General features: G+C 62.3%; 50 protein-coding genes (2 of these 50 only partly in view). 17 read left to right on the forward strand and 33 right to left on the reverse strand.

Translation table 11 applies throughout. The features are described from left to right. On the forward strand, positions 1 to 575 hold the final stretch of the coding sequence (locus tag FHX03_RS02755) for an FAD-binding oxidoreductase (protein WP_183852521.1). 862 nt of this gene lie to the left of the window's left edge; only the last 575 of its 1,437 coding nucleotides appear in the window; its start codon lies beyond the left edge, outside the window; the stop codon is at positions 573 to 575. A 216-nt stretch (positions 576 to 791) separates the two neighbouring features. On the opposite strand, the gene FHX03_RS02760 is transcribed toward FHX03_RS02755, so the two are convergent. Then, positions 792 to 4,127 carry a DUF1217 domain-containing protein gene (locus FHX03_RS02760; RefSeq protein WP_183852523.1) on the reverse strand — a complete coding sequence of 1,112 codons (3,336 nt, stop codon included), beginning with the start codon at positions 4,125 to 4,127 and terminating at the stop codon, positions 792 to 794. Positions 4,128 to 4,424: 297 nt separating this feature from the next. On the opposite strand from FHX03_RS02760, the gene FHX03_RS02765 reads away from it, so the two are divergent. Further along, on the forward strand, positions 4,425 to 4,991 hold the full coding sequence (locus tag FHX03_RS02765; protein WP_012556768.1) for a DUF6101 family protein: 567 nt from the start codon (positions 4,425 to 4,427) through the stop codon (positions 4,989 to 4,991). 80 nt (positions 4,992 to 5,071) lie between these two features. Here the strand turns inward: FHX03_RS02765 and ubiA are convergent, their stop codons facing one another. From ubiA to FHX03_RS02790, 5 genes are all read right to left on the reverse strand, one after another. Next, positions 5,072 to 6,031: a 4-hydroxybenzoate octaprenyltransferase gene (gene ubiA, locus FHX03_RS02770; protein WP_097624049.1), complete on the reverse strand. Its 960-nt coding sequence runs from the start codon at positions 6,029 to 6,031 to the stop codon at positions 5,072 to 5,074. A gap of 165 nt (positions 6,032 to 6,196) precedes the next feature. After that, positions 6,197 to 7,009, reverse strand: coding sequence for a MipA/OmpV family protein (locus FHX03_RS02775; RefSeq protein ID WP_097624048.1), 813 nt, complete (start codon positions 7,007 to 7,009; stop codon positions 6,197 to 6,199). A 146-nt stretch (positions 7,010 to 7,155) separates the two neighbouring features. Next, on the reverse strand, positions 7,156 to 7,737 hold the full coding sequence (locus tag FHX03_RS02780; RefSeq protein WP_097624178.1) for a histidine phosphatase family protein: 582 nt from the start codon (positions 7,735 to 7,737) through the stop codon (positions 7,156 to 7,158). 32 nt (positions 7,738 to 7,769) lie between these two features. Then, complete coding sequence (locus FHX03_RS02785) at positions 7,770 to 9,029, reverse strand: SAM-dependent methyltransferase (RefSeq protein ID WP_183777271.1); 1,260 nt, start codon at positions 9,027 to 9,029, stop codon at positions 7,770 to 7,772. A 133-nt stretch (positions 9,030 to 9,162) separates the two neighbouring features. Beyond that, positions 9,163 to 11,472 carry a Tex family protein gene (locus tag FHX03_RS02790; protein WP_183852525.1) on the reverse strand — a complete coding sequence of 770 codons (2,310 nt, stop codon included), beginning with the start codon at positions 11,470 to 11,472 and terminating at the stop codon, positions 9,163 to 9,165. Between the two features lie 423 nt (positions 11,473 to 11,895). Here FHX03_RS02790 and glyS point away from each other — a divergent pair, with 423 nt between their 5' ends. Then, positions 11,896 to 14,079 (forward strand): glycine--tRNA ligase subunit beta, encoded by a 2,184-nt coding sequence (gene glyS / locus FHX03_RS02795; protein WP_183852527.1) that lies wholly within the window; start codon positions 11,896 to 11,898, stop codon positions 14,077 to 14,079. A gap of 368 nt (positions 14,080 to 14,447) precedes the next feature. Here glyS and FHX03_RS02800 read toward each other — a convergent pair whose 3' ends face one another. The 10 genes from FHX03_RS02800 to FHX03_RS02845 form a co-directional block, all read right to left on the reverse strand. Then, complete coding sequence (locus tag FHX03_RS02800; protein WP_097624044.1) at positions 14,448 to 16,271, reverse strand: methyl-accepting chemotaxis protein; 1,824 nt, start codon at positions 16,269 to 16,271, stop codon at positions 14,448 to 14,450. A 415-nt stretch (positions 16,272 to 16,686) separates the two neighbouring features. Then, a complete protein-coding gene (locus FHX03_RS02805; RefSeq protein WP_097624043.1) occupies positions 16,687 to 17,148 on the reverse strand; it encodes a plant virulence effector HPE1-like domain-containing protein in 462 nt (153 codons plus the stop codon). 93 nt (positions 17,149 to 17,241) lie between these two features. After that, positions 17,242 to 18,525 carry a phosphoribosylamine--glycine ligase gene (gene purD, locus FHX03_RS02810; protein ID WP_183852529.1) on the reverse strand — a complete coding sequence of 428 codons (1,284 nt, stop codon included), beginning with the start codon at positions 18,523 to 18,525 and terminating at the stop codon, positions 17,242 to 17,244. Positions 18,526 to 18,590: 65 nt separating this feature from the next. Further along, positions 18,591 to 20,525 (reverse strand): DUF2207 domain-containing protein, encoded by a 1,935-nt coding sequence (locus FHX03_RS02815; protein WP_183852531.1) that lies wholly within the window; start codon positions 20,523 to 20,525, stop codon positions 18,591 to 18,593. A gap of 36 nt (positions 20,526 to 20,561) precedes the next feature. After that, complete coding sequence (locus FHX03_RS02820; RefSeq protein WP_183777265.1) at positions 20,562 to 21,824, reverse strand: 3-phosphoshikimate 1-carboxyvinyltransferase; 1,263 nt, start codon at positions 21,822 to 21,824, stop codon at positions 20,562 to 20,564. A gap of 111 nt (positions 21,825 to 21,935) precedes the next feature. Then, positions 21,936 to 22,487 carry a LemA family protein gene (locus FHX03_RS02825; RefSeq protein ID WP_088678510.1) on the reverse strand — a complete coding sequence of 184 codons (552 nt, stop codon included), beginning with the start codon at positions 22,485 to 22,487 and terminating at the stop codon, positions 21,936 to 21,938. Positions 22,488 to 22,548: 61 nt separating this feature from the next. Beyond that, complete coding sequence (locus tag FHX03_RS02830) at positions 22,549 to 22,986, reverse strand: nucleoside kinase (protein WP_097624038.1); 438 nt, start codon at positions 22,984 to 22,986, stop codon at positions 22,549 to 22,551. After that, positions 22,983 to 23,939, reverse strand: coding sequence for a glycine--tRNA ligase subunit alpha (locus FHX03_RS02835; protein WP_010069596.1), 957 nt, complete (start codon positions 23,937 to 23,939; stop codon positions 22,983 to 22,985). Before FHX03_RS02835 ends, FHX03_RS02830 begins: the two co-directional genes overlap by 4 nt. A gap of 382 nt (positions 23,940 to 24,321) precedes the next feature. Beyond that, a complete protein-coding gene (locus tag FHX03_RS02840) occupies positions 24,322 to 24,513 on the reverse strand; it encodes a hypothetical protein (protein WP_003588221.1) in 192 nt (63 codons plus the stop codon). A gap of 18 nt (positions 24,514 to 24,531) precedes the next feature. After that, positions 24,532 to 25,392 carry a S49 family peptidase gene (locus FHX03_RS02845; protein WP_097624177.1) on the reverse strand — a complete coding sequence of 287 codons (861 nt, stop codon included), beginning with the start codon at positions 25,390 to 25,392 and terminating at the stop codon, positions 24,532 to 24,534. Between the two features lie 200 nt (positions 25,393 to 25,592). On the opposite strand from FHX03_RS02845, the gene FHX03_RS02850 reads away from it, so the two are divergent. Continuing rightward, a complete protein-coding gene (locus tag FHX03_RS02850) occupies positions 25,593 to 26,933 on the forward strand; it encodes an Nramp family divalent metal transporter (RefSeq protein WP_097624037.1) in 1,341 nt (446 codons plus the stop codon). Here the strand turns inward: FHX03_RS02850 and FHX03_RS02855 are convergent. Continuing rightward, positions 26,923 to 27,720, reverse strand: a complete 798-nt coding sequence (locus FHX03_RS02855; RefSeq protein WP_183852533.1) for a tRNA1(Val) (adenine(37)-N6)-methyltransferase — start codon at positions 27,718 to 27,720, stop codon at positions 26,923 to 26,925. The genes FHX03_RS02850 and FHX03_RS02855 overlap by 11 nt on opposite strands. 7 nt (positions 27,721 to 27,727) lie before the next feature. Then, positions 27,728 to 27,955, reverse strand: a complete 228-nt coding sequence (locus FHX03_RS02860; RefSeq protein ID WP_012556751.1) for a DUF2007 domain-containing protein — start codon at positions 27,953 to 27,955, stop codon at positions 27,728 to 27,730. Positions 27,956 to 28,063: 108 nt separating this feature from the next. Here FHX03_RS02860 and FHX03_RS02865 point away from each other — a divergent pair, with 108 nt between their 5' ends. The 4 genes from FHX03_RS02865 (at position 28,064) to moaB (ending at position 32,506) form a co-directional block, all read left to right on the forward strand. Beyond that, complete coding sequence (locus tag FHX03_RS02865) at positions 28,064 to 29,080, forward strand: polyprenyl synthetase family protein (RefSeq protein ID WP_097624035.1); 1,017 nt, start codon at positions 28,064 to 28,066, stop codon at positions 29,078 to 29,080. Positions 29,081 to 29,213: 133 nt separating this feature from the next. Then, entirely contained in the window at positions 29,214 to 31,046 is a 1,833-nt protein-coding gene (locus FHX03_RS02870) for a tetratricopeptide repeat protein (protein ID WP_183852535.1), read from the forward strand. Between the two features lie 12 nt (positions 31,047 to 31,058). Continuing rightward, entirely contained in the window at positions 31,059 to 31,955 is an 897-nt protein-coding gene (locus tag FHX03_RS02875) for a 4-(cytidine 5'-diphospho)-2-C-methyl-D-erythritol kinase (protein ID WP_183852537.1), read from the forward strand. Next, positions 31,955 to 32,506, forward strand: coding sequence for a molybdenum cofactor biosynthesis protein B (moaB, locus tag FHX03_RS02880; protein WP_097624032.1), 552 nt, complete (start codon positions 31,955 to 31,957; stop codon positions 32,504 to 32,506). Before FHX03_RS02875 ends, moaB begins: the two co-directional genes overlap by 1 nt. 18 nt (positions 32,507 to 32,524) lie before the next feature. Here moaB and FHX03_RS02885 read toward each other — a convergent pair whose 3' ends face one another. Further along, positions 32,525 to 32,839 carry a hypothetical protein gene (locus FHX03_RS02885; protein ID WP_183852539.1) on the reverse strand — a complete coding sequence of 105 codons (315 nt, stop codon included), beginning with the start codon at positions 32,837 to 32,839 and terminating at the stop codon, positions 32,525 to 32,527. A gap of 388 nt (positions 32,840 to 33,227) precedes the next feature. Continuing rightward, positions 33,228 to 33,746 (reverse strand): glycosyl transferase, encoded by a 519-nt coding sequence (locus FHX03_RS02890; protein WP_097624176.1) that lies wholly within the window; start codon positions 33,744 to 33,746, stop codon positions 33,228 to 33,230. A gap of 138 nt (positions 33,747 to 33,884) precedes the next feature. On the opposite strand from FHX03_RS02890, the gene FHX03_RS02895 reads away from it, so the two are divergent. Both FHX03_RS02895 and FHX03_RS02900 read left to right on the forward strand, forming a co-directional pair. After that, positions 33,885 to 35,042, forward strand: a complete 1,158-nt coding sequence (locus tag FHX03_RS02895) for a PA0069 family radical SAM protein (protein WP_183852541.1) — start codon at positions 33,885 to 33,887, stop codon at positions 35,040 to 35,042. A 270-nt stretch (positions 35,043 to 35,312) separates the two neighbouring features. Further along, positions 35,313 to 36,002, forward strand: coding sequence for a ribonuclease HII (locus tag FHX03_RS02900; RefSeq protein WP_003588235.1), 690 nt, complete (start codon positions 35,313 to 35,315; stop codon positions 36,000 to 36,002). 134 nt (positions 36,003 to 36,136) lie between these two features. Here FHX03_RS02900 and FHX03_RS02905 read toward each other — a convergent pair whose 3' ends face one another. The 11 genes from FHX03_RS02905 to FHX03_RS02955 form a co-directional block, all read right to left on the reverse strand. After that, the gene (locus tag FHX03_RS02905; protein ID WP_049735971.1) at positions 36,137 to 36,628 is read right to left on the reverse strand and encodes a F0F1 ATP synthase subunit B; all 492 of its coding nucleotides are present in this window, start codon (positions 36,626 to 36,628) and stop codon (positions 36,137 to 36,139) included. 3 nt (positions 36,629 to 36,631) lie between these two features. Beyond that, complete coding sequence (locus tag FHX03_RS02910) at positions 36,632 to 37,255, reverse strand: F0F1 ATP synthase subunit B (protein WP_097624027.1); 624 nt, start codon at positions 37,253 to 37,255, stop codon at positions 36,632 to 36,634. A gap of 77 nt (positions 37,256 to 37,332) precedes the next feature. Then, positions 37,333 to 37,560 carry a F0F1 ATP synthase subunit C gene (locus FHX03_RS02915; protein ID WP_003545854.1) on the reverse strand — a complete coding sequence of 76 codons (228 nt, stop codon included), beginning with the start codon at positions 37,558 to 37,560 and terminating at the stop codon, positions 37,333 to 37,335. 67 nt (positions 37,561 to 37,627) lie between these two features. Continuing rightward, the gene (locus tag FHX03_RS02920) at positions 37,628 to 38,380 is read right to left on the reverse strand and encodes a F0F1 ATP synthase subunit A (RefSeq protein ID WP_097624026.1); all 753 of its coding nucleotides are present in this window, start codon (positions 38,378 to 38,380) and stop codon (positions 37,628 to 37,630) included. 62 nt (positions 38,381 to 38,442) lie between these two features. Next, complete coding sequence (locus tag FHX03_RS02925) at positions 38,443 to 38,781, reverse strand: AtpZ/AtpI family protein (RefSeq protein WP_097624025.1); 339 nt, start codon at positions 38,779 to 38,781, stop codon at positions 38,443 to 38,445. A 271-nt stretch (positions 38,782 to 39,052) separates the two neighbouring features. Beyond that, entirely contained in the window at positions 39,053 to 40,261 is a 1,209-nt protein-coding gene (locus tag FHX03_RS02930; RefSeq protein ID WP_183852543.1) for a cell wall hydrolase, read from the reverse strand. 265 nt (positions 40,262 to 40,526) lie between these two features. Next, on the reverse strand, positions 40,527 to 42,425 hold the full coding sequence (locus FHX03_RS02935; RefSeq protein ID WP_097624023.1) for a potassium transporter Kup: 1,899 nt from the start codon (positions 42,423 to 42,425) through the stop codon (positions 40,527 to 40,529). 18 nt (positions 42,426 to 42,443) lie between these two features. Continuing rightward, the gene (locus FHX03_RS02940) at positions 42,444 to 43,421 is read right to left on the reverse strand and encodes a magnesium transporter CorA family protein (protein WP_097624175.1); all 978 of its coding nucleotides are present in this window, start codon (positions 43,419 to 43,421) and stop codon (positions 42,444 to 42,446) included. A 399-nt stretch (positions 43,422 to 43,820) separates the two neighbouring features. Further along, positions 43,821 to 45,005, reverse strand: a complete 1,185-nt coding sequence (locus tag FHX03_RS02945; RefSeq protein ID WP_097624022.1) for an Mrp/NBP35 family ATP-binding protein — start codon at positions 45,003 to 45,005, stop codon at positions 43,821 to 43,823. Positions 45,006 to 45,528: 523 nt separating this feature from the next. Continuing rightward, positions 45,529 to 46,263, reverse strand: coding sequence for a LuxR family transcriptional regulator (locus tag FHX03_RS02950; protein ID WP_097624021.1), 735 nt, complete (start codon positions 46,261 to 46,263; stop codon positions 45,529 to 45,531). 203 nt (positions 46,264 to 46,466) lie between these two features. After that, complete coding sequence (locus tag FHX03_RS02955) at positions 46,467 to 47,264, reverse strand: IclR family transcriptional regulator (protein WP_183852545.1); 798 nt, start codon at positions 47,262 to 47,264, stop codon at positions 46,467 to 46,469. 105 nt (positions 47,265 to 47,369) lie between these two features. Between FHX03_RS02955 and FHX03_RS02960 the strand changes: the two genes are divergently transcribed. From FHX03_RS02960 to FHX03_RS02980, 5 genes are all read left to right on the forward strand, one after another. Next, positions 47,370 to 48,131 (forward strand): SDR family NAD(P)-dependent oxidoreductase, encoded by a 762-nt coding sequence (locus FHX03_RS02960; RefSeq protein WP_183852546.1) that lies wholly within the window; start codon positions 47,370 to 47,372, stop codon positions 48,129 to 48,131. Continuing rightward, positions 48,131 to 49,045 carry a 2-dehydro-3-deoxygalactonokinase gene (locus tag FHX03_RS02965; RefSeq protein WP_183777257.1) on the forward strand — a complete coding sequence of 305 codons (915 nt, stop codon included), beginning with the start codon at positions 48,131 to 48,133 and terminating at the stop codon, positions 49,043 to 49,045. Before FHX03_RS02960 ends, FHX03_RS02965 begins: the two co-directional genes overlap by 1 nt. 13 nt (positions 49,046 to 49,058) lie before the next feature. After that, a complete protein-coding gene (locus FHX03_RS02970) occupies positions 49,059 to 49,700 on the forward strand; it encodes a 2-dehydro-3-deoxy-6-phosphogalactonate aldolase (RefSeq protein WP_183852548.1) in 642 nt (213 codons plus the stop codon). Next, the gene (locus FHX03_RS02975) at positions 49,697 to 50,584 is read left to right on the forward strand and encodes an SMP-30/gluconolactonase/LRE family protein (protein WP_183852550.1); all 888 of its coding nucleotides are present in this window, start codon (positions 49,697 to 49,699) and stop codon (positions 50,582 to 50,584) included. Before FHX03_RS02970 ends, FHX03_RS02975 begins: the two co-directional genes overlap by 4 nt. Before the next feature lie 221 nt (positions 50,585 to 50,805). Continuing rightward, entirely contained in the window at positions 50,806 to 51,411 is a 606-nt protein-coding gene (locus FHX03_RS02980) for a PRC-barrel domain-containing protein (RefSeq protein WP_097624018.1), read from the forward strand. Between the two features lie 138 nt (positions 51,412 to 51,549). Here the strand turns inward: FHX03_RS02980 and FHX03_RS02985 are convergent, their stop codons facing one another. Both FHX03_RS02985 and FHX03_RS02990 read right to left on the reverse strand, forming a co-directional pair. Then, positions 51,550 to 52,914, reverse strand: coding sequence for a putative bifunctional diguanylate cyclase/phosphodiesterase (locus tag FHX03_RS02985; RefSeq protein WP_183852552.1), 1,365 nt, complete (start codon positions 52,912 to 52,914; stop codon positions 51,550 to 51,552). 181 nt (positions 52,915 to 53,095) lie between these two features. Further along, positions 53,096 to 54,820: a response regulator gene (locus FHX03_RS02990; protein WP_183852554.1), complete on the reverse strand. Its 1,725-nt coding sequence runs from the start codon at positions 54,818 to 54,820 to the stop codon at positions 53,096 to 53,098. Between the two features lie 290 nt (positions 54,821 to 55,110). Here FHX03_RS02990 and mutL point away from each other — a divergent pair, with 290 nt between their 5' ends. Beyond that, a complete protein-coding gene (gene mutL / locus FHX03_RS02995; RefSeq protein ID WP_183852555.1) occupies positions 55,111 to 56,913 on the forward strand; it encodes a DNA mismatch repair endonuclease MutL in 1,803 nt (600 codons plus the stop codon). Positions 56,914 to 56,980: 67 nt separating this feature from the next. After that, positions 56,981 to 57,120 carry the 5' portion of a DUF2093 domain-containing protein gene (locus FHX03_RS03000; RefSeq protein WP_183852557.1) on the forward strand. 91 nt of this gene lie beyond the right edge of the window, so the window shows 140 of its 231 coding nt (coding positions 1–140); it begins with the start codon at positions 56,981 to 56,983; its stop codon lies off the right edge, out of view.

A 57,120-nucleotide genomic window follows, 5' to 3' on the forward strand; every position in this document is an offset into this window, starting at 1 on the left:
TGATCGACATTTCGACGTCTGACTCGGCCGAGACGGCGGAGCGGATGATGAACGGCGTGCTCGAACAGGGTTTTTCGGCCGGATTGGTGCTCGATGCGGCGATCGCCTCATCGGTGGCGCAGCAGCAAGCAATCTGGCACATGCGCGAAAGCATGTCGGATGCCCAGAAGCCCGAAGGCGGGTCGATCAAGCACGATGTTTCCGTGCCGGTGTCGCGGATCCCGCATTTCATGGCCGAGGCAGCGGAAGCGGTCCTGGCGGCAATGCCCGGAGCCCGCATCTGCGCCTTCGGCCATATGGGCGACGGCAATATCCATTACAATATTTCCCAGCCGATCGGCGCCGACAAGGCCGCCTTCATCGGCCGCTGGCGCGAAATGAACCACATCGTGCATGGGCTGGTGCTGGCGCATGGCGGCTCGATCTCGGCCGAACACGGCATCGGCCAGCTGAAGCGCGACGAATTGGCGGCGATTCGCCCGGCAATCGAAATCGAACTGATGCGCCGCATCAAGCGGGCTTTCGATCCGGCTGGTATAATGAACCCGGGAAAGGTGGTCAGCCTCGAGGTTTGAGGGTGGCGGACGGGGAGAGCCCCTCATCCGCCTGCCGGCACCGACCGGGGTCGAGCCACGGGTCTCGACCCGTCCTTCGGACCCCGCTTGCGGGGCGAAGGGGACTTGCCGCAACCCCTCCGTTCCTCACCAAAGTGGCGCGGGGCACGTCCCCTCGCCCCGTTTTTACGGGGAGAGGGTTAGGGTGAGGGGCAAATCATTGAAACTGACTAGCAATTAGGACGACTGCGTGCCGCCGCCGGTCAGGATCTGCAGCGCCGGCGATTGCTGGGTGGCGTTCTGGACGTCGTACATGGCGGTAAAGCGGCGCAGCAGCTTGTCGACCTTCTTCGGATCCTGGAGATCCTCGAGCTTGACGAAGCGGTTGAGGAGGTCGGCCTGTTTGGTGACATCCATGCCCGACATCTGCGAGGGCAGGCTGTAAGCTGTGGTGATAACCTGATAGAGCGCCTTGTCGCCGAGGATCGAATAGATCGAGGTGATGCTCGGGGCCTTGCGGCTGAAATAAAGCGCCAGGCGCACACCATCGTTGCTTTCGCCCTGCTGGGCTTCCATCGTCTGCTGGACGTAGAGCTCCTGGGTGTGCTCCTCGGCCGCCTTGTTCTGGATGGTGCCCATCTTGGCGCGGGTGAGATTGCCGTCCTTGTCGAAGTTGAAGGCGGCGACGATATCCTGGAAGCGCGCATCGGCCTTGGCGTTCAGGTAGCTCTTCTTGTCGTCGGGATCGGAGGTGAAGATCTTCTTCAGCGTCGCCTTGTCGTAATCCTTCGGGTCGAGATTGTTGGCTTTCAGCACCAGATCCGTCAGGCGGCTGTCGTCGAGGAAATCGTCGAGCGACTTCACCTTGGCCATGCCCTTGGCGAAATAGTCGACTTCGGCAGTCGCGTCCTTCGATGCCTTGTCCTTTACCGGGCCGGCCTTCAGCAGCATGGTCATATGCGCCTTGTAGTCGGTGGCGTATTTGGCCATGGTCGCGTCGGGCAGCGCCTGGAAGGGTGATGCCGCCTTGCCGTCCGGGCCGAAATTGAAGGCGCGGGCGAGATTAGTGATGCGTTCGTCCTTCAGCGAGGCGATATAGCCGTCCGGATCATAGGCGTCGCTCGTCAGGATCTTGCGCATCATCGAGCGCGGCACGTCCTGGTCGGTCAGGCCGAAGGCCTGCAGCGCCACATGATAGGGATCCGGCAGATTGTCGTTGCTCTTCTTGAAATCGGCCGTGGCATTGGTGCGCAGGAAATCGTTGACGGATTTGATCTCGGCAGTATCGAGCAGGCTCGTACTGTCGGCCATCATGCTCGAGTAGTTGGAAGCAACCTCGTCGATCGCCTCTTCGCGCTCGTCGTCATAGCGCGCCATATAATTGTCATTGGTGGTCTGCGCCTGATCGGCCGTCTGGACCGAGCTTACAACCGGCAGCGATCCATCGGCGGCGAAGTTGAAATCGGCGTTGAGATCGGCATAACCGGCGGCTGAGGCAGCCGTCGCATCGGTCAGGTAGCTCTTCAGGTCGGCGTCCGAGATATTCAACGGCAGATTATAGGTGCTCTTCAGGAAATTGGTGATGGCGGGATCGGCGATGAGATCGTCGACATTGGCGATCGTCGCCATCCGGGCGGAATAGTCGTCGGTGCGCGCTCCGGCGGCAAATTTCGTGTTGCGGATCTGGGTGTCCGTCTGCGCCGCCAGTCCGTCCTTGAGAGAGCCGTCGGCCTTGAAATTGAAGGCGGCGGCGACGTCGGCATAGGTGCCGGTGCCGCTCTGATCGGTCAGGATGCTGCGAAGAGCGACGTCGGTAACGGTGGACGGGATGCCGAAGGCGTTGCGCACGAAATTGTTCAGCTTCTGGTCCGCCAGCAGCTGATCGACATTGGCGATGCCTGCGATGGTCGCCTGGTAATAGACGGCCGCATTGTCGGCCTTGCTGGCGGTGCTGGCACTTTGCGCGGCCGTCTGCGAGGCGTAGAGGGTGGCGATCGAACCGTCCGTCTTGAAATTGAAGAGATCGTGGACGTCGCTATAGCCCTGGGCGCTGGCAGCGGCGGGATCGACGAGGAAGGTCCTCAGCGTCGCATCGGAGACGCTGTCGGCGACCTGCATGCTGGTTCTGAGATAGCTGACCGCAACGGGATCGGACATGATGTCGTCGACACTGGTGACACTGTCGATCATGGCGTTGAAGTGGGCCGCGTTCGCCGCCGATTTGTCGGTGGTCGACTTGCGCTGCGTGTCCGTCTGGATCACCGACCCGTTGATCGAGCCATCCGCCTGGAAGTTGAAATCGGCGTTGAGATCGGCATGGCCTTGCGCGGCGGCATAGGCGGAGTCGGTCAGGATGTTCTTCAGATCGGCATTGCTGAAATCCGTGCCGAGACCATAGGCATCCTTGATGTAGCGCGCCATGTTTCCGTCGGCGAGCAGGGCGTCGACATTGGTGATGCCGCTCGATTGAGAGGTCACCTTGTAGTAGTTGGCAGTCTGCGACGCCGCCGACGACAGCTTGTTTGCCTGATCGAGCGTCCGGACGCGCGCCGTGCTCGAGGTGGAGCCGTCAGCCTTGAAGTTGAAGGCGTTGTAGACATTGGTAAAGCCCATCAGCTGGGCATAGCCGGGGTCAGTCAGGACCGTGCGCAGTGCTGCCGCGGTGAAATCGGCGCCCATGCTGTAGGCGGTCTTGATGTAGGAGGTCAGACGTTTGTCTGCGACCAGATCGTCGACATTGGTGATCGTGCCGATCTTGGCGGTATAATAGGCCTGGTTATAGTCGGCCGCCGTCTTGTTGACGTAGACGACGTCGGAACCGACCGAATTGTCGATGATGACCGACTGGGAATTCAGCGTGTAGGTTTCGATGACCGAAGCCTTCTGCGCCGCGGTCTGGGCCGTGCCGGTAACCGTGCCGTCGGCGTTGAAGCTGAACTGGGCGGCAAGCGCCTTGTACTTGTCGCCGCCCTGCGTGTTGACGACGCTCGTGGGGTCGCTCAGATCGCTCGTCAGCACCTGGCGCAGAAAATCCTTCGACGCATAGGTGGGATCGATGTTGAACGTCTTCAGCACGTAGGTGCGAAGCCTCGTGTTGTTGACCAGATCGTCGACGGTCGTCACGCTGTCGATATTATTGCCGTAATAAGTGCTCTCTGCGGACGTCGCCTTGTCGGCATCGATGAAGGACTGCTTGTAGAGGCCGATCAGATCGTCCTCCTGCGCGTCCGTCTGCACGTCCTTCTCGGGCGCATTAAAATTGAAGGCGGAAGCGAATTCGCGATAGCGCGTATCAGAGAGCTTGTTGGCGTAGCTGTTGGGGTCGGTGAGATCGCTTTCCAGCACCTTCTTCATGAAGGCCTTGGCATAGGTCATATCCTCAAGACCATAGGCTTTCATCGCATAGCTGTAGAGCTTGTAATCGCCGAGGAAGTCGTCGACCGAAGTGACCTTGTTGATATGATCGGCGTAGTATTCGGCGTCCTTCTTGACCGTCGCCTGCGACGCGACCTTGTTCAGGCTCGACGTCATATCCTTCGACAGGATCGTGTAAGCGAGGGAGGCCGTAATCATCAAATGCGCCCTTTTCGGCAAAATCTCTAAAAGAACGAACTGCTGGTAAGCATATTTTGCCACGAAAAACTTACCTGAGCCTTACCTCAGGATGCATCACTTCAGCACAGCATGGCGTTCACCTTCCGGAAACCCTGCCGGATTCGGTTTTGATAACCATCAGAGGACGCAAAGTTTTCTTAACCGCAATTTTTAAGCTGTACGGAACGGCAGGCCCCTATTGTCGGCCATAGAGGACGAAAAGTCCCAAGGAGAAGACCGGAAATCGGCTCTCAGGTAAGACAAGGGTAGAATGACATGAACAATCCCGTAATGAAGCCCGCCTGGGCTGGTACGACGTTACGCCTCGATCCGTCCCGCTTTCCGCAGCAGGTCAGCTACGCCATCCATGATTGTTCGGATGACGTGAATATTACCATAGACGAACGCGGCGCGGTCCTGCGCAAGGTCCTCCCCTCCAGCGGCCTGCCGCTCTCGATTGCGCTGCCGAAGCGCGTCTTCCAAGGTGTCGCCGCCCGCGCCATCGACCATGGCGACGGCGAGGTTACCGTCACCCTCGAACTCCATCATGCCGATCCGGAACTGTGCATTCCGCTGCTCGTCGCCCATGATCTCAGCGATATCGCCGCCGACTGGCGCGGCTGGTCGGAAGCATTCCGCATTCCGATGCTGATGGTCGAGGCCGACGGCGTCGCCCGGCCGCTCGAAGACCATATCGGCGGCTTGCGCACCAGCGATCTCAAACCGCGCCGCCGCCATTCCTACTTCGCCAACCGCCGCCCGCGCTTCCTCGTGCGCCGCACCACCGGCCGGCTCGGCGTCGCCATGAAGATCGAAGGCAAGGAAATCATCGCCCGCAACTGAGCGATTTCGCGACACTTCGTTTCGCACGCATTTGAAACCCGGCGCCCGCGCCGGGTTTGTCTTTTCACGCATCGCCCCATTCAGGGAATGGCGAAGAGCAGCGAGACGAAGAGGCCGAAGAAGATGATCAGGCCGACGCGATTGTTCGACTTGAAGAGCGCCAGGCATTGGGCGGCATCATTGATATCGAGCCGGACGATCTGCCAGGCGAACATGCCGGCGGCCCCGAACAGGGCCAGGAAAGCGATCAGATTGGCGCCGGCAAGCGCGAAAGCGGCAAACATCAATACCAGCGTCAGCCCATAGAGGCCGATCAGCCATACCCGCGTCCTGTCGCCGAACAGGCGCGCGGTGGAACGGACGCCGATCAGCTCGTCGTCCTCCTTGTCCTGATGGGCGTAAATCGTGTCGTAACCGATCGTCCAGGCCACCGAGGCGGCATAAAGCAGGACAGCGGCAAAGGAGAGGCCGCCCAAAATGCCGGCCCAGCCCATCAGCGCACCCCAGGAGAAGGCAAGCCCCAGGTAGAATTGCGGCCAGTCGGTGAAGCGTTTGGCGTAGGGATAAAGCGCCACGATGCCGAGCGAGAGCACGCCGAGGAAGACGGTGAACCAGTTGAACTGCAAGAGCACGAAAAGCCCGACGAGGGCCTGCAGGCCAATGAAGATCTTCGCGTGGGCGCGCGTCACCCGGCCGGAGGGAAGCGGACGCGAGCGCGTGCGGGCCACCTCCATGTCGATCTGGTGGTCGACAAGATCGTTATAGGTGCAGCCGGCGCCACGCATGGCCACGGCGCCGATGAAATAGAGCAAAAGGTGGGACACCAGCAGGCTGCCGGAATAGAGCCCCTCGCCGATCGCCGCATTGGCGGCAAGGGTTGCCGACCAGAAGCACGGCCACATCAGCAGCTGCCAGCCGATCGGGCGATCCCATCGCGCCAGCTGTGCATAGGGCCAGAGCCATGGCGGCAGGATCCGGTAGACCCAGTTATCGGAAGGTGCGTCGGAAACGCGATCGTGGAAGTCGCCGGTATCTTGCATGCCGCCATCTAGCGACCGGCCGGCGATCCGGTCAAGAAGCGATCTCTTGTCTTATGCGTGTCGTTATCCCGGAACCGCTGCACACTTCCGGGCGACATGCATTGGATGTTTAATGCATGTCGTTATCCCGGAACCGCTGCACACTTCCGGGCGACATGCATTGGATCACTGCAGGGAGAAATTGAACTTGTAGGTCGCCGAGACGCCGATCAGGACCTGGTTCTTGGAGCCGCGGTCGCGCACCAGGCTGCTGTCGGCGGCGGGACCGGCCAGCCGCTTATATTCGAGGAAGGAGCTTGCCGAGAGATTTTCGGTCGCCTTCCACGTCAGTGCTGCGCCGGCGCCGTAAGACTGCATGCCCGCCGTCGGCTTGTAAGGATCAAGGCCGCTTTCGGCGGCGTGCTTGGCGCTGACGCCATAATAGGCGTCGTAATAGCCCCTTGTCGCAAATGTCGCGCGCGGGCCACCTGACAGCTGCAGGTCGGGCGCGATATCGGTGAAGGCATCGATCGCCAGATCGGCGACAACGCCGTCATGCGAGCGGATGCCCTGGCGGACTTCGGCGCGGGCGCGCAGGAAATCGGTGGGGTAGACTTCTAGGAAACCGCCGGCCTCAGCCCCCCATTTGACCTTCCTCAAGCCCTTCAGCTCATGGCCGTCGCCCTCGTCGCGCGATGGCACGAACTTGCCGACGATGCCGGCGCGGAAGGCGCCCTTGTCGATCAGGGCGAAGGAGGGATTGTCGTTACGCGATGAAAAACGCGGGCCGGCGCCTTGGCGGCCGACCGAGATCAGTGGGCTGAACTTGAATTCATTGTGCGACGAGCCCTCGAATTTTGGCGCCGAGAAGCCGGCGACGCCGACGTTCAGATACCAGTCGCCCGACCAGAAATGCTGGCCGCTTTCCTGCGCCGCCGCTGAACCGAAAGATAAAAAGGCAATAGCCAAAGAGATCGATACGACTGATCGATGAGACACGTCCGCACTCCAGAAAACGCAAAAACAAAGCCGCGGAGAGCGGCGACGGTTACATTTATAGTGGGGTCGTTACCCCAATGTTAACCACGGGGGACAAAGGGCGCTAATGAAAGTCATGTCGTCGGCCCCACACGGCTGATGGCATCCTATCTCTGATTCCACCGGCGAATGACCGGTTCCGTCAGATCGTGTTCGTAACCGAGCACGCTGATGCTGGCCGTATCCAGCACGAAATGCGCGCCGCCTTCCGGCGGCAGGCCGAGCCAGCGGGCGGCGAGCACGCGCAGGAAATGCGAGCTGGAAAAGATCAGGATGCTGTCCGCCGCCTCGCGAAGCGCGTGGATGATGCTATCTGCGCGAGCGCCGGCGTCGGCCGCCGTTTCGCCATTCGGGCAACCGTCGCGAAAGAGCTGCCAGCCGGGGCGCTCCGCCAGGATTGCCTTCGTGGTGACGCCTTCATAAGCGCCATAGTCCCATTCGGCGAGATCGTCGCGGATCACCGCGCCCGATCCGAAGCCGGCGAGCGCGCAGGTTTTACGGGCACGCGCCGACGGGCTCGACCAGACGGCGGAGAAGGCGTGGCCGGCGAGTCGCTCGGCAAGCTTGCGGGCGGCGGCCTCACCATTCGCCGTCAGCGGAATATCGCTGCGGCCGGTATGGCGCCCGGACAGGCTCCATTCGGTTTCTCCGTGTCGAACCAGGTAGATCTCGGGAAACGCACTGCTCATCGGCATGTCCTTTCATCGCGTCCGGCTGCCGCTCAGAAGGTCACCTTTTCCAACGGCGGGCGCCTCGCCTCGAATTCCTTCAGCTTGGCTTCGTTGCGGGCGATGTAATTGCGGTTGTCGGGAACGGTGAACTGGTTCTTGGCGATCTGGATCTGCAGGATGAAGAGCTCGTCCCAGCGGAAGCCCATTTCCGAGCCGGCCAGGTAGAATTCCCACATGCGGAAGAACTGCTCGTCGTAAAGCGCCACCGCTTCGGCCTTGCGGGCCACGAAGCGCTCGCGCCAGTGACGCAGCGTATAGGCATAATGCAAAGGCAGGATTTCGACATCCCTGACCAGGAGCCCGGCCTTTTCGAGCGGCGGCAAGACTTCGCCGACGGAAGGGATATAACCGCCGGGGAAAATATATTTCTCGATGAAGGCATTGGTGCCGAAACTCGGCTTCGGGCGGCCGATCGAATGCAGCACCATGACGCCGTTGTCGTCGAGCAGATCCGACACCTTGCGGAAGAAATTGGGGTAATTGCCGATCCCGACATGCTCGAACATGCCGACCGAGACGATGCGGTCGAATTTTCTGCCCGTCAGGGTGCGGTAATCCTGCAGCTCGAAACGCACGCGCTCGGCAAGGCCGCGCTTTTCAGCACGAGTGCGGGAGACCTTCAGCTGTTCTTCGCTGAGCGTAATGCCGGTGAAATCGGCTCCCTCCGTCGCCTCCGTCAGGTACATGCCCATGCCGCCCCAGCCGGAGCCGATCTCCAAGATGCGTTGGTTCGGCTCGAGCAGGAGCTTGGCGGCAATATGGCGTTTCTTGGCGAGCTGCGCCTCGTCGAGCCCGATGCCCGGGGGTTCGAAATAGGCGCAGGAATATTGCCAGTCCTCATCTAGGAAGAGGTCGAAGAGCTTGGCTGACAGGTCGTAATGATGGGCGACATTGTGCTTGTTGCGATTGACCGGCACGCGGCTCTTCAGCTGCTGCCAGGCAATTCGGCCCAGAAGCAGTGCTGCCATCTTGAAATCGAAGATCTCGTTGGTGGTGTTCTGTTTCACCATCGACAGGAAATCGTAGATATTGCCCTCTTCGAGAATGAACCGGCCCTGCATATACATCTCGCCGAGCTTCATCGTCGGGTCGCGCCGGATGGCGTCCTCGGCCTCCTGATCGGCGAGGCGGGCGGCAACCATGTCTCCGCTACCGTCGCCGATCAAATAAGTGTCGCCATTGGCAAGGGTAAGTTTCAACGAACCCTTGCGGATGATTTGCTGGACGATCGAAAGGAAAGCCGACGCCATGGACGCCTCGCAAATGTGACAGGATGGTCACATCAACTTAATAACTCTCCTTCGCCTTACAAGCGCCGGATTTAGCACTCCGTTCAGAACGTTGCCAAACTGTTGCATTTTTGCCGAAATACAGGCTAAACCCTTATTTTCGCTTCATCGCTTCGGCCAGTGCCGCGCCAAAAGCACCCTGGCTCTCCGGCTTGGGAGCGGCAGGCCGGCGCTCGTTCTGTGGCCGCGAGCCCTGGTTTCCGCGAGAATCACCACGCGGCGGCGGCGCTGCAGAACCGTCGTCGCGCTTCATCGACAGAGCGATGCGCTTACGCTTGGCGTCGACCTCGACGACCCGCACCTTGACGACATCTCCCGCCTTGACCACCTCGTGCGGATCCTTGACGAAGCGGTCGGCAAGCTGGGACACATGCACCAGACCGTCCTGGTGCACGCCGATATCGACGAAGGCGCCGAAGGCGGCGACGTTTGTCACAGTGCCCTCCAGCATCATGCCGGGCTTCAGGTCGGAAATTTCGTTGACGCCCTCGGCGAAGGTGGCGGTCTTGAAGCTCGGACGCGGGTCGCGACCAGGCTTTTCCAGTTCCGAGATGATGTCCCTGACGGTCGGCAGGCCGAATTTCTCGTCGATGAACTGGCGCGGATCGACCGATTTCAGCACGGCGCTGTCGCCCATCAATGCGCGCAGGTCACGGCCGCAGGCGGCGACGATCTTCTTGGCGACGCCATAGGCCTCCGGGTGAACGGAGGAGGCGTCGAGCGGCTCCTTGCCGTTGGGGATGCGCAGGAAGCCGGCGCATTGCTCGAAGGTGCGGCCGCCGAGGCGGGCAACCTTCAACAGATCGCGGCGCGTCTCGAAGCGGCCCTCGTTGTCGCGGTGGCGGACGATGGCGTCGGCGATCGAGGGCCCGAGGCCGGAGACGCGGGACAGCAGCGGCGCCGAGGCGGTATTCAGATCGACGCCGACGGCGTTCACCGCGTCTTCGACCACAGCATCGAGCGAACGCGACAGCTTCTGCTGGTCGACATCGTGCTGATACTGGCCGACGCCGATCGACTTCGGCTCGATCTTGACGAGTTCGGCGAGCGGATCCTGCAGACGGCGGGCGATCGAGACGGCGCCGCGCAGCGACACGTCGAGATCGGGAAACTCGGCCGCTGCGGTTGCCGAGGCTGAGTAGACCGAGGCGCCGGCTTCCGAGACGATGACCTTGGTCGGCTTCGGCGCCGGCAGTTCGGCCAGCATGTCGGCCACCAGCTTTTCGGTCTCGCGGCTGCCGGTACCGTTGCCGATCGAAATCAGCTCGACATTGTGCTTGCGGATCAGCGATGCGAGCTCGATCTGGGCGCCGCGCACATCGTTTCGCGGCTGGAAGGGATAGACCGTCGATGTCGCAACCACCTTGCCGGTGCCGTCGACGACGGCGACCTTGACGCCGGTGCGGATGCCGGGATCGAGACCCATGGTGGCGCGCGAGCCGGCGGGGGCGGCGAGCAGCAGGTCCTTGAGATTGCGGGCGAAGACATGGATCGCCTCCTCTTCGGCCCTCTCGCGCAGCTCCCGCATCAGGTCGAGCGACAGCGACATGGAAAGCTTGACGCGCCAGGTCCAGCTCGCGACCTCTATCAGCCAGCGGTCGCCGGGGCGGCTTGCGCCGATCTCATAGGCCGCAGCGATCATGCGTTCGACCGGCTTGTTCGGCGAGGCGGTCTCGGCGTCGGCCTCGATCGTCAGCGTCAGCACCTCCTCGTTCCAGCCGCGCAGCATGGCGAGCGCGCGGTGGCCGGGGGCGGTCGCCCAGCGTTCGGAATGGTCGAAATAATCGGAAAATTTTTCGCCCGCCGCCTGCTTGCCGTCGACGACCTTGGCCTTCAGCAGCGACGCCTGGCGCATATGGGCGCGCAATCTGCCGAGCAGATCGGCATTTTCGGCAATGCCTTCGGCGATGATGTCGCGCGCGCCTTCGAGCGCCATCTTCACATCGGGCACATCAGCCGTGACGAAGCTTTCGGCAAGCGCCGCCGGTTCCCGGCCGCGCTCGGCAAGGATCGCCTCGGCAAGCGGCCCGAGGCCGCGTTCGCGGGCGATTTCGGCGCGGGTGCGCCGCTTCGGCTTGTAGGGCAGGTAGAGGTCTTCGAGCTCGGCCTTGGTTTCGGCGCCTGAAACCTTCGCCATCAGCTCGTCGGTCATCTTGCCCTGGCCGGTGATCGATTCGACGATCGCGGCGCGCCGGGCCTCGAGTTCACGCAGATAGACCAGCCGCTCGGCGAGATTGCGCAGCTGCGTATCGTCGAGCCCGCCCGTCACTTCCTTGCGGTAGCGCGCGATGAAGGGCACGGTGGCGCCTTCGTCGAGCAGCTCGATGGCGGCTTTGGCCTGTTCCGGACGAGCGTTGATTTCGGCCGAGATGCGGGCTGCGAGAAAACGGAGGTCAGCGGCCATAGGATTTCCTATTTCGACGAAAGTTGCGGGACCATAGCGGCGAAAAGCGGCAAGGCAATGCCCGACTGTGGTTTCCACAGCGGAAGTTATTGGATTGGGGGATCATCGGCATTGCGCCGCGTAGCCCCCTCATCTGCCTGCCGGCACCTTCTCCCCCAAGGGGAGAAGCGAAATCGTAGCAGCGTCTCGCCCTCCTGGAGGTACTGTTTGCGGAGCCGAGGGCAAGCGGCCTGCTCCTGTCTTCTCCCCAGCGGGGAGAAGGCGGCCCGAAGTGTCGGATGAGGGGGCCACACGGCACAACGCCTACCAACCGTTCACCCCATTGCTCTCTTCCGTTTTTGCGGTTGTGCAGATGCGGCATTCTTTGATAGCAGAAGCAACGTTTTGGATCGCCCTGCCCGCGGGCGCAAGGAAAAGTGTGACATGCCAAACCTTCTTCTCGAACTCCGCTCCGAAGAGATTCCGGCCCGCATGCAGCGCAAGGCTGCCGGCGATCTGAAGAAGCTCGTCACCGATGCGCTCGTCGAAGCGGGTCTTTCCTATGAGGGCGCCCGTGAATATTGGACGCCGCGGCGGCTGGCGCTCGACATTCACGGCCTGACGGCGCGCTCGGCCGACGTGCGGGAGGAGCGCAAGGGGCCGCGCACCGACGCCAATGAGAAGGCGATCGAAGGCTTTCTGCGCGGCGCCGGCCTTTCGTCGATCTCCGAGGCGCAGGTGGTCAGCGATCCGAAGAAGGGCGATTTCTACGTCGCGGTCATTTCCAAGCCCGGCCGCGCGGCGGAAGAGATCGTCGCCGAGGTGATGCCCGGCATCATCCGCGATTTCCCCTGGCCGAAGTCGATGCGCTGGGGCAAGGCGTCCTCCAAGGCCGGTGCTCTGCGCTGGGTGCGGCCGCTGCAATCGATCGTCTGCACCTTCGGCCCCGAGCATGAGGAAACCACCGTCATCCCCTTCGAGATCGACGGCATCATCGCCTCCAACATCACCTACGGCCATCGTTTCCACGCGCCCCAGGCGATCACCGTCCGGCGCTTCGACGATTATGCGGCAAGCCTGGAAAAGGCAAAGGTCATCCTCGACGCCGAGCGGCGCAAGGATATCATCCTGCACGACGCCCGCGACACCGCTTTTGCCAACGGGCTGGAGCTTGTCGAAGACGAGGGCCTGCTGGAGGAAGTCTCCGGCCTCGTGGAATGGCCGCAGGTGCTGATGGGCAGTTTCGAGGAAGATTATCTCTCCATCCCCTCCGAGATCATCCGGCTGACCATCAAGACCAATCAGAAGTGCTTCGTCACCCGCAAGCAGGGTGAGGAAACGCTGTCGAACAAATTCATCCTGGTTTCCAATATCCAGGCACATGACGGCGGCAAGGAAATCGTCCACGGCAACGGCAAGGTGGTGCGGGCCCGGCTTTCGGATGCGCTGCATTTCTGGAAGCGCGACCAGGGCGACCTGCCGGATCTGGAGACTTTGAAGGCGTCGGCAGCAAAATTCGACCTCGACCTGAGGAAGCCGCTCGACCAGCGCATGGCCAAGCTCGATGCGCTCGACGTGACCTTCCATGCCAAGCTCGGCACGCAGGGCGCACGTGTCGCCCGCATCCGCGCGCTGGCGGAGGAATTGGCAAAGATCACCGGCGCGGATGCGGCTCTCACCGATCGCGCCGCCGTGCTCGCCAAGGCCGATCTGCGCACCGAAGCGGTCGGCGAATTCCCCGAACTGCAGGGCCTGATGGGCCGCAAATATGCGGCGCTGCAGGGTGAGAATGGCTCGGTTGCCGCAGCAATCGAAGACCACTACAAGCCGCAAGGCCCGTCGGACCGCGTTCCCGCCGACAAGGTCGCGATCACCGTCGCGCTCGCCGATAAGCTGGACACGCTGATCGGCTTCTGGGCGATCGGCGAAAAGCCGACAGGTTCGAAGGATCCCTTCGCGCTGCGGCGTGCCGCCCTCGGCGTCGTCAGGATCCTGCTGGAGCGCAATGTCAGGCTGCCGCTGCTGAAGATCATGAGCCGGACGTCGCTGCTCGCCAAGACAGGCGGCGAGTCCGTGTTTTCATTCGCAGGCGATCCGGCCGAGACTTGCTTCGACCTCCTCTCCTTCTTCCACGATCGCCTGAAGGTCTATCTGCGCGACCAGGGTGCCCGCCACGATCTGATCGACGCCGTGCTGACGGCCGATGCCGACGATCTGTTGATGGTGGCCCGCCGCGTCGAAGCGCTGACGGCCTTCATCACCTCGGAGGACGGCAAAAACTTGCTTGCCGGCACCAAGCGCGCCACACAGCTGCTCGCCGCCGAGGAGAAGAAGGGCACTGTGATCGCCGATGCCGTTTCGCCGGCGCTGCTGAAGCTCGATGCCGAGAAGGAGCTGTTCGCGGCAATCTCCAGTGCGTCGACGGAAGCGGCCAATGCCGTCGCCGGAGAAGATTTCCGCTCGGCGATGGCAGGGCTTTCCCAGCTGCGCGGCCCGGTCGACCGCTTCTTCGAAGACGTGCTCGTCAACGACGAGGACGCGGCCATCCGCGCCAACCGCCTGGCTCTGCTGCGGCTGATCCGCGAAGCGACGGGGACGGTGGCGGACTTCTCGAAGATCTCGGGGTGAGAGCGGGTTGGGTCGGTAATCTTTCTACCTCTCAAGTTGGGCCTACGGCTGCCGGGTTAGCACCGGAATTTGCCCCTCACCCTCACCCTAACCCTCTCCCCGTTCTGACGAGGAGAGTCGAGGTGCCCTGCAAGAGCTTGTGGGGAACGGAGAGGTCGCGGCATATCCCCTTCGCCCCGTTTACGGGGAGAAGGTGCCGGCAGGCGGATGAGGGGCTGCTCCCGCCGGGCGATTTCATCCATGACGACGCCGGCGCCGGCATTTTATCAGATCACGAGATCAAACGCGTTGCTGAATGTTTCCAAAACAGTACGGCCGCCGGAAACCGGCGGCCGCACAGGCTCTGGTGATGGAACTCGCGGGGCCGTTTAAGCGGCGCGACGACCCTGATGCATGGCCGGAGCCGCGCCGGACCTGCCGACGCGGAAGCCGCGGATCAGATCAAGCAGCTCGTCGGTGTCGCTGGCCAGCGTTTCGGCCGATGCCGTGGTTTCCTCGGCCATGGCGGCGTTCTGCTGGGTAGCGGCGTCGAGTTGGTTCATCGACGATGAGATCGAGCGCAGCGTCGTGTCCTGCTCGGAGGCGCTGTGGGCGATCTTGGCGACGATCTCGTTGGCGGCCTTGATCTGGTCGGAGATGCGCTTCAGCGCCTCGCCTGCCTCGCCGACCAGGCGGACGCCGTGCTCGACCTGGCTGGAGGAGCGGGCGATCTGGTCCTTGATCTCCTTGGCCGCGGCGGCGGAGCGCTGGGCGAGTTCGCGCACTTCCTGGGCGACGACCGCAAAGCCCTTGCCGGATTCACCGGCGCGGGCCGCCTCGACGCCGGCATTCAGCGCCAGGAGGTTGGTCTGGAAGGCGATTTCGTCGATGACGCCGATAATCTTGGTGATCTCCGACGACGATTTCTCGATGCCGCTCATCGCCTCGATCGCCTGGCCGACGATCGCATCGCTGTGGGTGGCCTCGTTGCTGACCGAGTGGACGCGCTTGCTCGCCTCATGGGCCCCATCGGCCGTCTGGCGGACGGCGACGGTGAGTTCGTCGAGGGCCGCCGAGGTTTCCTCGAGGCTCGCCGCCTGGCGCTCGGTGCGCTGCGACAGCTCGTTGGAAGCGCGGCGGATTTCTTCCTTGCTGGTGCCGATATCGGCGCCCTTGGCGCTGACCTTGGCCATGGCGGCTTCGAGATGCGACAGCGCATCGTTGAAGTTGTCGCGAAGGGCGGCATATTTCTGGCCGAGATCGGCGCAGCGGACGGTGAGATCGCCACGGGCAATCATCTCCAACGCCTGGCCGATCGTCGCCATCACGCGGACCTGGAGTGCCGTCTCGTCCTGTTGCTGGCGCTGATTGTTTTCGCGCTCGTTTTCCAGCGCCAGCTGCTGGGCCGCCTCGCGATCCGACATCGCATGGCGTTCGCGGATCTTTTCCTGCAGCGACTGCGTGGCTTTCGCCATCAAGCCGACCTCGTTGTTCATGGCCGTATGCGGGATGGCGATGGAAACATCCTCTTCGGCGACAGCCTTCAGCGCTGCGTGGACGCTGTTGAGAGGGCCGGAAATGCCACGGATTACGACGTAGGCGGCCGCCATGGCAAGGAAGAACAGAACGATGCTGCCGGAGAGCGCGGTCAGGATCGTGCTGTGGATCTGCGCATCGAGATCGTCCATATAAACCCCGGTGACGACGACGACTTTCCATGGCTCGAAGGCCTGTCCATAGGCCGTCTTGCGATAATCGCCGGCCGGCTCGCCCGGCTTGCTGGTGGAATAAAATTCGACGAGACCGCCGCCCCGCTGGCCGAGCTTGACCAGTTCCTCGCGGTAGAGCTTGCCCTTGCTGTCCGGCTGGCCCTTGAGGTTCTGCCCGACTTTCGCGGCGTCGTAGTGGAACAGCATCTGGACGTCATAGCTATAACCGAAGAAATAGCCGTCCGGATCGTATTTCATGCCGTTGACGGTGGCGTAGGCCTGCTTCTGGGCATCTTCGAGCGTCATTTCGCCCGCGGTGACCTTAGCCTGGTAAAGCTTGAGAACGGAGACCGCCGACTGAACCTCGGCGCGGAGCATGTCATAACGCTCCTTGTAGATCGCATCGACCGAGGAACGGATTTGCAGGGACGTGGCAACTGCAAAGGCGATCATCAGGCCGACGACCAGCAGTATGAGCTGCTTCGATATTTTCAGATTTTTCATGACGCCTCGCAACGGGAACGGTGAGTGCAGTCCGGTGCGGTTTCCTACCGCCTGTGCGAGCGCGCCAAAACGGCGACGCATCTACCGCTGCTCAAACAACATGCTGCGACCGGGTAAATAACCATTGGGGCTCACCCCATAAGAAATGTTTAATTTTATTATAAGTGACGGGAATTTCCCTAAAATTTCAGGGGTCGACTGAGAAGCAAAACGCTCGATGTTCGCCGATAATTGGATCTCATTTGCTTGAAGTTCTTGAATAAGTTGTTGTCTGCGAGCCGGACGCAAACCGCCTAGGTTTTCGCCATCACGCACAAAAGAGAATGCACCCCCGCTTCTCTTCGAGGGTGCATTCGGTCCACCTGAGGTGGAACCCCAAACGATCGAAACCTTGATCGGGCAGGGGCAGGGAACTTTAGAAACGCAGCTTGAATTCCGAAACGTTCAGGGCTGCCGGTTGTTCCGCCATGCCGGCCACAACAGGCTTGGCATCGCCGCCGATGACGGCCGCGGTCGTCGCGCTCATATCGATGCCATCCGCGGATGGGGCTGAAGGCGCGGCAGCGATCATCGCTTCCGGTGTCGCCTTGCTGACGAAGACGACGGGCGAGCCGCCCATCCAGCCTTCGGTGCGATAGATTTTCTTTTCGCCGCCGACATCGCGGACTTCACTCGCCTGGAGGACACCGGGCTTCAGCTCCGGCACCGTATAGTCCTTCTTGACGAGTTCGGCCTGGAGCGGCGGGCAAGCGGCACAGCTTTCGGTGATGATGCTGCCTTCAGCCGGCGCCGCGGTCTTGCCGATCACCTCGATCGAGGAAGCCATCGCCGAACCTGCCATCAGCAGGATTGCCGCACCGAGGAAAATCTGACGCATCAACGCAACTCCGTCTCACTATGAGAGCGGTATAGCGCAGCTTTGTTTCCATCCCGTCAGGGGAAAGGGTAAAAATTTAAAGAACGCGGCGGTTTATACTGTGTCCGCACCTGTTTCGCGCTCGATCGCCCGCCAGCCGATGTCGCGCCTGGAGAAGCCGTTTTCCCACTTGACCCTGTCGAGCAGCGCGTAAGCGCGATCCCTGGCCTCGGCGACCGTGCCGCCTGACGCGGTAACGTTCAGCACGCGCCCGCCGGTCGCAACCAGCGCGCCGTCCTTCAGGCCCGTGCCGGCATGAAACACCTTCTCGCCCTCGCCTGCCTCAGGCAGGGAGAGGATCGGCGTGTTTTTCGCGTACGCGCCGGGATAACCCTTCGAGGCCATGACCACCGTCAGGGCCGGATCGTCGCTCCATTCGGCGCTCACCTGGTCGAGCGTGCCGTTGGCGGTGGCGAGCAGCAGCGGCAGCAGATCGCTCTTCAGCCGCATCATCATCACCTGGCATTCGGGATCGCCGAAGCGGACATTGTATTCGATAAGCTCCGGCCCCTTGCTGGTGATCATCAGCCCGGCGAAAAACACGCCAGAGAAGGGATGGCCGCTCTCGGCCATGCCGCGCATCGTCGGCTCGATGATTTCCTTCATAGTGCGCTCGACCATGTCGGCGGTCATGACCGGCGCCGGCGAATAGGCGCCCATGCCGCCGGTATTGACGCCGGTATCGCCCTCGCCCACCCGCTTGTGATCCTGGGCGGTCGCGAGCGGCAGCGCATTCCTTCCGTCACAAAGGCAGAAGAAGCTCGCCTCCTCGCCGTCGAGATAGGCTTCGACGACGACTTCGGCGCCGGCAGCGCCAAAGGCGCCCTCGAAACAGTCGTCGACGGCAGCCAAGGCTTCATCCAGCGTCATCGCCACCGTCACGCCCTTGCCGGCGGCAAGGCCATCGGCCTTGACGACGATCGGTGCGCCCTGATCGCGAATATAGGCCTTGGCCTTCGGCGCATTGTTGAAGCGCTGATAGGCGCCTGTCGGAATGCCGTAGCGGGCGCAGATATCCTTGGTGAAACCCTTGGAGCCCTCGAGCTGGGCGGCGGCTGCCGAGGGTCCGAAGACGGTCAGGCCATCGGCGCGCAGCCGGTCGGCAAGGCCGGCAACGAGCGGCGCCTCGGGGCCAACGACGACGAAATCGATCGCCTTGTCCTTACAGAAGGCGGCAACCGCTTCATGATCCTCGATGTTGACGGGCGCGAGCACGGCGTGTTCGCCAATGCCGGGATTGCCGGGCGCGGCATAGAATTCACTCAGCAACGGCGATTGCGCCAGCTTCCAGGCGAGCGCATGCTCGCGTCCGCCCGATCCGATCAACAGAACCTTCATGCGCCACCCTTTCCTTTTGCCTCTGGCGGTTAAGGGCCAAGGGGCGAAAGGTCAAGCGGGAAAGCTTACCAGCCCCCGCCTCCCCCGCCTCCGCCACCGCCCCCCGACGAACCGCCGCCGCCAAAACCGGAGGACGAGCTCGACGGCGGCGGCGAGGGTATGGTCGAGGCGATGGTCGAGGCCATCGACGAGGAAAAGCCGCCGACGCGGTCGGAGAAACTGCCGCTGTTGAAATTGCCGGAATACCAGGCGGGCGCATAGGCGGCGGCCGCACCGGCCGCGGCGGCTGCAAGCCAGGTCTCGAAGGTGCGCGACCAGGGTTTCTCGACACCGAGCGCCACCGCATAGGGCAGCAGCGTCTCGAAATGCTGCGGCGACATTTCAGGCGCGCCTGCCGTGTTCATGCGGTCTTTTTCGGCCAGCGTCAGATATTGGCGCAGGCCGTCTATGCCGTCCATCATCCGGGCGCCAAGCGGGGTCGGCGCGCCCATGATGAAGAAATAGAGGATGTTGAGCAGCACGATGCCGCCGACGGCAAAAAGCATCGGCGTTTCGTGCAGTTGCACCAGCGACGAAGCAAGCGCCAGGACGACGACGGCAAGAATGCTGATGCCGACGAAAACACCGACCGCCGTGGCAATGATGGCGACGATCTTGCCGAACAGCGAGTTACCGCGATGCATCGACCTCATGAAACCGGCGACGAAGACGGCAACGAAAACCGCGATCGCCGTCGGGACCAGCATCAGAGCGATCGTGTCCGGCTGCAGCGAGCCGAAAACGAACAGCGCCACCAGGGAAGCGGCGCTGAGCGCGATGCCGCCTGCGGTATAGGCCAGGTTGGAATTGTAATATTTGCCGCGATGCTCCTTCTCGATCGCCGAACGGAAGGCCTGGCCGACGGATTTGACGCGCTCGCCATTGGCCTTGTCGATCGTCAGCGTCCTGCCTGCGCCACCGACAGCTTTCAGAAGCTCGGTCTCGCCGGCCTGGAATTTCTCCTTGCCGAGCGCTTTGCCCGTGCCCTGGATGACGATCGAATTCTTCAAGTCTTCGAGCTTGACGTAGCCGCGGACCGCAAGATTGAGCGCGGTTGAAGCAAGCGCCGTCCAACCTCCGCCGGAGAAACCCTTGTTGTCGATGTAGTTGACCAGCGCCGGCGAGATGCCCTCAGGCGCGTCCCAGCGCGGCACGACGACGCCGCGGGCGGGATCGCGGCCGACCTTCAGCCAGGAACGAGTGTAATAAGCGAAAACCAGGATCAAGCCGCCGAAGCCGATGAAATAATTGCGGTTATCCTTGAGCCACCAGGTGCTTTCCATATCGGCGCTCGGCGGATCGATCGAACCCTTCGGCATGCGGATCGCGAAGGTCAGGCCCTCGCCGGCGGCAAGCGGCGCGGTGGTGGCAAAGACCAGGCCGGCGCCGGCTTCATCGACGCGGGCGTTCTTCCCCGTAGCGCCCTGAGGGCCGGTAAAGAAGACCGTGTCGGTGGCGGCAACACCCGGCGGCAGTTGCACCGTCGCCGTGGCCGACCGGATCGGGAAGATCCAGCCATTGCCGGTGACGTTCCAGTAGAGTTCGGCATGATCGTCGAAATAGCGGATCTGGCGGTTGGTCTTGTAGGTGAAGACGTAGCGGTGACGGCCCGGCGTCACCGACACATCGGCGGAACCGGCATAGATGCGGATGCCGCCGGAAATCGATTCCGTGTGCCAAGGCTCGTCTTCGCCGTCGCGGGTGACCGACACCATATCGAAATCGACGCTACGGCGACGGCCTTCGGCGTCGGTGAAATAGAGCGGGAAGTCACGGAAGATGCCGTGATTGATCCGGTTGCCCTCGGCATTGACGGTGATCGTTTCCGCCACCGTCATCGCGCCGCTCTTTTCGAGCGTGATGGCGGAGGCGAAACTGTCGATGACCTCGGCGGCGAAAGCCGCCGGGGCCGCCAGCATAAAGAGCAGAGCAAAACAAAATCCGAAAAACCGACGCCCCATCCCTGTCTCCCCGCCGGCAGCCTCGGCTGCTTCTAGTCAATCCTTGTTCTGATATGTCACGCCGAGGGCGGCGAGCGTCCGCCAATAGGCGGGGAAGGTCTTGCCGACGCAATCGGGATCAAGAATGGTGATGCCGTCGATCTTCAGGCCGGCGAGCGCGAAGCTCATGGCGATACGATGATCGGCGAAACTGTCGATCTCGGCCGGAAGACGCTTTCCCGCAAGGGCCGGATCGGACTTTACGATCAGATCGTCCCCCTCTTCGCGGGCAAGGCCGGGGAGAATGCGGTTGAGGCCGGAGGAAAGCGCCCGGATGCGGTCGCATTCCTTGACGCGCAGATTGGCGATGCCGACGAAGCGCACCGGCGTCTCGTTGAAGGCGGCAAGCACGGCCAGCGTCGGAACGGCATCCTGCATCTGCGAGCCGTCGATTTCGGGGGGCAGCTGCGGAAAGCGGGCGATCATGTCGTAGGCGCGCGCGTCCGGCTGCGAAAAAGCGTCGGCGGGAACGCCGAGATCGATCGCACCGCTGGTCAGAACTTCGGCGGCCCAGAGATAGGTCGCAGCCGAGGCATCGGGTTCGACGATGAAGTCGGCGGCGCGGTAGCCGGTCGGCTCGACCCGCCAGGTGACCGGGCTGGTCTTTTCGACCTTGGCGCCGAAGGCTTTCATCGCCGCCGTGGTCAGATCGATATAACCGAGTGCGCCGATATCCTCGCCGACGAGCTCGATATCGACCGGCCGGTCGCCGCCGGCCGCCATCATCAGCAAGGCCGAGACATATTGGCTGGACAGGCCGCCATCGATGCGGATGCGGTCGGCCTGGAAGCGGCCGGTGCCCTTGACGGTGACCGGCGGGCAGCCGGTCTCGGCGGTCGCATCGATGCCGAGCGTGCGCATCGCCTCAACCAGCGGGCCGATCGGGCGCTTGCGCATATGTTCATCGCCGTCGACGATCACGGTGCCATCGACCAAGGCGGCGGCCGCCGTCAGGAAGCGTGTCGCCGTGCCGGCATTGCCGAGGAAGAGCGGTGCTTTCGGCGGCTGGAGCCTGCCGCTGCCGGTGACGACGAAGGTTGTGTCGTCGGGCTCGTCGATCGAAACGCCCATGGCGCGCAGCGCATCGGCCATATAGCGCGTATCGTCGCTCTTCAGCGCGCCGGTCAGCCGGCTCGTGCCCTTGGCAAGGCCGGCGAGCAGCAGCGCCCGATTGGTGATCGACTTGGAGCCCGGCGGCATGGCGCGGCCCGAAAGCGGCTTGTCCGGCGGGATGATCGTGAGTTTGGCTGTACGTGTCATGCTGTTCTTCCGTCCATCGTGCCGCTGCACAGTTTTGCGCGACATGCTCTTGCCGGCCGCAGTCTGCCCCTGCTCTTAATCGCTTTTTCGCAAAGGCAAAATGCCGGATCGTCAGAATTTAACGCTGGGGACGGCGCGATCGGCCTCGTTGGTGATTTCGAAATAGTCCCGCTTGGCAAAACCGAACTGGCCGGCGACGAGATTGGAGGGGAAGCTTTCGACCTTGACGTTGAGGTCGCGGGCCGCACCGTTGTAGTAACGCCGCGCCATCTGCAGCTCGCCTTCCATGGTTTCGAGCGAAGCCTGCAGCTCGGCAAAATTCTGGTTGGCCTTGAGATCGGGATAGGCCTCGGCGAGCGCGATGACCCGGCCGAGCGCCTGGCCTAGCAGCCCTTCCGCCTGCGCCCTGCCGGCGACATCACCTGCTGGCACGGCCTGCGCCTTGTTGCGAAGCGCAACCACCTCTTCGAGCGTCGACTTTTCGTGGGCGGCATAACCCTTGACCGTCTCGATCAGGTTCGGGATCAGATCGGCGCGGCGCTTCAGCTGCACGTCGATGCCCGACCAGGCTTCTTCAGCCATCTGCCGCGAGCGAACCAGGCCGTTGTAGATGAAGACGACATAGAGGGCGACCAAAACGATGACGCCAAGCGCAATATACATCGCGAATCCCCTGCAACGAAGTAATCTTGGTGCAAAGACTACGCAGGATTCCCAGTTGCCGTCAAACACCGATATGCGCGAGAATTCGGGCCGTCGTCTGCTCCGGCGAAAGGTCCGTCTTATCAATTTCGACCGTGTGCTCAGCCAGTCCGCGCAACAGTTTATAGTTTGCCCGGAGCTGTTGCAGCCTCGCCGTATCCGTCAGCTTGAGCGCCTCCGATCGGCCGGGGGAGACGAGGCGCCTGGCATTTTCCTCCGGCGCGCAGTCGAGGAGAACTGCGACCAGATCCGCGCCCCTGCCGGCAGCCAGATCGAGATACCAGGAAAACGTCGCACTATCATCCGCGTCATCCGCAAGAGCATCGGTAAAGACGAAGCTGTCGGCCGGATCGGCACGCACGGCATGGTCGAAAACCGCCAGCAAACGGCCGACGGTCAGCTTCCCGGTGCCTGGCCAGCCGTTGATATGGACAATACGGCTGGCAGGCTTTTGCGTCACGCTGCCTCTTTGCCCAGATTGACGCCGCCGGCGTCGGTCAGGAGGAAGGCTTCGCCGCAGGCCTTGGCGAGCGTGCGCACGCGCAGGATATAGCTCTGGCGTTCGGTGACCGAGATGACGCCGCGGGCATCGAGCAGGTTGAAGACGTGGCTGGCCTTGATGCACTGGTCATAGGCGGGGAAGACGCATTTGTGCAGGCGCTGGTTGGCGTTGTCGCCAGGCGCGCCGGCATCGAGCAGCGCTCGGCATTCCTTCTCGGCATCGACGAAGTGGCGATGCAGCATCTCGGTATTGGCGAATTCGAAGTTGTGACGCGAATATTCCTGCTCGGCCTGCAGGAAGACGTCGCCATAGCTGATCTTCTCGTCGCCTTCGCGGCCGTTGAAGTTCAGGTCGTAGACATTGTCGACGCCCTGGACATACATGGCGAGGCGCTCGAGGCCATAGGTCAGCTCACCGGCGACCGGCGCGCATTCGATGCCGCAGACCTGCTGGAAATAGGTGAACTGCGAGACTTCCATGCCGTCGCACCAGCATTCCCAGCCGAGGCCCCAGGCGCCGAGCGTCGGGCTTTCCCAATCGTCCTCGACGAAACGGATGTCGTGCAGCAGCGGGTCGAGGCCGATCGCCGCGAGCGAGCCGAGATAAAGCTCCTGCAGATTGGGCGGGTTCGGCTTCAGGATGACCTGATACTGGTAATAATGCTGCAGGCGGTTCGGGTTTTCACCATAGCGGCCGTCGGACGGGCGCCGCGACGGCTGGACATAGGCGGCCTTCCAAGGCTTGGGGCCGAGGGCGCGCAGAGTGGTGGCCGGGTGGAAGGTGCCGGCGCCGACTTCCATGTCGTAGGGCTGCAGCACCGCGCAACCCTTGTCCGCCCAGTAGCTGTGCAGGGTCAGGATCAGCGCCTGGAAGGAGCGCTTCGGGTTCATATGGTCTGGGATGGCTGACATGAAACGGCACCGATTGCGTGGGGATTATCGGCGCGACAGGTGCCATGGAGGGCGGCGGGGGTCAAGGGTTTTGCGAGAGTGGACCGGCCCGTATGGAGAGGGTCTCTGCCCTCACCCTAGCCCAACGGGGGACGTGCCCTGTGAGGCGTCGGTGCGGGACGGAGAGGTCGCGGCATATCCCTTCTCCCCAGCGTGGAGAAGATGCCGGCATGCAGATGAGGGGTTAAGCGGCAAAGCCGCGAATGCGCTGAGCGCAACCGAAGGGCAATTAATGCCGTGCCGTGCGGCCCCCTCATCCGACCCTTCGGGCCACCAGCCTGGGCGAGCCACCGGTCTCGCCCGTCTTTCGGACCCCCGCTGGGGAGAAGGGAGAATCGACGCCCTATTCCTCATCCCGCTTCAGCCGGTATTCGCCGGTGACAGGATCCTTGACCAGCGTGCCGATTGCGCCGGTCTGGCGCTCCCTTTCGGCGCGGCGCGATTTTTCGGCGAGCTTGCGGGCATCGGAGACGAAGCGGCGGTAGAGCCACCAGGCCGAGAAGACCAGGACCAGGATGGTGATAAGCTGCGCCATTTCCCTCTCTCGCTCCCCTCAAAGCCCGAAACGGCTCCACAATGCTCTTTCTTCGGCCGCTTCGACAAGCCCCGTCGCGAGACCGGATGCCGCACTTTCGAGCGAGACCGGCGACACGCCGGGAACACGGCGGCCGAACAGGCCGCGGCCGGCGGCGACGAGTTCCAGCTTGGTCTTCTGGCCGTAGCGCCGCTTCAATTCCTGGCGCATGTCGCCGAGACCGTCGACGAGGCCGAGTTCGAGGCCGCGGGTGCCGCTCCAGAACAGGCCTGAGAAGACCGCCGCATCGTCCCTCAGCTTGCCGGCGCGGCGCTCGCGCACCATCGAGATGAAGACCTGGTGGATTTCGAGCTGCAGGCTCTTCAGATATTCGATGTCCTTTTCCTTTTCCGGCTGGAACGGATCGAGGATCACCTTGTTTTCGCCCGCGGTGTAGACACGGCGCTCGACGCCGATCTTCTTCAAAAGTTCGGGAAAGCCGAAACCGCCGGAGACGACGCCGATCGAGCCGACGATCGAGGTGGCGTCGGCAATGATCTCGTCGCCGGCGAGCGCGATCATATAACCGCCCGAGGCGGCGACATCCTCGACGAAGACCAGGACCTTCTTCTGCTTCTCGCGGGCGAGTTCGCGAATGCGGGTGAAGATCAGGCGGGACTGGACGGGCGAACCGCCCGGCGAATTGATAGTTATGGCAACCGCCGGCGCGTCCTTCATGGCGAAGGCCTTTTCCAGAACCGGAGCGACATTGGCGAGATTGAGGGCCGGCCGAAACGGGCCGCCGCCGCTGACGATCGGCCCCTGCAATCTGACGACCGGGATGGTGATGCCGTTCTTGCGGAACCGTTTCGGCAGCAGCTTTCTCCAGAATCCGGCCATCTCTAATCCTTCGCTTTCGGGTCGCACGATCACGTCAATGACGATCGGCATCCATGTATGCGCTGGAACGACAAACGCAATGGCCGCGTTCTCGAAAACATCGGCCCTGAAAACAGCGGATTGATTTTCTTGTTGCGAATGACTTGCATTATCATTCTAATTCGTCATAGTGCCACTCACGACTAATAGGTGGAAATCGTATGGACGCCCTGAATCCGAATGCAAACCGCGGCTGGCGGCACGAACGGGGAGAGGCGTCGCTATCAGATGTCTATCGCACCGTCGGAACCGGGCGTCATAGCTCAAGGTGGCGGCGGGCGGCAGCTTTTGCCGGACCCGGCTACATGGTCGCCGTCGGTTACATGGATCCCGGCAACTGGGCGACTTCGCTCGCCGGCGGCTCGAAATTCGGCTATGCGCTGCTCACCGTCGCGCTGCTTTCCAACCTGATGGCGATCGTGCTGCAATCGCTCTGCGCGCGCCTGGCGATCGCGTCCGGCCGCGACCTGGCGCAGGCCTGCCGCGACGCCTATCCGAAATGGGTTTCGGTGCCGCTCTGGGCCTTTGCCGAAATCGCGATCATTGCCACCGACATCGCCGAGGTGATCGGCACGGCGATCGGCCTCAACCTCTTGATGGGCATCCCGCTCGAACTTGGCGTGCTGATCACCGCGCTCGACGTCTTCGTCATTCTCTTCCTGCAAAAGCTCGGTTTCCGCTGGGTGGAAGCCTTCATCATCGCGCTGCTCGGCGTCATCGCGATCTGCTTCGGCGTGCAGATCCTGCTGGCCGATCCGCAGTGGGGCGCCGTCGTCACCGGCTTCTTCCCGACGACGGAGATCGTCACCAATCCTGAGATGCTTTATCTGGCGCTCGGCATTCTCGGCGCGACCGTCATGCCGCACAATCTCTATCTTCACTCCGGCATCGTGCAGACACGGGCCTATGGCCATACGGTTCCCGAAAAGAAAGAGGCGCTGACCTATGCGACGATCGACTCGACGGTCGCTCTCTGCTTCGCGCTGCTGATCAACGCCTCGATCCTGATCCTGGCGGCTGCCGCCTTCAATGCGCATGGCAGGACCGATGTCGTCGAACTCGGCGAGGCGCATTCGCTGCTGTCGCCGCTGCTCGGTCTCGCCATCGCGCCGACATTGTTCGGCATCGCGCTTCTCTGCTGCGGCCTCAACTCGACGGTGACGGCGACGCTTGCCGGCCAGATCGTCATGGAAGGTTTCCTGAAAATCAAGCTGCCGCCATGGATGCGCCGGCTGATAACCCGCGCCATCGCCATCGTGCCGGCGGCGATCGTCACCATCTGGTATGGCGACCAGGGCACGGCGCAGCTTTTGATCCTGACACAGGTAGTGCTCAGCCTGCAGCTTTCCTTCGCCGTCTTCCCGCTCGTCATGTTCACCGCCAACAAGGCCAAAATGGGCGAACTCGTGGCGCCGCGCTGGCTGAGCGGCATCGCCTATCTGATCGCGGTTGTAATTGCCGGCCTGAACGTCAAGCTGCTTTTCGACTTCGTCACCGGCTAGCTGCTGGGGATCGAAGCCTGGCATAGGCGGCCCGGCCATTGTTGAAATCGTCGACGAGAGGGGAGAACTTGTGGCTCCCCTCTTCGTGCATGATGAGGGCCGCGCGCAGCGACAACCGCGCCCGCGATCCCTTGATCGCGGTCACCAGGATACGCACGGCGTTTTCACCCTGTCGCGGATGGATTGCGGTGATCTCGATGCCGCCGAAGCGCCGGCCGCAGGCATCGATGATCTCGGCGATCGATTGGGGTCTGGCGATCAGCGACAATTGCCCGCCCGGGATCATGACCGCACCCGCCGTGCGGATCCAGCTTTCGAACAGGCCGTCGGTCATCGCATGGGCTTCGGCTTTCAACGCATCCGGCGTGCGCCGATCGCCCACATGGTTGAAGGGCGGGTTCATGATGACGTGGTGGAAACTCTCATCGATGAGGCCGGCATCGTTGCGTGCTCTGGCGGTCAGCGTCACATCGGCTTCGACGACGCTGACGCGGGTAGCAAGATGGGCGTTTTCAGGCAGCAGGATGCTGCGGCGGGCGTAATCGGCCATTTCGGCCGAGCGCTCGAACAGCACCACCTCAGCATCGGCAAGCCGCGAGGCGACGGCAAGGCCGGCAGCACCAGCGCCGGCGCCGAGGTCGGCGACCTTGACCGGACGGTCGTCGGCAACGAGGGCGGCGAGCAGCATCGCATCCATGCCGGCGCGATGGCCCCTGCCCCTCGGCTGCACCAGGTGGAAGGCGCCGCGATGGAAGGCATCGATGGTTTCGGCGGGCTCCCCGGTCATCCTCCGCTCACGTCCTGTCGCGCAATTCGTCGCCGAGGCCGGCGTCGATCAGGATGCGGCGGGCCTGATCGGCCATCTCCTCATCCACGAGCAGGCGGCGCGGCAGCATGCCGAGCGAACCTTCCAGCACGCTCATGCCCTGATCGGCGATGAAGCAGTGTATTCCGGCATCCTTCATCAAGCTCTCGGCAAAGGAGAGCAGAACAGCGTCGTTGGCGCGGATAAGTTCATGCATTTGCCGTCGTTTTCCTTCCAATTTCGCCTTGCGCGACAATTCACCCCTTGCCGCGTCCATCGCCCCTTTCTATTGTCAGATGCAAAGAATGAACAGGAGTCCGGGTCGTTGGGCGTGGTCATACCGCTTGAAGAAAGCAAAAACAAACTGGCATCCATCAAGCCATTGGTCGATCTCACCAGGGCGGACATGGAGCGGGTGAACCAGCTCATTCTGTCCAAGGCCGGCTCCGACGTGCAGATGATCCCCGAAGTGGCGAACCATCTGATATCGTCCGGCGGCAAGCGGCTGCGGCCGATGCTGACGCTGGCGGCCGCCTCGCTGTTCGACTACCGGGGCGAAAACCACGTCAAGCTCGCCACCTCGGTCGAGTTCATGCACACCGCAACGCTGCTGCATGACGACGTCGTCGACGAAAGCGACCTGCGCCGCGGCAAATCGACAGCGCGGATGATCTGGGGCAACCAGGCAAGCGTGCTGGTCGGCGACTTCCTGCTCGGCCAGGCCTTCCGCATGATGGTCGATGTCGGCTCGCTCGATGCGCTCGACGTCCTGTCTTCCGCCGCCTGCATCATTGCCGAAGGCGAGGTGCTGCAGCTTTCCGTCGCCAAGAACATGGAGACGACGGAGGACGACTATCTCTCCGTCATCCGCGCCAAGACGGCGGCGTTGTTTGCCGCCGCCGCCGAAGTCGGGCCGATCGTCGCCGAGGCCGGCAAATCCGGCCGCAACGCGCTGAAATCCTACGGCATGAATCTGGGGCTCGCCTTCCAGCTGGTCGACGATGCGCTCGATTACGGCGGCAAGGCGGCCGATCTCGGCAAGAATGTCGGCGACGATTTCCGCGAGGGCAAGATCACCCTGCCGGTCATTCTCGCCTATCGCCGCGGCACCGAAGACGAACGCGCCTTCTGGCGCGATGCGATCGAAGCCGGCAACAGCACCGACGCCAACCTCGAAAAAGCGCTGGGGCTGATCACCAAATACGGCACGCTCGCCGACACGATCGGCCGGGCGATTCATTACGGCACGATCGCACGGGACGCGCTGGCGCCGCTGCCCGATACCGTATGGAAATCCTCCCTGATGGAAGTGATCGACTTCTGCATCGAGCGCGTCAATTGATCAAACGTCCTTGATCTTAGGCTGAATTTCTTGCGGCGCCGCTTCAAAAAAGCCATCCTGTTATGAATCAGTGAACACAACTGGTTTTGCGACCGGCACCATTGTCGGGACGCTGTCGAAGAAAGGTTTCCTAATGCGGCAGAGATTTGCCATCCGTCTTCTTACGAGCGCAGCGCTTGCCGCTGTCCTTTCGCTCAGCGGTGTCGGCGGCGCGAATGCCGAGGATGCGGCCAAGCCGAGCGATGTGGCGAAGACCGATAGCTTCGATGCCGATAGCGTTACCACCTTCTCCGGCGCCTTCCTTGCGGCGCGCACGGCCGATGTCGATCATGACTACGAGACGGCGATCGAACTCTACAAGAAGGCGCTGCAGATTGAGCCCGGCAATCCCGAGATCCGCCAGCGGCTGATGATCTCGCTGCTGCTCAATGGCGACATCAAGGACGGCGTCAAATATGCCAACGACCTGAAGGGCGATCCGTCCGTCGAGCGCATTACCACGATCGTGCGCGGCATGGATGCCGTGCGCCGTGATGACTACAAGACGGCCGAGAGCATTCTCAAATATAACGGGCCGAACGATCTCGACCGGATGATGAACGACCTGCTGCTCGCCTGGGCCCGCGTCGGCGCAGGCCGCGGCAAGGAAGCGCTCGCCATGGTCGAGAAGATGAAGGGGCCGGACTGGGTCCGCATCTTCCAGAATTACAATGCCGGGGCAATCGCCATCGCCACCGGCGACGTGAAATCGGCCCGGAAGCATCTGAACGATGCCGTGCTCGACAAGGAGGGAGGTGCGACGGCACCCGACACCTTCATGCGCGCAGTGATGGCGCTGGCCCGTCTCGAAGCGACACAAGGCAATAAGCAGAAGGCGCTCGACGCCGTTTCCGTCGGCGACAATCTGCTGCCGAACTACGCGCCGCTGAACGCGCTGCGCGACAGTATCGGAAAAGACGAGAAGCAGGAGCAACAGGTCAAGACGGCCGAAGAAGGCGCTGCCGGCGTACTGTTCTCGGTCGGCGGGGCGCTGAACCGCGATGGCGCCGAGGACATCGTTTCGCTTTACCTGCAGACCGCCAATGCGCTCGACCCGAACAGCGCCGATACGCTGGTGCTGCTCGGCGGCATCGCCGAGAAGCAGAACCAGATGGATCGCGCCATCGCGCTTTACAAGAAGGTGCCGGAGAATTCGCCGATGCGGCGGATCTCCGAGCTGCAGCTCGGCCTTGCCCTAGCCCAGGGCGGCAAGGTGGACGAAGCGCGCAAGCACCTGCAGGCGCTGATCGCTTCCGACCCGAAGGATATCCGCAGCTATCTCGCCTATGGCAGCGTGCTCTCCGACGCCAAGGACTACGAGGCGATGGCCGCCAATTACGACAAGGCGGTCGACGCGATCGGCCCCATTCCCGGCCGCGCCAACTGGAGCGTCTTCTTCCAGCGCGGCATCGCCTATGAACGGCTGAAGAAGTGGGACCAGGCGGAACCGAACTTTCGCAAGGCCCTCGAACTCAATCCCGACCAGCCGCAGGTGCTGAACTATCTCGGCTATTCCTGGATCGACATGAACCGGAACCTCGACGAAGGTCTCGGCATGATCAAGAAGGCCGTCGACCTTCGCCCCGACGACGGCTACATCATCGATTCGCTCGGCTGGGCCTATTTCCGCCTCAACCGTTTCGACGATGCCGTCGACGAGCTGGAGCGGGCCGCCCAGATCAAGGCCGGCGACGCGACGATCAACGACCATCTGGGTGACGCCTACTGGCGCGTCGGCCGCAAGCTTGAGGCCGTCTATCAGTGGAACCGGGCGCTCGCCTCCGAGCCAGAAGCAGCCGAGATCCCGAAGATCAAGGACAAGGTCGCCAATGGCCTGCCTGCCGTCAGCGACGATGCCAAGGCGGCCGACAAGAAGCAGCCGGATCCGGCCCCGGTCACGCCGCCGCCGGTCGACAAGAAATCCTGACGGGCGACAAACATGCCTGAAGCAGGCCTGGCCGAGGCGTTCGGCGTCACCGAAGAGGCGCGCGCGAAGATCAATCTCGCCTTGCATGTGACGGGCCAGCGGGCAGATGGCTATCATCTGCTTGATATGCTGGTAACCTTTGCCGATTGCGGCGACCGGCTGGGCTTCCTGCCTGCCCAAGTCGACGCCTTCACCCTGTCGGGCCGCTTCGGCGAGATGCTTGCCGGCGAAGGCGGCACCAATCTGGTGCTGCGGGCACGCGATCTCCTGCGCGAGCAGTTCGGCGCCCTCGCCTTCCCCGTCCATATCCACCTGCAAAAGAACCTGCCTGTTGCCTCCGGCATCGGCGGCGGCTCGGCCGATGCGGCCGCGACATTGCGCGGGCTGATGCGGCTCTGGGGCATGAGCCTGCCGGTGGAGGCGCTTGCCAGCCTGGCGCTGAAGCTCGGCGCCGACGTGCCGATGTGCCTTGAAAGCCGGCCGCTGATCGCCCGTGGCATCGGTGAGGAGATCGAGGCCGTGGCTGATCTGCCGGCCTTTGCCATGGTGCTTGCCAATCCGCTGAAGGGTGTTGCGACGCCCGAGGTGTTCCGCCGGCTGACGACAAAGAACAACGCGGCCCTGAGCCTCGCAACCGGTGTATCCGGGAGTGCCGGCTGGCTGGCAGTCATCGATGCCGCCCGCAACGATCTGGAACCGCCGGCGCGCCAGCTCGTGCCTGAGATTGCAGTCATCTCTGAGATGCTGCAGACCCGCGGCGCGCTTTTGACCCGCATGTCCGGCTCCGGCGCTACCTGTTTCGGGATCTTTGCCAACATGGCTGAGGCGCAAGAAGCGGCTGCAGCCCTTCACGACGAGCGGCCCGACTGGTATTTCCAGGCGACGGAAACGGTTTCGGGAGGCATGTGATGGCAGGTCTGGACGAGAAGCGGCCCTTCATCGCCGTCGGTATTGCGGTTCTCACCGTCTCGGATACGCGCACGCGGGAGACGGACAAGTCAGGCGACACGCTGGCGGCGCGAATCACCGAGGCGGGCCACCGGCTGGTCGACCGGGCGATCGTGCCGGATGATCGCGAGAAAATCGCCGCCCGGGTGAAGGCCTGGACCGAGCTGGATGAGATCGACGTCGTCATCACCTCAGGGGGCACCGGCTTTACCGGCCGCGATGTGACGCCCGAAGCGCTGGAGCCCTTGTTCGAAAAGCGCATGGACGGCTTTTCCGCCGTCTTCCACCGCATCTCCTACGACAAGATCGGCACGGCGACGATCCAGTCTCGCGCCACGGCGGGCGTTGCCAACGCCACTTTCATCTTCGCGCTGCCGGGGTCGCCCGGCGCCTGCCGGGATGCCTGGGACGGCATTTTGAAAGCACAGCTCGACTACCGCAGCCTGCCGTGCAATTTCGTCGAGATCATGCCGCGTCTGGACGAACACCTGAAACGCGGCGCGATGAAATAGGCTACCGAACCCGGCTCGCTATGTGGCAAGGCCCGGCAGAGTGGGCATCGTTTCCCAGCTGTCAACCGACAGCAGGATGCAGCTTATGCCGTGAACATCCGTGACGACGAGCGTCCAGGTGCCGCTTTCGGCGGCATAGACCTCAAGAACGGCGTTCTCGTTGACCAGTCCGACCGCTGTCAGCTTTTCGGCGAAATTCTTGTCCAGGAAATTGACGACCTCGGATCGGCCTGCGCAACTGAGCATCGTCTGCGATGCTGCCGAATGCGGATGCGCGATCACCAATGTCGGCAATATGACGGCCAGCAGGCCGTAGAGCATATTGCGTACCATGACGCACCTCCTTCCGCCGGGAACCCGGCAGAAGAGGAGATTGTCGCCGACCTGTTCTGCCGTCCACCGGCATCCATGGCCATCCGTTGCGAAGCGAGGCGCTTCGGCGGCGCCATGGAAGAATTATAGCGCAAAATCCGATTGGGCGCCATCTTTTGCGCGATGGTGGGTTGCAATCGCCGACGTTATTGCGGGACCAGCCCCTCATCCGGCTGCGGCCACCTTCTCCCCGCTTGCGGGGCGAAGGGGATATGCCGCAACCTCTCCGTTCCCCGCTAACGTCTCGCAGGGCACGTCCCCTCTCCCCGTTCTTCACGGGGAGAAGACGTTTTCGGCGCCAACCAGATATGCGCGGTCAAGCCCAGCTCAAGATTGAGAGCGAAATCGTCTACCGAGCGGCGCGCGCCACCCAGGAAGGAATCAATTCACTGGCGAGCTTGCGCGGCTTCTGGCCCTTGGCGAATTCGGCAAGGGCCATGCCGCTTTGGGCGGCGGCGAGCGCCTGGTTCTTCGGCATCAGCAGACCGAGTTCCAACGGCGGCGCGGCGCGACCGATGCGCTTCAGAAACGGGCGCCGGTAGCCGCGCGAGGCGGTGAAGCGCGCCGGCAGCTTGTTCAGCGCCATATATTCGGCGATCTCGTCGATCCAGCCGGCCTGAGGCCGCGCGCCGGGCTCGACGAAGAGCAGCCATTCGCCGCGGGCGGAGCGGACGATGTCCTTGATATCCCAGTGCAAATAAAACCGGCAGCCAGCGGCGTCGGCGACCCGCGAGCTGCCGTCGCGCGAGCCGTGATCGAGCACGACCACATCGCTGACCAGCCCCTCTACCGCGCCTGCCACCAATACCGATAAAGTCTGGGCCAGCTCAGTTTCCTGATCCTGACATTCGAGAACAACCGTCAACATCGCCCATTCATAATGCGCCGTACAAATTATTGCCAGCGGCGTTTTCCGCATTTTGTTCTTGCATTGTTCTTGTTTTGCGGATAGGAATTTAATCATCAAAACGGGCGGAAGCGATGGCTTTTGCCGCGGGAGAATCCGATGAGAGAGCAGTCCTTGGCAGGGCAGGCCGCATTCGCGCCTGCCAATACGGCAGATATTGCCGATGCGATGATCGTGTCCTCCGGGCTGCGGATCGAGGTCGATCGGCGCCGTGGGCGCGGGGCGGGATTGAACCCGACAGGCAGGTTCGAGGCGCTGCAGCGCGAGACCTTCGACGATGGCTGGCAGACGCTGGAAGAGCTGCCGCCGTTCAAGACGGACGTGCAGATCGAGAAGCCGCGCACGGCCATTACCCGCAACGAATCGCCTGACATTGGCTTCGACCGCTCGATCAATCCCTATCGCGGCTGCGAGCATGGCTGCATCTATTGTTTCGCCCGGCCGACGCACGCCTATATGGGGCTTTCGGCGGGGCTTGATTTCGAGACGAAGCTCTTCGCCAAGCCGGATGCGGCAAAACTGCTGGAACGGGAACTTGCCAAGCCGGGCTACAAGGTGCGGGCGATCGCAATCGGCACCAATACCGACCCCTATCAGCCGATCGAAAAGGAATGGCGCATCATGCGCGGTATTCTCGAGGTCTTGAACAAGGCGAACCACCCGGTATCGATCGTGACCAAGTCAGCGATGATCCTGCGGGATCTCGACATTCTGCGGGAGATGGCGGCGAAGAACCTGGTGCGCGTCGGCATCTCGGTCACCACGCTCGACCGCAAGCTTGCCCGGACGATGGAGCCGCGCGCCGCCACGCCGCCGCGCCGGCTGGAGACCATTCACACACTGTCGGAAGCCGGCATCCAGACGGCTGTGATGGCTGCACCGCTGATCCCGGCGCTGAACGATCACGAGCTGGAGCGCATCCTCGAATCGGCCAAGGCTGCCGGCGCTGCCGAGGCGAGTTATGTCATCCTGAGACTGCCGCTCGAGGTCAGCCCGCTCTTCCGCGACTGGCTGCTGCAGCATTATCCCGATCGTTACCGGCATGTGATGTCGCTGGTGCGCTCGATGCGCGGCGGCAAGGATTACGATGCCGAATTCGGCAAGCGCATGAAGGGCGCCGGTCCCTATGCCTGGCAGATCGCCCGACGCTTTGAAATGGCCGCCAGGCGTTTCGGCCTGACGCGGCGCGGCATGCCGCTGCGCGACGATCTGTTCGTGCCGCCCGATGGCAGCGGCGTGCAGCTGTCGCTGCTCTAGGCTTTGTCTTACGCAATTCTTGGCTTCTCGCTTTGTCTGGAATTGCTTTTTGACTTTTTACGCAATTCCGGACGGAAAACCGTGCCGCACTTTTCCCGGAATTGCTTCAAGCTTGCGCATCGGCTGCTCAGAAAAACCGCCCTGTTTTCGAGCCCCGAGCGCAATTCCCGCGGATGGCACTGACCGCCACCATCCGCCGGACCCGGTCCCCGACCGCCGCCCTGATCGGGGACTTGCGGGCAATCGGGTTGGCGTGCGAGGCTCAGCCGCATGAAACCTCGCACGCCACCCGATTCTCCCCAGCTGTTCCAAGCGGTTCCCCTCGTGCCGGATTTCCGGCTGGAGCTCAAAGCCCGCAAGGCCGGCCACTGGCCGGTCGCCGGCGCCGACGAGGCCGGCCGCGGGCCGCTCGCCGGGCCGGTCGTTGCTGCCGCCGTCATCCTCGACCCGAAGCGCATCCCGGAGGGGCTGAACGATTCCAAGCAGCTTTCGGCGCAACGGCGCGAGGAGCTGTTCGTGCAGATCCTGGCGACCGCCACCGTCTCGATCGCCTCCTCCAGCTCGACACGTATCGACGAGACGGATATCCGTAAGGCGAGCCTCGACGCCATGCGCCGCGCCATCTGCAGCCTCGCCATCCCGGCAAGCTACGTGCTGACCGACGGGCTCGACGTGCCGCCCGGCCTCGATTGCCCCGGACAGGCTGTCGTCAAGGGCGATGCCCGTTCGGTCTCGATCGCCGCCGCCTCGATCGTCGCCAAGGTCACACGCGACCGGATGATGGCGCGCGCCCATCACGTCTTTCCGGATTACGGCTTTGCCGCTCATGTCGGCTACGGCACGGCGCAGCACCGCGCCGGCATCGAAAAACTAGGCCCCTGCTCCCTGCACCGGATGAGCTTTCGGCCGCTGCGCAAGGTCGAGGACGGTCCTGAGATGGACGAGCTGATCTCGGAATAGGTCTGGACTCCAGACTGCCGAGAGCTGCTTTAGGCCCCCTCCCCAACCGGACAGGCTCGGATTTCATAAAAGGAACTATCAACAAGAAAAGGCCGGGACATGCCCGGCCTTTTGCTCATTTCATTCGATACTGCTCAGTTGAGCCGCGTCTTGACCTGGCCGACGGCGTTGCCGAAGAGCTCGGACTGGACCTTGGCGTCGGCCTGCTTGGCGAGCACCGTTTCGGCAGCCGCGATCGCGAGATCGACGGCGGCGGAACGGACCGCCTTCATCGCTTCGGCCTCGGCCTGCTTGATCTTCTGCTCGGAAAGCGCCGTTCGGTTGGCGACGAATTCTTCCGTCTTCTTCTTTGCTTCGGCGGTTAGCATTTCGGCTTCGCGCTCAGCGGCGGCAACGATGTGGGCCGCTTCGGCTTCGGCTTCCTTGCGCTTGCGCTGGTATTCGGCCAGCAGGTGCTGGGCCTCCTCGCGCAGGCGCTTGGCTTCGGCCAATTCGTTGCGGATCTGATCGGCGCGGTCGTCGAGCGACCGTGCCATCATGCCCGGAACCTTCAGGTAAACGACCAGCGCCAGGAACAGGACGAGGCCGACAAAGGCGAAGAAAGTTGCGTCTAAGGCAAATTCCATCGATCAAGCCTCCTTCTTGGCGGCTGCGACGGCAGCGGCGACATCGGCCTTGGCGACGGTGCCGCCGATCAGTTGATCGACCACGGCAGCCGCGGTTTCCTCGGCAATGGTGCCGACATCGGCAAAAGCCTTCGCCTTGATTTCGCCGATGCGGAGCTCGGCAGCCTTAATCTTTTCAGACAGGCTCGCCTCGACAGCGCGGCGATCCTCTTCGGCCTTGGCCTTGGCGGCGTCGCGTGCGGCGGAGCCGATCGCGTTGGATTTGGCGCGGGCAGCAGCCAGTTCACCTTCATAGGTCTGAACAGCAGCGTCGGCTTCCGCCTTCAGGCGGCCCGCTTCTTCCAGATCCTGGGAAATGCGCGTATGACGCTGGTCGAGGATCGCCCCGATACGCGGCGCGATGACCTTTTGCATGAGCAAATAGAAGACGGTGAACGTGATCACCAGCCAGAGCAGCTGGGACGCGAAGGTCGTCGAATCGAAAGGCGGGAAAGGGCCACGGGCGTGCTCGCCGCCGGCAACACCAGTCTCGGTATGGACCTCGCCTGCGGCCGGAGCGGCATGCGCATCCGTACCCGTCGCTGCCGCCGGTGCTTCTTCAGCGTAAGCCGGGGTCACAAAAAACATTCTCACCTCCAGGTGGACTGCAAATGCAAAGGATCACGGCTTGCGGTGGCAGGCCGTGATCCATCTATTCGCCGATATCAGACGGCGAAGAGGAGGAGGAGAGCGACGAGCAGCGAGAAGATGCCCAGAGCTTCCGTAACGGCGAAGCCGAATACCAGACGGCCGAACTGGCTGTCAGCGGCAGACGGATTGCGCAGTGCGCCGGAGAGGTAGCTGCCGAAAATATTGCCGAGGCCGAGAGCCGTACCGGCCATACCAAAGCAAGCCAGGCCTGCACCGATGTACTTTGCTGCTTCCGCTTCCATGTTGAACTCCTTTGAAATGGTTGTTGCGGCGAATGACTGACGCCCTATGACGTCGATGTCGTTATCCTTAGTGCCCGCCCGGATGGATTGCGTCGTTTAGGTACATGCAAGTGAGCACCGCAAAGACGTAAGCTTGGAGGAAGGCGACGAGGAACTCGAGACCGGTCAGCGCGACGGTCATGATGAGGGGAAGAACGGCGCCGCCGACACCGACTGCACCAAGGGCTCCAAGCGAGGCGACGAAGCCTGCGAACACCTTCAGCGTAATGTGACCGGCGAGCATATTTGCGAAAAGACGAACGGACAGTGAAATCGGGCGGGACAGGAACGAAATGATTTCGATCGAGACGACCAGCGGCAGCAGGATACCCGGGACCCCCGAGGGCACGAAGACATTCAGGAAGTGGAAGCCATGCTTATAGAAGCCGTAGACGAGAACTGTGCCGATGACGAGGATCGCTAGTGCGAAAGTGACGATGATTTGGCTGGTGATCGTGAAAAAATACGGGAACATGCCAAGCAGGTTCGCCGTCAACACGAACATGAAGAGCGAGAAGACCAGCGGGAAGAACTTCATTCCCTGCTTTCCCGCGCCTTCCTTCAACATGTTGGCGATGAATTCATAGGACATTTCCGCAACCGACTGCGAACGGCCAGGTACGATGGCGCGGTTCGAGGTTGCGAAATAGAGGAAGCCTACGGCCACGGCGGCCGAAGCGACCATGAAGAGCGATGCATTGGTGAACGAGAAATCAATCCCGCCGATTTCGATCGGCACAATCTTGAAGATCTGGAACTGATGAGTCGGATCGTTGGACACCGCTTGTTCTCTCTCTTTGGCCCGCAGGACGCGGGGTCATTGCACTGGACCGGGACCGGTCCTTACTTCTTGTCGTCCTTATCGTCCAGAGGATGGGCCACCACCCCCGCAGAACGCAGCACGTTCAGAACGCCGGCACAGAATCCGAGAAGCAGAAGAACAATCATCCCCCAAGGCGCCGTGCCAACAAAACGGTCGAAGACATAGCCAAGGACAGCACCGACGACGATTGCGGAAATGAACTCGCTGGAAAGCTTCATCGCCTGGGCATAACCTTTGCGGCTTACCTCGGAACGGGCTTCGCTTGCCTCTTCCACTTTCGCCTCCACGCGCTTGGTCGCGAGTTTCGCTTCCAGTTGCGCACGGCGCTTCTCAAGACTTTCTTCGCGGTCATCCGCCATGGATCTCTCCTCGCCTGCCCGTCGCCCGCACTCCCGCTACCCCGGTCATTCGGACCCCGGACGCGAAGGTTGAAACCCTTCCGGCCCGTTCTGAAGTCGCGCGCAACATAGTTTTAGGGATTGGTATAGTCAAGGCGTAGGCAGCTTCTGTCCAGCCATAAAATAGTTTTGTCAAATCAAAGAGATAAGTCGTTTCTGGGTCGATCTGTTAAATTCGATGGAAAGAATCCGCTTTTCAGCCCGGCAAATCCGCTTGCCCGAGCGAATTATCTCAGCTCCAGCCGCCGCCATAGGTGCGATAGAAGACGTGAAGACCGATGCGGCCGACCTTTTCCATGGTCTTTGCCCATTTCGGCCTGACATAGACGGCATGGTAATGCGTCGCCGAGCCCACCTGCGGCAGCCAGATCTTACCTGATGTCACCGCCATCGCCACATCGCGGGCCATCCGCCAGTGATATTCCGAGTTCACCCTGTCCTTGATGCTGTCGCAGGCGAAGGAAAACTGGCAGCGGTTGCGCCAGTCCTCGTTCTGGTAGACGACGCCGCAGATGGTTTTCGGATAGGACGGGTTGCGGACGCGGTTGAGGATGACCTGGGCGACGGCCGCCTGGCCCTTCACCGATTCTCCCCGCGCCTCGAAATAGATGCCGGAGGCAAGGCACTGCTGCTCGCGGGCGGAAAAGACGCTCGGCGACAATATGCTGGCGGCCCAGGCATGGTCGCGCGGGCCGATCTGCGGGACGAAGCGGCCGCTATCCTGCTCGGTCAGAATGGAATCGAAAGGCGATTGGCGGGAATAGTCGGGCGCCGCCGGCCCATAGGCCGTGGCCAGGACATCGGCCTTGTCGCTGGTGACGAGGCTTGCGAGCATTGCCGGCACGCCACTATCGGTCACCACCGGCTGCTTCTTATAGAAAGAAGTGGCGATCTCGATTTCCTTGCCTTGGATCTTCGGCTTGACGAAAGCCGACCTGTCCTTGAGATCGAAACTCGGGGTGAAGAGCATCCTGGTGCGCTCGAGGATCGAACCGGCGGAAAAATCCTTGGGCGGCTGCATCTTCTCGACGGCGACAACGCGGCCTTTCTTGGTGCCGCGGTTGACGCGATCCTCGTCGGGCGTGTCCTCGTGGCCTTTTTCCTTGGTGAAAGCCACCTTGCGGCCATCGGGAAGCACCATGCCGGCACCCGACGAGATCGAGCCCGTCACCGCCGGATCGGAAAAGGCAAGTTCGGCCTGATGGATCGAGCCGGCAGGCGAATTGGTCAGCACCATTCGCCAGCTCTCCCCCTCCCGATCGAGACCGGCGAGCATGGCGGCGAGATCCGCATGAGACGCGACGCTCGGGAAGATCAGCCAGCCGGCGAGCCCGAAGATTGCGGGCGACACCCAATTCTCGGGAAGAAGACGCAGCTTGCTACGGGAAGAGCTCTTTCGACGCAACACCAACTCCGGGCATGGAACGCGGGAACATTCCATCGAAAATCTCTCATTAACCTTGACGTCGGGTTAACGGGGCGTGCCGGAATGTGACCATGCGAAGTTTTGCATGTTCTAATGTGGCTTGTTTGACAGGGACGCATCCCCACTCTCCGTCATCCTCGGCCTTGAGCCGAGGATCCATGCCGCGGCTGCTGTGGATGCCGTGTGGATGCTCGGCTCAAGGCCGAGCATGACGGAAGACGAGGTCGCGGAAGGAGCCAGACAGCGCAGACACGCGTGTCGGGAATGTCGCCCGCACCTGTCAAATAATAACGTGCGACCCCAGTTCCACCACGCGGTTGGCCGGCAGGCGGAAGTAGTCCGAGGGGTTGGCGGCGGCGTTGGCAAGGGCGATGTAAAGCCGGTCCTGCCAGTAGGGCATGCCTGATTTGGCGTCCGGCACCAGCTTGCGGCGGCCGAGATAGAAGGAGGTCGACATGATGTCGAACTTCAGCCCCGTCTTGCGCAGCGTCGCCAGGGCCTGCGAGACGTTTTGGGATTCCATGAAGCCGAACAGCAGTTCAACGCGGGAGAAACGCTCGGAAATCTGCTCGACCTTATAGCGGTCGTGGCTCGGCACGCGCGGCTTGTTGACGGTGCGGATCGTCAGGATGACGTTGCGGTCGTGGAGCACATGGTTGTGCTTGAGATTGTGCAGCAAGGCGGCGGGGGCCGATTCCGGGTCGCTCGTCAGGAAGATCGCGGTGCCCGGGACCTGGGCCGGCGAATGTTCGCTCTTGCGCTCGATCGAGCTGACGAAGGAGGGGAGCGGAATATCGGTGTGGCGGGTCTTTTCCATCAGGATCGCGGTGCCGCGACGCCAGGTCCACATGATGACGGTAAAGGCGGTGGCGATAAGGATCGGGATATAACCACCGTCGTGGATCTTCAAAAGGTTGGCGCCGAGGAAGATCAGTTCGAGCACGACCAGCGGCGCAAGCGCGATCACCGCCACCGGAAGCGACCAGTTCCAGCGCGCGCGAACGAATTCGAAGGCCATGATCGAGGTGACGACCATCGCACCGGTGACGGAGATGCCATAGGCGGTCGCCAGCGCATCCGAGGTCTTGAAACTCAGGACCAGGAAGATGACGCCGATGAACAGCACAGCATTGACCGACGGCACGAAGATCTGCCCGGTATTGGTTTCCGACGTGAAGAGGATTTCCATACGCGGCAGGAAGCCGAGGTTGATGCCCTGGCGCACCATCGAGAACGCGCCCGTGATGACCGCCTGGCTGGCGATGATCGTCGCGGCAGTCGCCAGGATGACGACCGGCAGCAGCGCCCATTTCGGATACATCAGATAGAAGGGATCGGACATCGTCTCCGGATTGCCGAGAACGAGAGCGCCCTGCCCGAGATAGTTCAGCGTCAGCGCCGGGAAGACCAGCAGGAACCAGGCCCACTGGATCGGACGGCGGCCGAAATGGCCGAGATCGGCATAAAGCGCCTCCGCACCGGTCACCGTCAGGAACACGGCGCCGAGCACGACGACGCCGTAAAAGCCCTCATGCAGCAGAAAGCTGACGGCATAATAGGGGTTGAAGGCGGCGAGGATGCCGAAATCGTCGGAGATATGGGAAATGCCGGCGGCAGCCATGACCAGGAACCAGACGGCAGTGATCGGGCCGAAGAACCTGGCGACGGCGCCGGTGCCGCGCGATTGCACGACGAAGAGCAGCGCCAGGATCACCACCGAAATCGGCACGATATATTCCGAGAGCCTCGGCGTGACGAGTTTCAGGCCCTCGACCGCCGAGAGTACCGACAGCGCCGGCGTGATCATCGCATCGCCGAGGAAGAGGGCAGCCCCCATCAGGCCGAGCAGCATCAGTATGGCGGTATGGCCGTTGGCGGTTTTCATCAGAAGGGCGAGCAGCGACAGCGTTCCGCCCTCACCTTCGTTGTCGGCGCGCAGCAAAAACAGCACATATTTGATGGTGACGATGATCGTCAGCGCCCAGATCATCAGCGAGATCAGGCTGATGACCTCGAAACGGGTGACGCCGTCATGGGCGACGGGCTTCAGCGCCTCGCGAAAAGCATAGAGCGGGCTGGTGCCGATATCGCCGTAGACGACACCGACGGAACCGAGCGCAAGATAGAACAGCTTTTTCGGCGTCATCTGGGATTCGTTCGGATGGCTCTCTTCGGACATGAAGTTGCAACAGGCTCCTCAGAGCCAGCCTTTCCAGCGGAAAAAGAAAAAGGGGATGACGGCTGATATCACCATCAGGGCCAGCGAATAGGGATAACCCGCGGCCCAGGCCAACTCCGGCATGACCTGAAAATTCATACCATAGATGGAGGCGACCAATGTCGGCGGCAAGAAAACCACCGAGGCAATCGAGAAAATCTTGATGATCGAATTCTGCTCGATGTTGATCAGCCCTAGCGAAGCGTCGAGCAGGAAGGTGATGTTGCCTGCAACGAAGGCGGCATGCTCCGACAGCGACTGGATATCGCGCGAGAGGGTGCGGCAGAGTTCCTTCGTCTCGCGGTCCTGCTGGACCGCCGGAATCGTGTGGAAGAAGGTCAGCAGGCGGGACAGCGAACCGAGGCTGTCGCGCACCTTGCTGATCATCCGGTGATAACCGGCGATATCGCGCAGCTTCTCCTCGAGATAATTCGAGGGCTTGCGCGTCTTCTTCGCCCGATCGCCGAAGACATGCATCGACAGGATATCGAGGCGCGAGACGGAGACCTCGAGGATCTCGGCGGTGCGGTCGACGATCGTCTCCAGCAGTTTGGCGAGAAGGGCGGCGCCGCTGCGCCAGTTTTCCGGCAGCCGGTGGAGGGCAGCGATGAACAGCGCAAAGGATTTGGGATGGGCGTAGCGGATGGTGACAAGCCGGTTTCCGGCCAGGATGAAGGCGACATCGGTCAGCGTCGGCGCGTCGGTATCGGCCTTCCAGAGCAGCGAGGCGGTCATGAAGACGGCGTCGTTTTCGACGTAGAGACGGGCGGAGGGCTCGATATCCTTGAGGTCGTCCCGGGTCGGAACCTCGATGCCGAGCACCTTCTCGACATAAAGCTCCTCGTCGCGGCTCGGCTCGATCATGTCGATCCAGACGACATCCTCGGGGAAGGATGCGGGATGCGACAGATCGCGGATCTCGACCGACCTGCAATTGGAACAGTAAGCGGTGATCACCGGCAGCCTTTCCATGCGGCCGCCAGCGCGGCAACGCGAGGGTCGCTCGTCCCAGGTCCCAACGGAAGCGGATCAAAAAAGGTCATACAACTCCGGCTGCATCCAACCTTGAAGGCCGGCATGCGCATTGTGCTCCACCGCATCGCAGCGATCAATCCTTCGATCGACAAGACAACTCCGAACTTGCAGGCGGGCCGAAATCTTCCAAACGAGGACGGCCGTCATTGAGCATCTGCAGCAAACGCCATCATGGCGCCGCGGCATATGCAGCAAAGCCGTGAAATAATCAAGACATCTTCCGTGAAGCGCGGCTTTTCACCACGTTTCCCCCACAATTTGGGGTACTGGCGATCGCGATTCGGCCGCTCGGAGCAGCCGCCCGGGTGCCGATGACAGCGCTTATTCGAAGACGATTGTCGGGGCGGGACGCTGGGTCTGGCCGCCGAGCTGCTCCCAGACCTTGGCGGCGATGCCGCGATAGATGCCGGCGACGACGCCGTTCGGCTCGGAGGCGACAAGCGGCGTGCCGGCGTCGGAGGTCTCGCGAATATTCATCGTCAGCGGCACTTCGCCGAGGAAGGGCACACCGATGCGCTCGGCCTCCTTGCGGGCGCCGCCATGGCCGAAGATGTCGTAGCGGGTGCCGGTATCCGGCGCGATGAAATAGCTCATATTCTCGACGATGCCGAGCACCGGCACTTCGACCTTGCGGAACATGTTGAGGCCCTTGCGGGCATCGATCAAAGCGAGGTCCTGCGGCGTCGAGACGATGACGGCGCCGGCAAGCGGCACCTGCTGGGCCATGGTCAGCTGCGCGTCGCCGGTGCCGGGCGGCATGTCAACGACGAGCACGTCGAGCTCGCCCCAGGCGACTTCGCGCAGCATCTGCAGGAGCGCCGACTGGACCATCGGACCGCGCCAGATCATTGCCGTCTCCTCGTCGACGAGGAAGCCCATCGACATGACCTTGAGGCCGTAATTCTCCATCGGATTGATGATGCGGCCATCGATCTGGGTCGGGCGGCCGGATATCTTCAACAGCCGCGGCATGGAGGGACCATAGATATCGGCGTCGAGAATGCCGACGCGCAAACCGTTGGCAAGCAGGCCGAGCGCCAGGTTGACGGCGGTGGTCGACTTGCCGACCCCACCCTTGCCCGAGGCGACGGCGATGATGGCGCCGATGCCGGGGACGCCGATCTTGCCGGCCCGCGGCGGCTGTTGCTGCGGCGCGTGCGCATGGCCACCATGGTCATGCCCGTGATGATCGTGGCCGGCATGGCCGTGCGACGGGTTCGGCACCGGGCGGGCAGCCGGAGCGGCGGCGGCAGCTTTCTTGTCTGCGGTCAGTGCGACGAGCGCGCCCTTGACACCAGGCATTGCCTTGACGACGCGCTCGGCGGCGAGCCGCATCGGCTCCAGCTCCTTGGCACGATCGGCCGGAACGGTGATAGAGAAATAAACCTTGCCGTCGGAGATAAAGACGTCGGAAACCATACCGAGCTCGACGATATCGTGCTCGAGATCCGGTCCACGCACGGTCTTCAGCGTTTCGAGAACCTGTTCCTTGGTGACGTCGGTCATTCCACCCTCACTGCTGCTTCCCGATCACAGATAGTGGAGACGGACGCCTTCGCCAAACAAAATCATCGGCGGGAAAATCGATTTGCCGGCTTGCAAAAAGCGCCGGGGAGAACGGGCAATCCGTTGCGGCCATCAAGTCCGCCGGGCTTTCGCCCTGATGGCCGCAACGGTCTCCCCGAGAACCGGCGCAATCCGGGGCGAACTAGAGCAAGCCGACAAAAAGGCCAGCGAAAAATGAAGCGGGAGGGCCAAATGGCGCGCAGCTGTGCAAGAGGCGGTGCCAAAACGCAACAACCGCCGCCGACACCGAAGGCTTGGGAAAAGCGGCATCGGCGTCGGGCAGCGGTGTGCGGCCGCGCCATTTCCTGGCGCTGGTCCAAGTCCCCTCTGGGCCTCTGGCAAAAGAGAAGCAGAAAGCGTGCCAGACGGAAAATCGGCGGAAATGGCGCAAACGCCGGCTGCGACGGCCGCCATATGCCCAAGCGCTGGGCGCCCGGCGAAGTCCCGCTATGCCTTTTGCACCTTATTTGATCAGGCCGATCCGAAGCGCCTTGGCCACCGCCTGGGTGCGATTGACCGTATCGAGCTTCTTGGTGGCACGGTTGAGGTAGTGATTGACCGTGTGCTCGGAGAGGGTGAGGATTTCGGCGATTTCCGCACTGGTCTTGCCAGCCGCTGTCCAGTTGAGGCAATCGATTTCCCGGTCGGTCAGCGTGTCCGTAATGCGCGTGTCGAGGTTGCGGATCTCGGCAAGCCTGTCATAGACATGGATCGAGATATAGCAAAGCTCGCGCATCTCCGCCGGGCTGAAGGGCTCGCGGTCGCCGGCGAAAGAGATGGCGCCGCGCACGCCGGATGGCTCATGCGTCGGGAAATAGGCGCCGCGCATCATCCGGAAACGTTCGAACAGCGAGGCGACGAGGATGGACTTGCCGTCGTCGCGCGACCAGTTTTCGCGAGACATGTCGTAGAAAAAGGGCCGCGCTGATGTTCTGAGCCGCCTGAGAACCGGGCTGTTGACCAGCAGTCCCTCCTGGTCGTAGAGCGCCAGAAGCTCGGCCGGCCAACTGGTGATGACGGTGCTGCCCTGGATATCCAGGGAGGTGACCGGCGGCAGATTGAGAACCAGGAAGGCACGGCTGCGATAGGCTTCCGTCACACGTTTCAGGAACCGGAAAATATCGAACTGGGTCTTCAGGCCGGCTATTTCCTGGATGTAATCGTCGTCTTCCTGGGATGTTTGCGACAAGGGTGCCATCACATTTCTTCATCTTCGGCGCAACGGCCGGTTCGATTGCCTCGGGGAATGACGATCGCTGATTGGATCACATGGAATCGGCCTCGCCGCAGAGGCGTTCGGCCGGCAGGTGGTTAATCGATTTCGCGGACTATTTGCAGTTGTCGTGATTCGCCCGAAAATCTCAATATCGCCCTCATCATAAGCATGCTCTCCGATCGCATTTAGCGGCGCGGGCCGAGCCGAACGCGCATATCTTCCATGATCCTCCCAGCTGCCAGCTGAACTGGAACGGCCCATTGGCGCAGAAGTTCCATCGACAGACGATAGGCCGGGCCGGTAATCGAAATGCCGCCGATAAAGCTCCGATCCTGCGACCATAGCGGAGCGGCGACACAGCGGATGCCGGCCTCATGCTCCTCGCGGTCGAAGGCATAGCCCTGGTCGGTGATCTCGCGGATTTCGGCAAGCAGCGTTTCTGCCGAGAGATGGGTCGAGGCGGTAAAGCCGGTGAAGTTCAGGCCGGCGAGGAGATCGGCGAGGAGATCGGCCGGTAGCAAGGACAGGGCGGCCTTGCCGACACCGGTGCAGTAGCAGGGCGAGGCATTGCCGATCTGCGAATACATGCGCACCGGCTGACGACCGTCGACCTTGTCGAGATAGATGATCGACTGGCCCCTCAAAACACCGAGATGCACCGTTTCGCCGGTCGCCTGCTGCAGAGCGGCAAGGTGCGGCTCGGCAATCAGCCGGAATTCATTGCGCGCCCAGCTGCGTGCCGCAAAATCGAGCAGGCGCAGGCCCGGCGCATAACGGCCGTCGCCATCAAGCTCAAGCAACCCTTCCTCCACCAGATGGCTCAGCTGGCGATGCAAGGTGCCGCGCGGCTGGCCGGCAAGGGCGAGGATATCGGTGAAACGCAGCGGCGCATCGGCATGGGTGACGAGATCGAGCAGAACCATCAGTTTGCCGAGCGTGCCGGTCTCGCGGCTCTGCGCCATGCTTTCGCTATTTGAATTCATCGTCTCGTCCGCCCTTGACAGCAAGGCCAGCATAATTTGATAATTCCATATAGTCAAATATAGTTCCAAATAATGGAACGCATTGAATATCAAAAGGCGACGGCGATGCCAGCACAATTTCCGGAGTTCAGAGACCGAACCGTGCTGGTGACGGGTGGCGGATCGGGCATCGGTGCTGCGATCGTCGAAGGCTTCGCGCGCCAGGGCGCCAAGGTCTCGTTCATCGATATCGCCGAGGCTGCCGGCCGCGAACTCGCCGAAAGGCTGTCGCGGGAGACCATGCATCCAGTCTCCTTTCACCATGCCGATCTGCGCGACATCGAGGCGATCCGGCGCACGGTCGATAGCGTCATTGCCAGCTCAGGGCCGATCCGCGTGCTGGTCAACAATGCCGCCTGGGACGACCGCCATGAATTCGACGCGGTGACCGAGGCCTATTGGGACAACAACCAGGCGGTCAACCTCAAGCATGTGTTCTTCACCTCGCAGGCAGTCGTGCCACCGATGCGGGTGGCCGGCGGCGGGGCGATCATCAATATGTCGTCGATTGCCTTCAAGCTGAACATGGGCGGCTTTCCCGCCTATGCGGCAGCCAAGGCGGCGGTCGTCGGGCTGACGAAGAGCCTGGCGGGCAGGCTCGGGCCGGAGAACATCCGGGTCAACTGCATTCTGCCCGGCATGGTCGTCACCGAGCGGCAGATGCAGCACTGGCTCACCGAGGAGAGCATTGCGCGCTCGGTCGAGGACCAGTGCCTGAAGGTCGCGCTCAAGCCCGATGCGATCGTCGGTCCCTGCCTGTTTCTTGCATCCGACTGTGCGGCTGGAATGACCGCCCAGTCCCTGATTGTCGATGGAGGCGTTCTGTAATGGCAAATCCCGCTTATGTCGCGGTGGACTGGGGCACCAGCAGCTTCCGGCTCTGGCTCATGGGTAGGGACGGCACCATCCTTGCCGAACGCCGCAGCGGCGAAGGCATGACGAGCGCGGCAAAGACCGGCTTTTCCACCGTGCTTACCGGCCATCTCACAGCCATTGAGGCGCCGGAAAACCTGCCGGTGATCATCTGCGGCATGGCCGGCGCACGGCAGGGCTGGGTCGAGGCCGGTTATATCGATGTGCCGGCGCCCCTTGCCTCCGTCCTCACCGGGGCGGTCTCCGTGCCAGGCGAAAGCTGTGACATCCGCATCCTGCCCGGCCTTGCCCAGCGGGATATGGCGACACCCGACGTCATGCGCGGCGAGGAAACCCAGCTTCTCGGCGCGCTCGGCAGCGCAAGCGCGGGCGCCCAGGCGGTCTGCATGCCCGGAACCCATTCGAAGTGGGTGCATGTGGGCGACGGCAAGGTCACCGGTTTTTCGACCTTCATGACCGGCGAACTTTTCGACGTCATTAGCAAACACACGATCCTTTCGCATGCCGTTGCCGGCGCCGAGGAGCAGCCGGCCGATGCGGCCGCCTTCGAGGCGGCGGTCTCGGCCGCTTTCGCGCGGCCCGCGCTTGCCTCCAATCTGCTCTTTACCGCCCGCTCGGGGCAGCTCCTGCACGGAATCTCCGCCGCTGCCGCGCAGGCCCGCCTCTCCGGCACGCTGATCGGTCTCGAAATCGCCGGTGCGCTGCAGGAGGCGGCCAACTCAGGCATCACCCTGGTCGCTTCCGGGCGCCTGCAGGCGCTCTATGAACAGGCCTTCAAAACCCTTTCACTTCCCTTCACCGCCATCGATGCGGACGCCGCCGTGCGCCGCGGGCTTTCGGCCGCCGCCGAAGCCATCTGGCCGAATTGAGAAAGCCGACACGATGAACCGTATCCCCTTCCCCGACATGAAGCGCCCGCTGATCGCCATCCTTCGCGGCATCCGGCCCGACGAGACCGAAAGCGTGGTCGGCGCCTTGATCGACAATGGCCTGACGGCGATCGAGATCCCGCTGAATTCGCCGGAACCGTTCAAATCGATCGAGATCGCCGCCAAGATGGCGCCGCCCGAGGTGCTGATCGGCGCCGGCACGGTGCTGACGGTCGAGGCGGTCGACAGCCTGCATGTGGCCGGCGGCACGCTGCTCGTCACGCCGAATGTCGAGCCCGAGGTGATCATCCGGGCGCGCCAATACGGCATGGTGACGATGCCTGGTGTCTTTACCCCGACAGAGGCGCTCGCCGCAGCGCGGGCCGGCGCCACCGGTCTCAAATTCTTTCCGGCAAGCGTGCTCGGTCCTTCCGGCATCACGGCGATCCGGGCGATCCTGCCGCCGGAACTGACGATTGCCGCCGTCGGCGGCGTGTCTGACAAGAATTTCGGCGATTACACCAAGGCCGGCATCTTCGCCTTCGGTCTCGGCACCAGCCTCTACAAGCCCGGAATGACCGCAGCAGAGGTTGCCGAGCGCGCCAAGGCGACCATTTACGCCTATGATGCAGCCATTGGGAGCGTGAGCGTATGACCGATATCTACGAGTTCGAGGGCAAGACCCTTTGCAACACCAATTCCGTTCTCGGCGAAGGCCCGACCTATGATCCGGACAGCAACACCGTCTGGTGGTTCAACATCCTCGGCAAGGAACTGCACGAGCTCAATCTCTCGACGGGCGCCAAAAAGGTGCATCCATTGCCTGCCATGGCGAGCGTGCTTGCCCGTATCGACGCCGGCCGGCAGCTGATCGCGACGGAGGAAGGGCTTTTCGTTCGCGATGTGGCGAGCGGCAACCTCACCTTCTATGCCGCGCTCGAAAACGACAGGCCGGAGAACCGTTCGAACGACGGCCGCACCCATCCTTCCGGTGCGCTCTGGATCGGCACGATGAGCAAGCGGGCGGAAAACCAGGCCGGCGCCATCTATCATATCGCCGGCGGCAAGGTGACGAAGATCTTCAACGGCATCAGCATCCCGAATTCGATCTGCTTCTCGCCGGACGGCACGATCGGCTATTATACGGATTCCCGCCTTAATCGACTGATGCGCGTCATGGTCGATCCGAACACCGGCATGCCCTCGGGCGAACCGATCGTGCTGGTCGACAGCGCCGACGAGCCCGGCGACATCGACGGCTCGGTGGTCGATGCCGATGGTTATATCTGGAATTCCCGCTGGGGTGCTGGCGTCGTCGACCGCTACAATCCCGACGGGTTGCGCATCTCGCGCTATAAGGTTCCCGCCGTCCAGCCCTCCTGCCCCGCCTTCATCGGCGTCAATGCCGACCGGCTGGCAGTGACGACCGCCTGGGAGGGCCTCGACGAAGATGCCCGTTCTGCGCAGCCGAGCGCCGGCGCGCTGCTCGAACTCGGCATCGAGGTCAAAGGCGTGTTCGATCCGGTCTACGTGATCTGAAGACAGCTTGCCCGTAACAACCAGAGGCGCTTCCGGCCGGAGGCGCCTTTTCTCGTTCTGGTGGCGGTTGCGCGATAAATGTTCCGTGAAAATCGAGAAATTTTCCGTGTTTTCAACCGGAACCATTCGGCGCACCAGTCATTTTCCTTTCGAACCGGCGCGGCAATGAAACAGAAATTGCCGCGTCAGCGACCACTCTAGGAACTGAAGGTAGGTTCGAAATGACACGCAAACTCTTGACGACCGTTGCCGCTGGCGCACTGTTTGCCACGGCTTTCGCACCGGCGGCATTCTCGCAGGCGGCGCCGCAGCCCGCGGATCCGGCTGCTCCGACACAGGCAGCTCCGGCCGATCCGGCAGCACCGAAGCCGATGACCCCTGACGTCACCAAGCCCGCAGGCGATGCCGCACAGGCTCCGGCTGCAGCCCCGACGGCAGACACGGCGCAGGCCGGCTATATCACGGAGCAGTCTCCGGACCAGGTCAGCGCCAACACCTATATCGGCCAGTCGGTCTATAACGGCAACAATGAAAGCATCGGCAGCGTCAACGACCTGATTCTCAAGAAGGACGGCGGTTTCGTTGCTGCGATCGTCGGCGTCGGCGGCTTCCTCGGTATCGGCGAAAAGAACGTCGCCGTCCCGATGGAGAAGATCACCGTCGCCCAGAATACTCAGGATGGCAGCGTCAAGCTGACGACAAGCGAAACGGCTGAATCGCTGAAGGCTGCACCTGAGTTCAAGACGCTGGCCATGCAGTCGGCCGAAAAGGCTCCGGCTGCAACCGGCACCGACACCACGGCCACCGGCTCGACAACGCCCAAGTAAGTTGGCGTTTAGACAGCCCGGCCAGATATACCGCGCGGTAGTATAGCGTAGGCGATGGCGCTCCTAGGGGCGCCATCGCTTTTTGCTATGTCGGTCTTTGGAGCATGATAAACCGCTCACACTTTTCGGCATCATGCTTTATGCGCTGACACGCTCCGCCATGGCGGGATCGTAATAGTTCTCGTGCAGAAAGCGCAGTGTGGCGATCCCGTCCGCCGGGCGGCCGAAATGATAGCCTTGGCCCATGCCGCAACCGAGCATGCGCAGCTTCACTGCCTCGGCATAATCCTCGATGCCCTCAGCCACGACTTCCAGCTCCAGGCCGTCGCACATGGTCAGAATCGCCTTGATGATGTGTTCGGAGGCGCGGTCGGAGTTGATGCGCGAGACGAAGGCGCGGTCGATCTTGATCTTGTCGAAGATGAAGTCGCGCAGGCGCCCGAGGCTCGACTGGCCGGTGCCGAAATCATCAAGCGAAATACGCACACCGGCGGCGCGCAGATCGGCGATGATGCGGTGGGCGGTATCGGCCGAGCTCATCACCGCGGTTTCGGTGATCTCCAGCTCCAGGCGATGCGGATCGAAGCCGACCCGACCGAGGATCGACAGGACGCTGCCGCTGGTGCCTGGATCCATCAACTGAGCCGAGGAGAGATTGAACGACAGGAAGAGTTCGCGCGGCCATGAAAGAGCTGCTTCGGCGGCTTTGCGCAGCAGCGCTTCCGACAGTGCATCGATGAAACCACGTTCTTCGGCGAGCGGCACGAAGACGCCGGGAGAGACGAAGCCGAGATCGGGATCGTTCCAGCGGGCGAGCGCCTCGAAGCCGACCACCTGATTGTTGGAGAGCGAGACGATCGGCTGGAAATGCACGTCGATCGCGTCGGAGATGATGGCGTTTCTAAGCGCCTGCTCCAGCTGCGTCGCGCGTTTCATTTCCTGGGCGATCTCGCGCGAATAGACGGTGATCTGGCCGCGCCCGCGGCGCTTGGAACGGTAGAGGGCGGTTTCGGCGCTCTTCAGCAGCTCTTCGCAGTCTTCTCCGGCGAACGGGTAGATGGCAAAGCCGAGGGAGGCGGAAAGACGGACGTTGCGGTCGCCGAGATCATAGGGGGCCGACAGTATTTCACGGATCATCTGGCCGAATTTTTCGGCACTCGCCCGCTCGAAGATCAGCGGCAGCACGAAGGCGAATTCATCTCCGTCATGGCGGGTGACCAGCGCGCCATCGGGAATGCAGGCCCTGAGGCGATGGGCGACCTGACAAAGGATCTCATCGCCGGCAGCCGAGCCGAAAAGATCGTTGATCGGTTTGAAACTGTCGAGATTGGCGATGCCGATGGTGAAGGGAGCCGGGTCGCTAGCGCGCTCGGAAGAGATCTGCAAGACCTTGTCCCGCATGCGATTGCGGTTTCCCAATCCGGTGAGCGGATCGGTATAGGCCATCGCCTGAAGCTCATTCTGACCGACGGTCAAGAAAGCTGTGTCCGCCGATTTCATCATTCACCCGAGCTTTCCCGCGCCATGCAAAGAATGACCGGCATGTCTTAACAATTTGATAGTAAATCAGCAGGCATTGCCGCTAAAACCACCCCAGAATCCAGGAGTTGACCGGTAGTCCCGGCTAAAGTCGTTAATTTTTATGTCGTTAGCCGGAACCGCTAAGAGGTCCTGATGACATGTATCAGCCTCGCGCCCGTATGCCTTCATCCAGCAGATGCCTCTGGAAGACAGCCTCGAGCATATCGGGGCTGACCGGTTTCATGATGACATCGTCCATGCCTGCCTTGACGCATTCGGCGCGGTCTCGTTCGAAGGCCTGGGTGAGCACGCCGATGATCGGGGTGTGGCTTGTCCCGCCGGATTCTTCCATCTGCCGGATGAGGCGGGCAGCCTCGAAGCCGTTGAAGCCCGGCAGCGAAATATCCATCAACACGATCTGCGGCCGGTGCTCGGCCCAGAGACGCACGGCTTCATCGCCGGTCGCCGCGATCATATGGCGATAGCCAAGGCCTTCGAGGATCTGCGAAAAAACGATCTGGTTGATATCATTGTCTTCGGCGACGAGAACCTGCAGGCCGACGACGTCGTCAGAAATGCTGATTTCCCAATCCGATTCGGCACCGGCGGCGCCATTGCGGCTGTTGCGATTGAAATGGCGGGCGATCTGGAAGGTGAGCTCGTTGGCGATCTGAAAACCGTCCATAACAAGCGCCGGGATGCCATATTGCTCTGACAGCTCGAGGCAGCGCATGCCCATCTGGTTGTCGATGATCAAGAGATCGAGCGAGATGCCGGAGGAAGTGGCGATTTCCAGGAACCGCTCCTCCTCGTCCTCGCCGCGGACCGAGCAGGATTCGAAACCGTATTTCGACAGCGTCCGCAACGCGGCGGTCTCAGCGGCAAGGTCGGACGTGACGACGAGGACCTTGCGGCCGGAAAAATTCTCCGGAACGATCGCTTCCATCGCCGCCGGCTCGCGGCGCTCGACAGCGCTCGGTACCGGCACATAGGCGCGGCGATAGCTTTGATTGCTTGAGGTGGTGATCGCCGATGCCCGGCCGAACTCGTCGAGATCGGCGCCATCGCGCGGCAGATCCTGCATGGTCGACACGAGGAAATAGCGGCCCGGCTTGCCGATGCGGTGCTTGCGGCTGACGATGTCGCGCTCGATGCCGTCGCGGGAGATCTGCCGCTGGCGGGAGACGGACATCTCGCCGGTCTCCAGCACATGACGGTCGCTTTCTTCGAAACGCTTGGCGATCTCGACGGAAAAAAGGTCGCTGCTCTTGCGCCCGAGCACCTCGTCGGCGGTCGTCTGATATTTCTCGCAAAAGGCGAGATTGACCGCGACATAGGTGAGGTTGCGGTCCTTGACGAAGAGCGGGAACGGCAGATTGTCGAGAATGTCCTCGGTGAGCTGCACCCGCTCCAGATCCGAGCGCCATTGCTCTTCGCGCTTCTTGTCCTCGGAAATATCAGAAATGATGGTGACGCCGTAACCGCCGGGGAGCCTGCGTTTGACGAAACGGACCCAGCTGTCGGCAGCATGGCGCTCGACGGCATCGAAGCGCTCGCGCCAATGCGAGGCGATTTTCTGCGACAGCCAATCCTCGCGGCTCAGCGAGCCGCGCTGCTTCACGTCATATTGCTGGCGAATGCCGGTGTCGTAAACCGCGCCGAGGAAATCGCGAAGCCGCGTGCCGGGCTTCAGCATCTCGGGGGGCAGCGGGAAGAATTCCAGCGTCTGGCGGCTGGCGAAGATCAGATGATCGTTCTTGTCATAGATGATGAAAGCTGACGAAAGGCTGTCGCACACCACATCGAAAAGCGCCGTCTGCAGATCGGCTCCGGCGGAAATCCCGTCGGTTTCCGATGATGTGTCCGCCTTATCGAAGCCGGCACTCATGCTGTTGCGTCCCACATCTGTTCGATTTCGAAAGCTTCCGGAGGTATTTGAATAGAAATGCCATTTTTATGTTAAAACCGGCTTAACACTACAGCGCCGCGGGTCCTTTCCAGGCGCGCATAGGGCGCAATAACACTTTGAACTGCTGCATAATTTCATCAGTAAATCGGTTCCGATTTAAGCATGAATTATGCAGCGGCGATTCCCAGGTTGCGGGAGCCTCGGATCACGCTTTGGGAAAGCCCGCCGAACCCTCTTCCCTCCGGCCCGCGAATCCTCGAAAATAGCCCATGGCCATCAGACAGCTTTCCGAAACGCTCATCAACCAGATCGCCGCCGGCGAAGTCATCGAACGGCCGGCGAGCGCTGCCAAGGAACTGATCGAAAACGCGCTCGATGCAGGCGCGACGCGCATCGAGATCGCCACGGCAGGCGGCGGCAAGGCACTGCTGCGGGTGAGCGACAACGGTTCGGGCATGGATGCGGCCGATCTGGAACTGGCGGTCAGGCGCCACTGCACCTCGAAACTATCGGAGACGCTCGAGAATATCCGCACGCTCGGCTTCCGTGGCGAGGCGCTGCCCTCGATCGGCTCGGTTGCAAGGCTCAGCATCGCCAGCCGCCGGCGCGACAGCGCTGGCGGCCACGAGATCGCCGTCAACGCCGGCAAGATCGCGCATTTGCGCCCGGCCGCCGCCAATCCCGGGACGATCGTCGAAGTGCGCGATCTTTTCTTCGCGACCCCCGCGCGGCTCAAATTCCTGAAGACCGAGAAGGCCGAGGCCGGCGCCATTACCGAGATCGTCAAGCGCATGGCGATCGCCTTCCCGGCCGTGCGCTTCGTGCTGTCCGGCTCCGACCGCACGACGCTGGAATTTCCGGCGACCGGCGACGACCATCTGGCGCGCATGGCGCAGGTGCTCGGCAAGGACTTCCGCGACAACGCCATCGCCCTCGACGCCGTGCGCGAGGAAATTTCGCTCACCGGCTTTGCCGGCGTGCCGACCTTCAATCGCGGCAACTCCGCCCATCAATATGCCTTCGTCAACGGCCGGCCGGTGCAGGACAAGCTGATCCTGTCGGCGATCCGCGGCGCCTATGCCGAAACCATCCCGTCAGGCCGCCATCCGGTGGCGGTGCTATCGATTACCCTCGATCCCGCCCTCGTCGACGTCAACGTGCATCCAGCAAAATCCGACGTACGGTTCCGCGACCCCGGCCTCGTGCGCGGCCTCATCGTCGGCGCCATCCGCGAGGCCCTGGCGCGTGACGGCAGCCGGGCGGCAACCACCGGGGCAAGCGACATGCTGCGCTCCTTCCGTCCCGGTTTTCAGCCCTACGCGCAACGGCCACAGACGGCATGGTCGGCCGAGACCTCGCCTTCCCGTCCCTACCAGCCGGCAAACGGTTTTGGTGAACGGCCGCAGGCCTCCTTCGACGGGCTCTCGATGCCGACGGCACGGGCCGAGCCGCCGTTTCCGCCGCAGCCGGCAGCAGCCGACACCACCGCGCGCTATCCGCTCGGCGCGGCGCGGGCGCAGATCCACGCCAATTACATCGTCGCCCAGACCGAGGACGGGCTCGTCATCGTCGACCAGCATGCCGCGCATGAGCGGCTGGTGTTCGAAGCGATGCGCAAGGCGCTGCATTCGAAGCGGCTGGCCTCGCAGGTGCTGCTCATTCCGGAGATCGTCGATATTCCGGAAGAGGATTGCGACCGGTTGATGCAGCATGCGGGCGAGCTTTCCGAACTCGGCCTGGCGATCGAGCGTTTCGGCCCCGGGGCGATCGCCGTGCGCGAGACGCCGGCGATGCTCGGCGAAGTCGATGCGCATGGGCTGATCCGCCAGCTTGCCGACGAGATTGCCGAATGGGATACGGCGTCAGGCCTGTCGGCCAAGCTCGAATATGTGGCGGCGACCATGGCCTGCCACGGATCGGTGCGCTCCGGACGACGGCTGCGGCCGGAGGAAATGAACGCGCTGCTGCGGGAAATGGAAGTGACGCCCGGCTCCGGCCAGTGCAATCACGGCCGGCCGACCTATATCGAATTGAAGCTCAGCGATATCGAGCGGCTTTTCGGCAGAAGCTAAAAAAGCTGGAAAAGCCGCCTTTACGGGAGTATGGCAAACGGATGAGAGGCTGCAGGGAACGGAGCGCATGAATTTGTTCGAAGGGCACGGAAACCGCGAAGCGAAGATCCGGTATCTCGATGGCGATTTCCAGATTCTCTCGCCCGGCTCCTGTGTCGTCTGCGCAATGACGGGAAAACAGATCCCGCTCGACGAACTGCGCTATTG

This window comes from Rhizobium sp. BK456, assembly GCF_014194045.1.
GTDB classification, from domain to species: domain Bacteria; phylum Pseudomonadota; class Alphaproteobacteria; order Rhizobiales; family Rhizobiaceae; genus Rhizobium; species Rhizobium redzepovicii.

What these genes read in the sequence shown, in the direction of transcription:
- FHX03_RS02960 (WP_183852546.1), top strand. Translation starts at nt 47,370, where the DNA reads ATGCCAGCACAATTTCCGGAGTTCAGAGACCGAACCGTGCTGGTGACG.
- FHX03_RS02935 (WP_097624023.1), bottom strand. Translation starts at nt 42,425, where the DNA reads ATGTCCGAAGAGAGCCATCCGAACGAATCCCAGATGACGCCGAAAAAG.
- FHX03_RS02965 (WP_183777257.1), top strand. Translation starts at nt 48,131, where the DNA reads ATGGCAAATCCCGCTTATGTCGCGGTGGACTGGGGCACCAGCAGCTTC.
- FHX03_RS02790 (WP_183852525.1), bottom strand. Translation starts at nt 11,472, where the DNA reads ATGGCCGCTGACCTCCGTTTTCTCGCAGCCCGCATCTCGGCCGAAATC.
- FHX03_RS02800 (WP_097624044.1), bottom strand. Translation starts at nt 16,271, where the DNA reads ATGAAAAATCTGAAAATATCGAAGCAGCTCATACTGCTGGTCGTCGGC.
- FHX03_RS02875 (WP_183852537.1), top strand. Translation starts at nt 31,059, where the DNA reads ATGCCTGAAGCAGGCCTGGCCGAGGCGTTCGGCGTCACCGAAGAGGCG.
- FHX03_RS02855 (WP_183852533.1), bottom strand. Translation starts at nt 27,720, where the DNA reads ATGACCGGGGAGCCCGCCGAAACCATCGATGCCTTCCATCGCGGCGCC.
- FHX03_RS02845 (WP_097624177.1), bottom strand. Translation starts at nt 25,392, where the DNA reads ATGGCCGGATTCTGGAGAAAGCTGCTGCCGAAACGGTTCCGCAAGAAC.
- FHX03_RS02835 (WP_010069596.1), bottom strand. Translation starts at nt 23,939, where the DNA reads ATGTCAGCCATCCCAGACCATATGAACCCGAAGCGCTCCTTCCAGGCG.
- FHX03_RS02860 (WP_012556751.1), bottom strand. Translation starts at nt 27,955, where the DNA reads ATGCATGAACTTATCCGCGCCAACGACGCTGTTCTGCTCTCCTTTGCC.
- FHX03_RS02760 (WP_183852523.1), bottom strand. Translation starts at nt 4,127, where the DNA reads ATGATTACGGCCTCCCTCGCTTACACGATCCTGTCGAAGGATATGACG.
- FHX03_RS02930 (WP_183852543.1), bottom strand. Translation starts at nt 40,261, where the DNA reads ATGGAATGTTCCCGCGTTCCATGCCCGGAGTTGGTGTTGCGTCGAAAG.
- FHX03_RS02780 (WP_097624178.1), bottom strand. Translation starts at nt 7,737, where the DNA reads ATGAGCAGTGCGTTTCCCGAGATCTACCTGGTTCGACACGGAGAAACC.
- FHX03_RS02825 (WP_088678510.1), bottom strand. Translation starts at nt 22,487, where the DNA reads ATGTATATTGCGCTTGGCGTCATCGTTTTGGTCGCCCTCTATGTCGTC.
- FHX03_RS02945 (WP_097624022.1), bottom strand. Translation starts at nt 45,005, where the DNA reads ATGACCGACGTCACCAAGGAACAGGTTCTCGAAACGCTGAAGACCGTG.
- FHX03_RS02980 (WP_097624018.1), top strand. Translation starts at nt 50,806, where the DNA reads ATGACACGCAAACTCTTGACGACCGTTGCCGCTGGCGCACTGTTTGCC.
- FHX03_RS02900 (WP_003588235.1), top strand. Translation starts at nt 35,313, where the DNA reads ATGAAACCTCGCACGCCACCCGATTCTCCCCAGCTGTTCCAAGCGGTT.
- FHX03_RS02895 (WP_183852541.1), top strand. Translation starts at nt 33,885, where the DNA reads ATGAGAGAGCAGTCCTTGGCAGGGCAGGCCGCATTCGCGCCTGCCAAT.
- FHX03_RS02990 (WP_183852554.1), bottom strand. Translation starts at nt 54,820, where the DNA reads ATGAGTGCCGGCTTCGATAAGGCGGACACATCATCGGAAACCGACGGG.
- FHX03_RS02905 (WP_049735971.1), bottom strand. Translation starts at nt 36,628, where the DNA reads ATGGAATTTGCCTTAGACGCAACTTTCTTCGCCTTTGTCGGCCTCGTC.
- FHX03_RS02925 (WP_097624025.1), bottom strand. Translation starts at nt 38,781, where the DNA reads ATGGCGGATGACCGCGAAGAAAGTCTTGAGAAGCGCCGTGCGCAACTG.
- FHX03_RS02820 (WP_183777265.1), bottom strand. Translation starts at nt 21,824, where the DNA reads ATGACACGTACAGCCAAACTCACGATCATCCCGCCGGACAAGCCGCTT.
- FHX03_RS02915 (WP_003545854.1), bottom strand. Translation starts at nt 37,560, where the DNA reads ATGGAAGCGGAAGCAGCAAAGTACATCGGTGCAGGCCTGGCTTGCTTT.
- FHX03_RS02870 (WP_183852535.1), top strand. Translation starts at nt 29,214, where the DNA reads ATGCGGCAGAGATTTGCCATCCGTCTTCTTACGAGCGCAGCGCTTGCC.
- FHX03_RS02765 (WP_012556768.1), top strand. Translation starts at nt 4,425, where the DNA reads ATGAACAATCCCGTAATGAAGCCCGCCTGGGCTGGTACGACGTTACGC.
- FHX03_RS02785 (WP_183777271.1), bottom strand. Translation starts at nt 9,029, where the DNA reads ATGGCGTCGGCTTTCCTTTCGATCGTCCAGCAAATCATCCGCAAGGGT.
- FHX03_RS02840 (WP_003588221.1), bottom strand. Translation starts at nt 24,513, where the DNA reads ATGGCGCAGCTTATCACCATCCTGGTCCTGGTCTTCTCGGCCTGGTGG.
- FHX03_RS02805 (WP_097624043.1), bottom strand. Translation starts at nt 17,148, where the DNA reads ATGCGTCAGATTTTCCTCGGTGCGGCAATCCTGCTGATGGCAGGTTCG.
- ubiA (WP_097624049.1), bottom strand. Translation starts at nt 6,031, where the DNA reads ATGCAAGATACCGGCGACTTCCACGATCGCGTTTCCGACGCACCTTCC.
- purD (WP_183852529.1), bottom strand. Translation starts at nt 18,525, where the DNA reads ATGAAGGTTCTGTTGATCGGATCGGGCGGACGCGAGCATGCGCTCGCC.
- glyS (WP_183852527.1), top strand. Translation starts at nt 11,896, where the DNA reads ATGCCAAACCTTCTTCTCGAACTCCGCTCCGAAGAGATTCCGGCCCGC.
- FHX03_RS02955 (WP_183852545.1), bottom strand. Translation starts at nt 47,264, where the DNA reads ATGAATTCAAATAGCGAAAGCATGGCGCAGAGCCGCGAGACCGGCACG.
- FHX03_RS02970 (WP_183852548.1), top strand. Translation starts at nt 49,059, where the DNA reads ATGAACCGTATCCCCTTCCCCGACATGAAGCGCCCGCTGATCGCCATC.
- FHX03_RS02985 (WP_183852552.1), bottom strand. Translation starts at nt 52,914, where the DNA reads ATGATGAAATCGGCGGACACAGCTTTCTTGACCGTCGGTCAGAATGAG.
- moaB (WP_097624032.1), top strand. Translation starts at nt 31,955, where the DNA reads ATGGCAGGTCTGGACGAGAAGCGGCCCTTCATCGCCGTCGGTATTGCG.
- mutL (WP_183852555.1), top strand. Translation starts at nt 55,111, where the DNA reads ATGGCCATCAGACAGCTTTCCGAAACGCTCATCAACCAGATCGCCGCC.
- FHX03_RS02815 (WP_183852531.1), bottom strand. Translation starts at nt 20,525, where the DNA reads ATGGGGCGTCGGTTTTTCGGATTTTGTTTTGCTCTGCTCTTTATGCTG.
- FHX03_RS02950 (WP_097624021.1), bottom strand. Translation starts at nt 46,263, where the DNA reads ATGGCACCCTTGTCGCAAACATCCCAGGAAGACGACGATTACATCCAG.
- FHX03_RS02910 (WP_097624027.1), bottom strand. Translation starts at nt 37,255, where the DNA reads ATGTTTTTTGTGACCCCGGCTTACGCTGAAGAAGCACCGGCGGCAGCG.
- FHX03_RS02890 (WP_097624176.1), bottom strand. Translation starts at nt 33,746, where the DNA reads ATGTTGACGGTTGTTCTCGAATGTCAGGATCAGGAAACTGAGCTGGCC.
- FHX03_RS02975 (WP_183852550.1), top strand. Translation starts at nt 49,697, where the DNA reads ATGACCGATATCTACGAGTTCGAGGGCAAGACCCTTTGCAACACCAAT.
- FHX03_RS02885 (WP_183852539.1), bottom strand. Translation starts at nt 32,839, where the DNA reads ATGGTACGCAATATGCTCTACGGCCTGCTGGCCGTCATATTGCCGACA.
- FHX03_RS02850 (WP_097624037.1), top strand. Translation starts at nt 25,593, where the DNA reads ATGGACGCCCTGAATCCGAATGCAAACCGCGGCTGGCGGCACGAACGG.